Origin of the sequence: Desulfuromonas sp. CSMB_57, assembly GCF_020194955.2 — a bacterium.
Classification (GTDB): domain Bacteria; phylum Desulfobacterota; class Desulfuromonadia; order Desulfuromonadales; family Syntrophotaleaceae; genus JAFCIY02.
In genome coordinates, this window is record NZ_JAFCIY020000045.1 from 1 (window position 1) to 56078 (window position 56078).

54 protein-coding genes and 1 pseudogene (1 of these 55 running past the window's edge) are annotated in these 56078 nt (G+C 62.0%); 21 read left to right on the top strand and 34 right to left on the bottom strand.

What is annotated here, in order from left to right; genetic code table 11:
• The 6 genes and pseudogenes from JQN68_RS12395 to JQN68_RS12420 form a co-directional block, all read right to left on the bottom strand.
• Positions 1-374: pseudogene (locus JQN68_RS12395) on the bottom strand (acetaldehyde dehydrogenase); the annotation flags it as partial.
• A gap of 595 nt (positions 375-969) precedes the next feature.
• A complete protein-coding gene (locus JQN68_RS12400) occupies positions 970-2436 on the bottom strand; it encodes an NADH-ubiquinone oxidoreductase-F iron-sulfur binding region domain-containing protein (protein WP_225072439.1) in 1467 nt (488 codons plus the stop codon).
• A gap of 144 nt (positions 2437-2580) precedes the next feature.
• The gene (locus tag JQN68_RS12405; RefSeq protein ID WP_225072440.1) at positions 2581-4011 is read right to left on the bottom strand and encodes a dicarboxylate/amino acid:cation symporter; all 1431 of its coding nucleotides are present in this window, start codon (positions 4009-4011) and stop codon (positions 2581-2583) included.
• Between the two features lie 50 nt (positions 4012-4061).
• A complete protein-coding gene (locus tag JQN68_RS12410) occupies positions 4062-4370 on the bottom strand; it encodes a J domain-containing protein (RefSeq protein WP_225072441.1) in 309 nt (102 codons plus the stop codon).
• A gap of 64 nt (positions 4371-4434) precedes the next feature.
• The gene (locus JQN68_RS12415; protein WP_225072442.1) at positions 4435-5706 is read right to left on the bottom strand and encodes a pyridoxal phosphate-dependent aminotransferase; all 1272 of its coding nucleotides are present in this window, start codon (positions 5704-5706) and stop codon (positions 4435-4437) included.
• Between the two features lie 108 nt (positions 5707-5814).
• Positions 5815-6762 (bottom strand): YbgA family protein, encoded by a 948-nt coding sequence (locus JQN68_RS12420; RefSeq protein WP_225072443.1) that lies wholly within the window; start codon positions 6760-6762, stop codon positions 5815-5817.
• A 209-nt stretch (positions 6763-6971) separates the two neighbouring features.
• On the opposite strand from JQN68_RS12420, the gene corA reads away from it, so the two are divergent.
• From corA to JQN68_RS12440, 4 genes are all read left to right on the top strand, one after another.
• Positions 6972-8039 carry a magnesium/cobalt transporter CorA gene (corA, locus tag JQN68_RS12425; protein WP_225072500.1) on the top strand — a complete coding sequence of 356 codons (1068 nt, stop codon included), beginning with the start codon at positions 6972-6974 and terminating at the stop codon, positions 8037-8039.
• A gap of 84 nt (positions 8040-8123) precedes the next feature.
• The gene (locus tag JQN68_RS12430; RefSeq protein WP_225072444.1) at positions 8124-9353 is read left to right on the top strand and encodes an SLC13 family permease; all 1230 of its coding nucleotides are present in this window, start codon (positions 8124-8126) and stop codon (positions 9351-9353) included.
• A 53-nt stretch (positions 9354-9406) separates the two neighbouring features.
• Positions 9407-10888 carry a deoxyribodipyrimidine photo-lyase gene (locus JQN68_RS12435; protein WP_225072445.1) on the top strand — a complete coding sequence of 494 codons (1482 nt, stop codon included), beginning with the start codon at positions 9407-9409 and terminating at the stop codon, positions 10886-10888.
• Between the two features lie 31 nt (positions 10889-10919).
• Positions 10920-11441 (top strand): type 1 glutamine amidotransferase domain-containing protein, encoded by a 522-nt coding sequence (locus tag JQN68_RS12440; RefSeq protein ID WP_225072446.1) that lies wholly within the window; start codon positions 10920-10922, stop codon positions 11439-11441.
• 14 nt (positions 11442-11455) lie between these two features.
• Here JQN68_RS12440 and JQN68_RS12445 read toward each other — a convergent pair whose 3' ends face one another.
• From JQN68_RS12445 to murI, 7 genes are all read right to left on the bottom strand, one after another.
• The gene (locus tag JQN68_RS12445) at positions 11456-12829 is read right to left on the bottom strand and encodes a sigma-54-dependent transcriptional regulator (RefSeq protein WP_225072447.1); all 1374 of its coding nucleotides are present in this window, start codon (positions 12827-12829) and stop codon (positions 11456-11458) included.
• A gap of 40 nt (positions 12830-12869) precedes the next feature.
• Entirely contained in the window at positions 12870-13802 is a 933-nt protein-coding gene (locus tag JQN68_RS12450; RefSeq protein WP_225072448.1) for a transketolase family protein, read from the bottom strand.
• 87 nt (positions 13803-13889) lie between these two features.
• Positions 13890-14711, bottom strand: a complete 822-nt coding sequence (locus JQN68_RS12455; protein ID WP_225072449.1) for a transketolase — start codon at positions 14709-14711, stop codon at positions 13890-13892.
• A 64-nt stretch (positions 14712-14775) separates the two neighbouring features.
• The gene (locus JQN68_RS12460) at positions 14776-15189 is read right to left on the bottom strand and encodes a RomY N-terminal domain-containing regulatory protein (RefSeq protein WP_225072450.1); all 414 of its coding nucleotides are present in this window, start codon (positions 15187-15189) and stop codon (positions 14776-14778) included.
• Between the two features lie 67 nt (positions 15190-15256).
• Positions 15257-17671, bottom strand: coding sequence for a homocysteine S-methyltransferase family protein (locus JQN68_RS12465; protein ID WP_225072451.1), 2415 nt, complete (start codon positions 17669-17671; stop codon positions 15257-15259).
• A 2-nt stretch (positions 17672-17673) separates the two neighbouring features.
• A complete protein-coding gene (locus JQN68_RS12470) occupies positions 17674-18276 on the bottom strand; it encodes a GerMN domain-containing protein (RefSeq protein ID WP_225072452.1) in 603 nt (200 codons plus the stop codon).
• Positions 18277-18322: 46 nt separating this feature from the next.
• Positions 18323-19120 carry a glutamate racemase gene (gene murI / locus JQN68_RS12475; protein ID WP_225072453.1) on the bottom strand — a complete coding sequence of 266 codons (798 nt, stop codon included), beginning with the start codon at positions 19118-19120 and terminating at the stop codon, positions 18323-18325.
• A gap of 306 nt (positions 19121-19426) precedes the next feature.
• On the opposite strand from murI, the gene JQN68_RS12480 reads away from it, so the two are divergent.
• The 3 genes from JQN68_RS12480 to JQN68_RS12490 are packed head-to-tail and all read left to right on the top strand — an operon-like array spanning position 19427 to position 21533.
• Entirely contained in the window at positions 19427-19759 is a 333-nt protein-coding gene (locus JQN68_RS12480) for a hypothetical protein (protein ID WP_225072454.1), read from the top strand.
• A gap of 17 nt (positions 19760-19776) precedes the next feature.
• Positions 19777-20760, top strand: a complete 984-nt coding sequence (locus JQN68_RS12485) for a 2-hydroxyacyl-CoA dehydratase family protein (RefSeq protein ID WP_225072455.1) — start codon at positions 19777-19779, stop codon at positions 20758-20760.
• A complete protein-coding gene (locus tag JQN68_RS12490) occupies positions 20757-21533 on the top strand; it encodes an acyl-CoA dehydratase activase (RefSeq protein WP_225072456.1) in 777 nt (258 codons plus the stop codon). The genes JQN68_RS12485 and JQN68_RS12490 overlap by 4 nt, the downstream gene beginning before the upstream one ends.
• Positions 21534-21566: 33 nt before the next feature.
• On the opposite strand, the gene JQN68_RS12495 is transcribed toward JQN68_RS12490, so the two are convergent.
• Positions 21567-22232, bottom strand: a complete 666-nt coding sequence (locus JQN68_RS12495) for an epoxyqueuosine reductase QueH (protein WP_225072457.1) — start codon at positions 22230-22232, stop codon at positions 21567-21569.
• A 217-nt stretch (positions 22233-22449) separates the two neighbouring features.
• Here JQN68_RS12495 and JQN68_RS12500 point away from each other — a divergent pair, with 217 nt between their 5' ends.
• From JQN68_RS12500 to JQN68_RS12510, 3 genes are all read left to right on the top strand, one after another.
• Complete coding sequence (locus JQN68_RS12500) at positions 22450-22932, top strand: DUF2059 domain-containing protein (RefSeq protein ID WP_225072458.1); 483 nt, start codon at positions 22450-22452, stop codon at positions 22930-22932.
• Positions 22933-23056: 124 nt separating this feature from the next.
• Entirely contained in the window at positions 23057-24007 is a 951-nt protein-coding gene (locus tag JQN68_RS12505; RefSeq protein ID WP_225072459.1) for a hypothetical protein, read from the top strand.
• A 73-nt stretch (positions 24008-24080) separates the two neighbouring features.
• Positions 24081-24842 (top strand): TIGR01458 family HAD-type hydrolase, encoded by a 762-nt coding sequence (locus tag JQN68_RS12510; protein ID WP_225072460.1) that lies wholly within the window; start codon positions 24081-24083, stop codon positions 24840-24842.
• A 47-nt stretch (positions 24843-24889) separates the two neighbouring features.
• Here the strand turns inward: JQN68_RS12510 and JQN68_RS12515 are convergent, their stop codons facing one another.
• From JQN68_RS12515 to JQN68_RS12525, 3 genes are all read right to left on the bottom strand, one after another.
• Positions 24890-25387 carry an Hsp20/alpha crystallin family protein gene (locus JQN68_RS12515; RefSeq protein ID WP_225072461.1) on the bottom strand — a complete coding sequence of 166 codons (498 nt, stop codon included), beginning with the start codon at positions 25385-25387 and terminating at the stop codon, positions 24890-24892.
• A gap of 219 nt (positions 25388-25606) precedes the next feature.
• On the bottom strand, positions 25607-26890 hold the full coding sequence (locus JQN68_RS12520) for a DEAD/DEAH box helicase (protein WP_225072462.1): 1284 nt from the start codon (positions 26888-26890) through the stop codon (positions 25607-25609).
• A 474-nt stretch (positions 26891-27364) separates the two neighbouring features.
• Complete coding sequence (locus JQN68_RS12525) at positions 27365-27910, bottom strand: Spy/CpxP family protein refolding chaperone (RefSeq protein WP_225072463.1); 546 nt, start codon at positions 27908-27910, stop codon at positions 27365-27367.
• Between the two features lie 273 nt (positions 27911-28183).
• On the opposite strand from JQN68_RS12525, the gene JQN68_RS12530 reads away from it, so the two are divergent.
• Positions 28184-29632, top strand: a complete 1449-nt coding sequence (locus tag JQN68_RS12530) for an ATP-binding protein (protein ID WP_225072464.1) — start codon at positions 28184-28186, stop codon at positions 29630-29632.
• Between the two features lie 40 nt (positions 29633-29672).
• Positions 29673-30347, top strand: coding sequence for a response regulator (locus JQN68_RS12535; protein WP_225072465.1), 675 nt, complete (start codon positions 29673-29675; stop codon positions 30345-30347).
• Positions 30348-30378: 31 nt separating this feature from the next.
• On the opposite strand, the gene JQN68_RS12540 is transcribed toward JQN68_RS12535, so the two are convergent.
• From JQN68_RS12540 to nadA, 3 genes are all read right to left on the bottom strand, one after another.
• Positions 30379-31335, bottom strand: coding sequence for a SurA N-terminal domain-containing protein (locus JQN68_RS12540; protein ID WP_225072466.1), 957 nt, complete (start codon positions 31333-31335; stop codon positions 30379-30381).
• Positions 31336-31441: 106 nt separating this feature from the next.
• Positions 31442-34948 carry a transcription-repair coupling factor gene (mfd, locus tag JQN68_RS12545; protein WP_249621222.1) on the bottom strand — a complete coding sequence of 1169 codons (3507 nt, stop codon included), beginning with the start codon at positions 34946-34948 and terminating at the stop codon, positions 31442-31444.
• Between the two features lie 35 nt (positions 34949-34983).
• A complete protein-coding gene (gene nadA, locus JQN68_RS12550; RefSeq protein ID WP_249621223.1) occupies positions 34984-35898 on the bottom strand; it encodes a quinolinate synthase NadA in 915 nt (304 codons plus the stop codon).
• 168 nt (positions 35899-36066) lie between these two features.
• On the opposite strand from nadA, the gene JQN68_RS12555 reads away from it, so the two are divergent.
• The 5 genes from JQN68_RS12555 to JQN68_RS12575 all read left to right on the top strand — a co-directional run bounded on the left by JQN68_RS12555 (position 36067) and on the right by JQN68_RS12575 (position 39204).
• Positions 36067-36321 (top strand): twin-arginine translocase TatA/TatE family subunit, encoded by a 255-nt coding sequence (locus tag JQN68_RS12555; RefSeq protein ID WP_225072469.1) that lies wholly within the window; start codon positions 36067-36069, stop codon positions 36319-36321.
• Complete coding sequence (gene tatC / locus JQN68_RS12560) at positions 36314-37051, top strand: twin-arginine translocase subunit TatC (RefSeq protein ID WP_225072470.1); 738 nt, start codon at positions 36314-36316, stop codon at positions 37049-37051. Before JQN68_RS12555 ends, tatC begins: the two co-directional genes overlap by 8 nt.
• 54 nt (positions 37052-37105) lie before the next feature.
• Entirely contained in the window at positions 37106-38044 is a 939-nt protein-coding gene (locus tag JQN68_RS12565; protein ID WP_225072471.1) for an ABC transporter ATP-binding protein, read from the top strand.
• Positions 38041-38835 (top strand): ABC transporter permease, encoded by a 795-nt coding sequence (locus JQN68_RS12570; RefSeq protein WP_249621224.1) that lies wholly within the window; start codon positions 38041-38043, stop codon positions 38833-38835. The genes JQN68_RS12565 and JQN68_RS12570 overlap by 4 nt, the downstream gene beginning before the upstream one ends.
• A 165-nt stretch (positions 38836-39000) precedes the next feature.
• The gene (locus JQN68_RS12575; RefSeq protein ID WP_225072473.1) at positions 39001-39204 is read left to right on the top strand and encodes a hypothetical protein; all 204 of its coding nucleotides are present in this window, start codon (positions 39001-39003) and stop codon (positions 39202-39204) included.
• Between the two features lie 314 nt (positions 39205-39518).
• On the opposite strand, the gene uvrB is transcribed toward JQN68_RS12575, so the two are convergent.
• Entirely contained in the window at positions 39519-41522 is a 2004-nt protein-coding gene (uvrB, locus tag JQN68_RS12580) for an excinuclease ABC subunit UvrB (protein ID WP_225072474.1), read from the bottom strand.
• A gap of 317 nt (positions 41523-41839) precedes the next feature.
• On the opposite strand from uvrB, the gene JQN68_RS12585 reads away from it, so the two are divergent.
• Positions 41840-42268 carry a fasciclin domain-containing protein gene (locus JQN68_RS12585; RefSeq protein WP_225072475.1) on the top strand — a complete coding sequence of 143 codons (429 nt, stop codon included), beginning with the start codon at positions 41840-41842 and terminating at the stop codon, positions 42266-42268.
• Between the two features lie 90 nt (positions 42269-42358).
• On the opposite strand, the gene ybgF is transcribed toward JQN68_RS12585, so the two are convergent.
• From ybgF to JQN68_RS12635, 10 genes are all read right to left on the bottom strand, one after another.
• The gene (gene ybgF / locus JQN68_RS12590; RefSeq protein WP_225072476.1) at positions 42359-43153 is read right to left on the bottom strand and encodes a tol-pal system protein YbgF; all 795 of its coding nucleotides are present in this window, start codon (positions 43151-43153) and stop codon (positions 42359-42361) included.
• A gap of 76 nt (positions 43154-43229) precedes the next feature.
• Positions 43230-43805, bottom strand: coding sequence for a peptidoglycan-associated lipoprotein Pal (gene pal / locus JQN68_RS12595; protein WP_225072477.1), 576 nt, complete (start codon positions 43803-43805; stop codon positions 43230-43232).
• Positions 43806-44051: 246 nt separating this feature from the next.
• A complete protein-coding gene (gene tolB, locus JQN68_RS12600; RefSeq protein ID WP_225072478.1) occupies positions 44052-45344 on the bottom strand; it encodes a Tol-Pal system beta propeller repeat protein TolB in 1293 nt (430 codons plus the stop codon).
• A gap of 4 nt (positions 45345-45348) precedes the next feature.
• Complete coding sequence (gene tolA / locus JQN68_RS12605; RefSeq protein ID WP_225072479.1) at positions 45349-46176, bottom strand: TonB family protein; 828 nt, start codon at positions 46174-46176, stop codon at positions 45349-45351.
• Positions 46177-46205: 29 nt separating this feature from the next.
• The gene (gene tolR, locus JQN68_RS12610) at positions 46206-46643 is read right to left on the bottom strand and encodes a protein TolR (RefSeq protein ID WP_225072480.1); all 438 of its coding nucleotides are present in this window, start codon (positions 46641-46643) and stop codon (positions 46206-46208) included.
• A complete protein-coding gene (gene tolQ / locus JQN68_RS12615) occupies positions 46643-47314 on the bottom strand; it encodes a protein TolQ (protein WP_225072481.1) in 672 nt (223 codons plus the stop codon). Before tolQ ends, tolR begins: the two co-directional genes overlap by 1 nt.
• Positions 47315-47487: 173 nt before the next feature.
• A complete protein-coding gene (gene folE2, locus JQN68_RS12620; protein WP_225072482.1) occupies positions 47488-48321 on the bottom strand; it encodes a GTP cyclohydrolase FolE2 in 834 nt (277 codons plus the stop codon).
• Positions 48318-49010: a 7-cyano-7-deazaguanine synthase QueC gene (queC, locus tag JQN68_RS12625; protein WP_225072483.1), complete on the bottom strand. Its 693-nt coding sequence runs from the start codon at positions 49008-49010 to the stop codon at positions 48318-48320. Before queC ends, folE2 begins: the two co-directional genes overlap by 4 nt.
• Before the next feature lie 37 nt (positions 49011-49047).
• On the bottom strand, positions 49048-50496 hold the full coding sequence (pyk, locus tag JQN68_RS12630) for a pyruvate kinase (RefSeq protein WP_225072484.1): 1449 nt from the start codon (positions 50494-50496) through the stop codon (positions 49048-49050).
• Between the two features lie 157 nt (positions 50497-50653).
• Positions 50654-50977 carry a cytochrome C gene (locus JQN68_RS12635; protein ID WP_225072485.1) on the bottom strand — a complete coding sequence of 108 codons (324 nt, stop codon included), beginning with the start codon at positions 50975-50977 and terminating at the stop codon, positions 50654-50656.
• A gap of 903 nt (positions 50978-51880) precedes the next feature.
• Here JQN68_RS12635 and JQN68_RS12640 point away from each other — a divergent pair.
• Entirely contained in the window at positions 51881-52366 is a 486-nt protein-coding gene (locus JQN68_RS12640) for an AmiS/UreI family transporter (RefSeq protein WP_225072486.1), read from the top strand.
• Between the two features lie 97 nt (positions 52367-52463).
• On the opposite strand, the gene JQN68_RS12645 is transcribed toward JQN68_RS12640, so the two are convergent.
• From JQN68_RS12645 to ppnP, 3 genes are all read right to left on the bottom strand, one after another.
• Positions 52464-53453: a beta-ketoacyl-ACP synthase III gene (locus tag JQN68_RS12645; RefSeq protein WP_225072487.1), complete on the bottom strand. Its 990-nt coding sequence runs from the start codon at positions 53451-53453 to the stop codon at positions 52464-52466.
• A gap of 115 nt (positions 53454-53568) precedes the next feature.
• Positions 53569-54183: a MarC family protein gene (locus JQN68_RS12650; protein WP_225072488.1), complete on the bottom strand. Its 615-nt coding sequence runs from the start codon at positions 54181-54183 to the stop codon at positions 53569-53571.
• Between the two features lie 67 nt (positions 54184-54250).
• Positions 54251-54565 (bottom strand): pyrimidine/purine nucleoside phosphorylase, encoded by a 315-nt coding sequence (gene ppnP / locus JQN68_RS12655; protein WP_225072489.1) that lies wholly within the window; start codon positions 54563-54565, stop codon positions 54251-54253.
• A 228-nt stretch (positions 54566-54793) separates the two neighbouring features.
• Here ppnP and JQN68_RS12660 point away from each other — a divergent pair, with 228 nt between their 5' ends.
• Positions 54794-55729, top strand: coding sequence for a class I SAM-dependent methyltransferase (locus JQN68_RS12660; protein WP_225072490.1), 936 nt, complete (start codon positions 54794-54796; stop codon positions 55727-55729).
• Positions 55730-55774: 45 nt separating this feature from the next.
• Positions 55775-56078: the 5' portion of a molybdopterin-containing oxidoreductase family protein gene (locus JQN68_RS12665; RefSeq protein ID WP_225072491.1), read on the top strand. Its footprint extends 1775 nt past the window's final position; only the first 304 of its 2079 coding nucleotides appear in the window; it begins with the start codon at positions 55775-55777; its stop codon lies beyond the right edge, outside the window.

Genomic DNA, 56078 nt, shown 5'->3' on the forward strand with positions numbered 1-56078 from the left:
TTCATCGCGATCAAGGACTTGAACATGACGGTGGACGTCGGGTTGGTGGTCGGAGTGGCGGCAGCCAGAACACCGAAGGGCTCGGCAATGTACTTCACGCCTTCCTTCTCGTCGATAACGCCGACGGACTTCTTGTCCTTGAAGTACTCGTAGACAACGTGGGCGCCGAGATGGTTTTTGATGGCTTTGTGGTCGGCGCGGCCGATGCCGGTCTCTTCAACAGCCATCTCGCCGAGCTTCACTTCGTTGGCGACGCTGGCGGCGTCCATGGCGGCGCAAATCTTGTCGACCTGCTCCTGGGTGAAGTTCTTGGTTATGTCCGCTGCCTTACGTGCCCGCGCTACCAAATCATTGATCTTCTGTTCTACTGACATACCTGATCCTCCTAGTTGTGTGTTGAACACTCACCTTACCCGACTTCCAGACAACACGCGTGAAATGGCCCCACGCCCGAAACAAAGCAGGCAATCCGGGACCATTTTGGGTTCGATTAATCCGAAGATGCAAGGGGCCGCCCCATGCGCAGCGATTGGTGACGAAGGAATCCGTACAGCCACGCGCAACAGGGTTCGAATGAGCCATATGCTCAATTCAACAAAGGTCGTCCGGGCCCATCCGCCAGCCTTCCGCGGGCGCCCGTTCGGACCGGAAACCTTGGTAGTTATAACAGGGTTTTGGACCCCTTGCAAGTAAATAATCGGAGCAAAATTCTGCTTTTCTGGGCGTCAACCGGCAACCGCCCATGCCCCTGCCAGGCCCTCGATGAGCGTATCGGCTGAGACACAACCAGCGTGTCGGCCCTCCCACCGCAAAAAAATGCGCGCCGGTCAGGAGGGAAAAACCGGGCGCGCCAAAAATTGAGGAGACTGCGGAGATGCTCAGAAGCGACCTCATGGTTCAACAATAGCATCCCCGGTGACAATGGCAAGGGGCACCACCGTCAAGGCATGCCCAGGAAACGATCCGGAGTCATTTTTGTGCAATCGCGTCAAACTTGCATTTTTCCATGCAGAGACCGCATTTGATGCACCGGGTCTGGTCGATGACATACACCTCCTTGGGTTTGCCGCTGATGCACTCCACGGGACAGACCTTGGCGCAGAGGGTGCAACCGACGCACTTTTCGGGCAGGATGACGTACTGCAGCAGCGCCTTGCAGACCCCGGCCGGACAGCGTTTTTCCACCACATGGGCCAAATACTCGTCCTCGAATACCCGCAGGGTCGACAACACCGGGTTCGGCATGGTCTGACCCAGGCCGCACAGGGCGGTATCCTTGATCTGACGAGCCAGAGTGGCCAGCCTTTCGATATCCTCTACCACTCCCTGCCCTTGGGTGATGCGTTCGAGGATTTCCCAAAGACGCTTGGAACCGATGCGGCAAGGCGTGCACTTGCCGCAACTCTCATCCATGGTGAAATCGAGGAAAAATTTGGCGATGGCGACCATACAGGCATCTTCATCCATGACGATCATGCCGCCCGAGCCCATGATCGATTCCCGCGCAGCGAGGTTTTCATAGTCGATGGGCGCATCCAGATCCTTGTAGGTCAGTACCCCGCCCGACGGCCCGCCGGTCTGCACCGCCTTGAACGCCTTGCCGTGGGGGCAGCCGCCGCCGATATCGAAGATGATTTCCCTCAGGGTGATGCCCATGGGCACTTCAATCAAACCAACATTGGTGATCTTGCCCACCAGAGAGAAAACCTTGGTGCCTTTGGCCGTTGAAGAACCGATGCCGTTGAACCATTCCCCGCCCTTGACAATGATGGCCGGGATGTTGGCCAGGGTTTCTACATTGTTGACCACCGTCGGCTGCCCCCAATAGCCGGCTTCAGCCGGAAACGGCGGCTTGGTATAGGGCTCGCCGCGATTGCCTTCGATGGAGCGGATGAGTGCGGTTTCCTCGCCGCAGACAAAGGCGCCGGCGCCGTATTTGAGTTCCACGTCGAAATCGAAGGTGCTGCCGAGAATGTTGCTACCAAGGAAACCGTAATCCCGCGCCTGTTCGATGGCGCGCCGCAGGCGCTTGATGGCCAGGGGATATTCGGCGCGAATATAAACCACTCCCTGGCTGCCGCCGATGGCATAACCGGCGATGATCATGCCCTCCAGGACCGTATGGGGGTCCCCTTCCAGAACGGCGCGGTCCATGAAGGCTCCCGGATCGCCCTCATCGGCATTGCAGACCACATAGCGGCGGTCCCCCTGGTATTTGGCGGCGAAGCCCCATTTTACCCCGGTGGGAAAACCGGCGCCGCCGCGACCGCGCAGACCGCTGTTGGTCACTTCCGCGATCACCTCGGCCGGCGTCATGCCGTCCAGACATTGGGCCAGGGCCTGATAGCCGCCCGCCGCAATATAGGAATCGATATTTTCCGGGTCGATGAACCCGGAGTTCCGGGTTGCTATGCGTAACTGTTTTTTGGCGGTCATGGCAGGCTCTCCTTTTGACGGCCAGGGTCCGGAGAAAGGAAGGTTGGGTTGGGGTGCTCGGCCAATAGTATACCGCATCCAAAGCCGCCGACAGGGCTTCTCCGTCGAAAAACCTGCTTTTGACGCAAAACCGAAGCTGCCATGTCAAAGGATGGGATCGGCGATGACATCCTCCCCGGTGCGGGCCCGCAATCGCTCGCGCTCAGCCTCGGCGGCCCGTTGTTCCTCGGCGCTGACCTTGCCGCCCACCCACCGATCCAGCACCAGGGCCGCGACCAGATCGCCGGCCACATTGATGGCGGTGCGACACATGTCGAGGATCCGGTCCACGCCCATGATCAGGGCAATGCCGGACGGCGGAATCCCGACGGAACCCAGCACCATGGACAGCACGACGATGCCCACACCGGGGGTGGCGGGCGCCCCGATGGAAGCGCCGACGGCGGTCACCACAATCAAGGCCATGCCCGGCAAGGTGATATCGATGCCGTAGACCTGGGCCAGGAACAGGGCCGCCACGCCCTGATAGAGAGCCGTGCCATTCATGTTGATGGTGGCGCCCAGGGGAATCACGAACTGCGCCACGGAGGGCCGCACTGCCAAACGATCCTCGGCGGTTTTGATGGACAGGGGCATGACGGCCGCGGAACTGGAAGTGGAGAAGGCCAGCAGCAGCACCTCTCGCACCGCCTTGAGAAACACCAGCGGTGAACGCCGGGCCAGAAGCAGCAGCAGGAGCATGTAGACCGCAAACAGTACCAGCAACCCCAGCAGTACCGTCGCCACGTAAACAGCCATGCCCAGCAGGGCATCCAGCCCCAGTTTGGCGGTCAGCTGGGCGAGCAGTCCGAAGACCGCCACCGGCGCCAGCAGCATGGCCCAACGCACCACCGTCATGCAGACCGCCTGCAGGGAGCCAAGCAGTTCCAGCAGAGGCTTGGATTGCTGCGGCGGCAGCATGACCAAGGCGACACCCACCACCATGGCGAACACAACCACCTGCAGCATGTTGCTTTCTGCCATGGAAGAAAGCGGATTGGCGGGCAACAACGTGATCACCATCTGTGGCAGATCCCGCAAATCGACCAGGTCCCGCGCCTCTGCCGCAACGGCCGGGGCGGGGCGCGGCAACGGCAGGGTCTGGCTGTCGACAAACCGGCCCGGTTGCACCAGGCTGGCCACCAGCAGGCCGATAACGATGGAAAGGGCGGTGATGGCGAGAAAAAAACCTACGGCGCGACTGCCCATGCGGCGTAACTGTTCAAAATCTTCCGTGGCAGCCAGGCCGCGAATAATGGAGGCAAACACCAGGGGGATGACGATCATCTGGATCAGGGCCAGAAACAACCGACCCGGCAGGGCCAGCCAGTCGCCGAGGGTGGCGGCGGAAGCCGGATCCAGCCAGCCGACGGAGGGCCCCAGCAAGACCCCGACCGCCACCCCCGCCGTCATGCCGATAAGCACCTGCAACCACAAACGGCCACGCACCAGGGCCTGCAGGGAATGGGCCAGATGTTTCAGAGAGCGGGGATGGAGTACTTCCAGGGGTACGAAAGGAACCGAATGGCGCTGCATCACGGCCTCCTTTTTAGGATTCAAGATTTCCAACCAGAAGGGGATGCGGGTCAGCCTTCAGCCGCACCGGTCCCATCCCGGCCCCAGACCGGATCGTCCTGAAACTGGGCCCGCAGGCGTTCTTCCGGGACCTGTTCGAAAAATTCCTCGGGACCGAAGCAGTAGCGATAATCGGCCAGATATTGCAACACCAAGCGGTAAGCAGCATTCAGTTGCCGAATTCGCTCCGGATCCTGCCCGCCGGCATCGGGGTGGCAGCGTTTGACCAGCCTGCGGTAGCCGGCCTTGACCTCCCGCAAGGTAGCTCTCTGTCCGAGCTCGAGGACTCGAACAGCTTTTTGTAATTCAGCCAAAGTCATGATTATCCCCTTCCCGGTCGAGCGGACAAGTTCACGTTGCCGGAGCGCGCAAACGCTCTGCCTGTCACAGCGTCAACAGGTAATCCTCCAGTCGATGGCAACCGGCGATAATACGCGGAAACAGTTGCCCCGCCAGTTCATCGGTCATGGCCGCCGACCCCGGCCAGGATTGCAGCGCTGCCGCGCCGTCATAATCGACCGGCGCCACCCGCACGCCCAGGGCGGTAGCGGCCAAATAAAAATCGACCCCCGGCAACACGGCCACATGAACCTGCTGCAGCAGTTCGTCACACAGCCTCTGGCCGGTAAGGATGCCCTTTTTCCGCAGTCGATCGCGCTGGTTCTGAAAATCGGGAAACAGATAAAACGCTCCCTCCGGACGCGGGCAGTTGAGGCCCATGGTTAGCAACCGTTGGTACACATATTCGCACACATACCGGTGAATGTCACAGGTGCGGCGGACAAAGGGGCGCACGGCCTCGAAATTGCCGTAGGCTTCCAGGGCCGCATACTGGATGGGGGCGCTGACGGCGCTGAAGGTCTCGCTGATGACCGACTGCAAGGCCTCCAGGACCAGCCGCAACGGCTTGGGCACCAGCAGCACTCCCAAACGGTAGCCGCCGGCCGCAAAGGACTTGGACAATCCGCCCGATACGATGGTGCCTTCCGGATAGTAATGAGCCATGCTGGCGTGGGAGCGGTCGGTGAAATTAAGCATGGCGTAGATTTCATCGGAGATCACCAGCACCTGGTAGGCGCGGCAGATCTCCGCCAGCTCCTCCATTTCGCTCTGCTTGTAAAAGCCGCCGGTGGGATTGTTGGGATTGTTGAGTATCAACAGCTTCTGGCACTGGCCAAGGCTGTGGCAGGCCCGGTCCAGTTCATCCGCCTGCAGCCGATAACCGTTTTCCCGTTGCGTGGCAATGGGCACGATTCCCTTGCCGCGCAAGGCCGCCTGCGGGCCGTAACTGACCCAGCTCGGCGCCGGCACCAACAGCGGCCCCTCCACTAGGTAGATGGTCTGGAAGATCAGTTCCTTGCTGCCGGGCCCGATGCAGACATCCTCGGCCGAATAGTCGAAATTGAATTCCCGGCGGTAAAAACTCGCCACCGCCCGGCACAACTCGGGCAGTCCGCGGGTCGGCAGATAGTCTTTCTGGTGGACGTTGCGACGCAACGCCTCCTGCAAGGACTCGGGCACCGGAAATGGCGACTGGCCAAAACCGAAATGGAAGATGGTTTGGCCTTTGCGTCGCAATTCCAGGGCCTTGCGGTTAATAGCCAGGGTCGCGGACTCGCGCAGACTGAGAACCAGGGGATTGAGTGCCGGAAACATGGCCGACTCCTTTTCTCGGGTTGCCGCACAAACGGACCAGGGTCACTGCCAACCGGCGAGTCCGTCTAAGGGACTGTGTCCACCCGGCAGACGCTCCCGCAACCGCCTTCATCGCCCGGTGCGCAGATGCAGTTCCATGGGATGCGGGTGCAGGTACAACTGTTCAGCCAGGTAGGGCGGACGGTATTTGCGAACGAAATGGTTGATCAGGGTGATGGGAATGTTGATGGGGACCTGGCCGTGGCGATATTGCTCGATCAGTTCCAGCATTTCCTGCTTTTCGTCCGCCTCCAGATGCTTTTTGAAATACCCCATCAAATGCTGCAGAACATTGACATGTTTGGCGACGCTGGGTAGTTGCCGAATCGCCTTCATGAGCAGCTGCTGGTATTCCGGAAACAACTCCGTCCCAGTCAATTGCCCGGCCCGCGCCACCAGCTTGCCCATCTGCCGCGCCAGTTCCACGTTATGGCTCATCAACAAATATTTATGCCGGGCATGAAAGTCGACCAGATGCGCAGCGGCCGGACTGATGCTTAACATCTGCCGCCAACGCTGGAAAGTAAAGATCGCTTCAATGAAATTTTCCCGCAGCCGCGGATCGTTCAAACGACCGTCCTCCTCAACCGGCAGCAGCGGAAAATGCTCCATGAACAGGCCCGCGAACAGGCCCACGCCGTTCTTGTTGGGAATGCCGTTGCGATCGTAGAGTTTGACCCGGGCCATGCCGCTGCTCGGCGAACGCCCTTTGAAAACAAAACCGCACAACCCTTCCTGCTCGAGTTCGGCCAGGCGTGTTTGCGCCCAACGTGTCATGGCATCCGTCACATCCTCGCCGCTCCCGGAGAAAACCAGTCGCTGGGCGCCCGGCTCGCCCACCAGTCGCAGGGTCGGCCGGGGGATGGGCAGCCCCATTTCCACTTCGGGACAGACCGGCACCCAATCGACATAGCGGCCAAGGGTGTCGCGCAGGAAGCGATCCAGTTGATGACCACCGTCGTAGCGCACATTGGCGCCGAGCAGACAGGCGCTGATGCCGAGCCGAATCTTTTCCATATCCTGCCTTTCTTTGCGGCCGCCTGCAACGGGCGGCAAGGAATATGCCGTGTCGCCGCCGAATGCAAAAAGATATATTTCCGACCCCGGCGTATTAGGGTACATTCTAACAGAAACCCGTCACGGCAAAAGCGACCGGAGGAGAATTCATGAGCAAGCCGGGAAAACGAAGACCTCGCCCCCCTTCAGATCGAAACCACCAAAAACCGGTGCGTCGAAAGCTGCTGCCCAAGACCTCTCACAAGGCCGGCTTGCCCCCCGGAACCCTGCTCCATATAGGAGAAAAGCACCCCTTTGAGGTGCAACTCCAGCTCATAGATTATGGTCCTGACCACCTTTGTGAACAGATTTTGGACAATCCTGAGGATTGTCGCACCTTTCTCCACAGCCCTTCCGTCAGCTGGATCAATTTCGACGGAGTCCACGAGACGGACCTGCTGCAGCAAGTCGCTGCCCTGTTCAACCTGCACCCGCTGGTTCCGGAAGATATCGTCAACACCACCCACCGTCCCAAACTGGAAGAATTCGACAACTATCTGTTCGTGGTTCTGAAAATGCTGCATTACGATGCCGAGCAGGTCAACATCCGCCTGGAACAGGTCAGCCTGGTCCTGGGACCGGGCTTTGTGCTCTCCTTCCAGGAACAGCGGGGCGACGTCTTCGACGGGGTGCGCCAACGGCTGCGCAACAACAAGGGCCGGCTCCGCAAAATGGGTTCCGATTACCTGGCCTACGCCCTTTTGGATGCCGTGGTCGACAGCTATTTTGCCATCCTGGAAAACCTCGGCGAGCAGATTGAATGGCTCGAAGACGAAGTCATCAATCGGCCCACCCCGGAAACCCTCTCGCAAATCCACCATTTCAAACGGGAAATGATCCTGCTGCGCAAGGCGGTCTGGCCCCTGCGGGAAATCATCGGCGGCCTGCAACGTCTCGGCCCGCCCCTGGTCCAGAACAGTACCGCGCTCTACCTGCGCGACATCCACGACCATACCGTTCAGATCATCGATACCATCGAAACTTTTCGCGACATTCTCTCCGGGCTGCTGGATCTTTATCTGTCCAGTATCAGCAACCGCATGAATGAAATCATGAAAGTGTTGACCATCATCGCCACCATTTTCATTCCCCTCACCTTCGTCGCCGGCGTCTACGGCATGAACTTCGAATTCATGCCGGAGCTGCATTGGCCTTGGAGCTATCCTGTACTGCTGCTGCTCATGCTGGGCATGGCCGGCGGCATGATGATCTTTTTCCGCCGCAAAAATTGGCTCTGAAGGAAAAAACGCGCAATTTTTCCCAGGCGCCGGTGCGGCTGCCTGGCTGCGGTTTTTAAACGCTGACTGTGAGTGAATGGGGTTATGGATTGGCTGGTTCTGGTTACTTTCATTCTGGTCTATCTCGGCATGATCCTAGGCGGCTTGCCCGGCTTGGCTCTGGATCGCGCCGGCTTGGCACTGCTCGGCGCTTTGCTGCTGATCATCACCGGCCGTTTGGATCTGAATCAGGCCTGGGCAGCAGTTGATCTGCCGACCATGGCCCTGCTGTTCGGCCTCATGATCCTGTCGGCACAGTTGCGCCTGGGGGGCTTTTACACCCGCCTGACCCGGGGCATGGCCGCGGCCTCCTTGGGGCCGCAACGCCTGCTGGCGGTGCTCATCATCGTCGCAGGAGCACTGTCGGCGTTGCTGGTCAACGATATCGTCTGCCTGGCCATGGCACCGATTCTGGTTGAAGGCTGCACCCGGCGGGCCCTCAACCCCCGCCCCTATCTCCTGGCCCTGGCCTGCGCCGCCAATATCGGCTCGGCCGCCACCCTCATCGGCAATCCCCAGAACATCCTTATCGGCCAGGCCCTGCAGTTGTCCTTTGTCGGGTATCTGGGCATCGCCGCTGTTCCGGTGGCCCTGGGCTTGGCGGCCACCTGGTGGATTATCGCTCGTGGATATCGCGGTTGCTGGCACCTGGAGCTTCCGACCGGCGCCGTGCAGGCACCGCCCTTCAGTTCCTGGCAGACCGGCAAAGGTCTGCTGGTGCTGCTGCTGGTGACCGGCGCCTTTCTGGGGACGGCCTGGCCACGGGAGTTGGTGGTCCTGGCCGCCGCCGCCCTGCTGTTGACCAGTCGCAGCACCGCCTCCGGTCGCCTGCTGGCTCTGGTCGATTGGCAACTGCTGCTGCTCTTCATGGGCTTGTTCGTCATCAACCAGGCCCTGGCGGCGACCGGTCTCCCGACCCGATTACTGGCCGACCTGGCCGAGGGGGGCTTGCATGTGGGCCGGCCCCATTGGCTGTTTCTGCTCACCGCCGGTCTCTCCAACCTGGTCTCCAACGTGCCGGCGGTCATGCTGCTGCTACCCGCCGCCGGCCATCCCCTGGCGGGACCCATCCTGGCCCTGTCCAGCACCTTGGCCGGCAACCTGCTGGTGGTGGGCAGCATCGCCAACATCATCGTGGTGGACCAGGCAGCCCGCCTGGGCAGCCCCATCGGCTGGCGCGATCATGCCCGCATCGGCATTCCCGTTACCCTCCTCAGCCTGGTCTGTTGCGCCGCGTGGCTGTGGCTGGTCATGCATGTCAGCAGCAACGGATAGACCGGCAATCGGTTATTGCCGCGAAGCTTCCACCCCGGCCGAAAGGATTTGGCATGAACCAGGTTTCTCTTTTGCGCCGGCGCGCCCTGAACGCCGGGCCCATCCACGCGGATGGCGCTTTTGTGTTGTACTGGATGAATGCGGCGCGACGCTGCGGCTGGAACCATGGCCTGGAGCATGCCGCGGATTGGGCGCGGCGCCTGGCCAGGCCCTTGGTCATTCTGGAGACCCTGTCCTGCGATTATCCCTGGGCCAACCTGCGCCTGCACCGTTTCGCCCTGCAGGGCATGGCCGACAATGCCCGACGGTTGGCCACCAAGCCGGTCATCTATCATCCCTTTGTTGAAGACCGTCGCGGGCAGATCCCCGCCCTGCTGCGGGAATGGGGCGGGGCCGCCTGCCTGGTGGTCACCGACGAATATCCCCTGCGCTGGCACCGGCAACTGCTGGTCCGGACCGCCGCCCATCTAGCCGTGCGCTGCGAAGCGGTGGACAGCTGCGGACTGCTGCCGCTGCGGGCCACGGAGCATGATTTTCCCAGCGCCTATGCCTTTCGACGCTTTCTGCAGCGCGAATTGCTGCCCCACCTGCTGAGCCCGCCTGCCGCGGATCCCCTGGACGAGGCCGGGCTGGCCGTGTCGGACCCGTTGCCGGCATCCCTGGCGGAAAACTGGCCGGCGGCTGCAGCGACGCTGCTGGCCGGCGATGAGCGGGCCATGGCGTCCCTGCCCATCGACCAGCAGATACCACCCGTCGCCACCAGAGGTGGCGCCGACGCCGCCGACCAGTTGCTTGAAGGCTTTCTCGGGCAGGGACTGGATGCCTACCAGTCCCTGCGCAACCAGCCGCAAGCAGCGGTCACCAGCGGTCTTTCGGCCCACCTTAGGTGGGGACACATCTCCAGTCACGAAATCGTCCTGCGCCTGCTGACCCGGGAACAGTGGAGCCCGGACCGCCTCGCCCCTGACAGTCGCGGTCGGCGCAGCGGCTGGTGGGGGCTGAGCGGCAACGCCGAAGCTTTTCTGGACCAACTGGTGACCTGGCGGGAACTGGGCTACAATTACACCCAGCATCACGACGACTATGACCGGTTTGACGCCCTGCCCCCATGGGCGAGGCAGACCCTGCAAAAGCATGCCCGGGACCCTCGTCCGGAACTTTACTCGCCGGAGGCCCTGGCGGCGGGCCGTACTGCCGATGGGCTGTGGAGCGCGGCCCAGGGGCAATTGCTGCGGGAAGGACAGATCCACAATTACCTGCGCATGCTGTGGGGCAAGAAGATCCTGGAATGGAGTCCCGATCCGCACCAGGCCCTGGAAGTCATGATCGATCTCAACAACCGCTTGGCCCTGGATGGCGGCGACCCCAACTCCTACAGCGGCATCGCCTGGTGCCTGGGACGCTTCGACCGGCCCTGGGGTCCGGAACGACCCATCTTCGGCACGGTTCGTTACATGAGTTCACGCAATACCGCCCGCAAGGTGGCGGTGGACCGTTATATCCAAGAATATGGGGTGGACCGGGAAGCACCCTGATCGGGTGGAGCAACAAGGAAAGGAGGCAGAAATGTCGATCCAGGAAAAACGCGTTGCAGTGCTGGTGGAGGATCTCTACGAGGACCTGGAACTCTGGTATCCCGTATTGCGGCTGCGCGAGGCCGGCGCCCGAGTCCAAATCGTCGGTCCCCGGCACCAGGAATACCGTTCCAAGCACGGCTACCCGGCTACGGCCGACACTGCCATGGACGAGGTACGAGGCGAGGATTTCGATGCCGTCATCATTCCGGGGGGCTATGCTCCCGACCGGATGCGGCGTTTTGCGCCCTTGGTCGCCCTGGTGCGCCAGGCGGCCCAGGCCGGGCGGGTGGTGGCCGCCATCTGTCATGGCGGCTGGATGCTGGCGTCGGCGGATGTCGTCCGGGACAAAACGGTGACCGGCTTTTTCGCCATCCGCGATGACCTGGTCAATGCCGGCGGCCGCTATGTCGACCGGGAAGTGGTGCGGGACGGCAACCTGGTCACCTCGCGTCGCCCCGAGGACCTGCCGGCATTCTGCCGCACCATTCTGGAGGCCTTGGCGGAAGCCTGAGACGATCTGCGGCGTTACATGAAGCCGAACTTTTTCATGCGATAGCGAAAAGCGTCGACACCGAGGCGCAGCAACCGTGCGGCCCGCGACTGGTTGCCCTCGGCCATCTCCAGGGCCTGCCGGATCAGTTCCCGCTCCACCTCTTCGATGTCGATACCGTCCGGCGGCAGCTGGAAATTGAGCGGCCCGAAATTACCGCCGACCGACTGGCCGATCAGTTCCCGCGGCAGATGTTCCACCAGCAGCATATCCTCGCATTCGAGAATGATGGCTCGTTCGACGGCATTTTTCAGTTCCCGGATATTGCCCGGCCAGGCATATTCCAGGAGAATTTTCTGGGCCATCTTGGAAATGCCGCGGACCTGCTTGCCGAATTCGGTGCTGAACTGGGCGACAAAATGCTCGGCCAGGGGCAGAATATCGTCCCGGCGCTCCCGCAGCGGCGGCAGGATAATGGGAATCACGCCGATGCGGTAATAGAGGTCGGGACGAAAGGTCTTTTCCTCCATGGCCTGCTGCAGGTTGCGGTTGGTCGCCGAGATGATGCGCACATCGACCGTGATATCGCGGGTGCCGCCGACCCGGCGGAACGAGCGTTCCTCCAGAACCCGCAGCAGTTTGGCCTGCATGGCCGGGTCCATGTCGCCGATTTCATCCAGGAACACGGTACCGCCGTCAGCCAGTTCGAAAAGCCCCTTCTTCAGGGCCTTGGCATCGGTAAAAGCGCCCCGCTCATGACCCAGCAACTCGCTTTCCAGCAAGGTCTGCGGCACGGCGGCGCAGTTGATGGCCATGAAGGGCTGGTCGCGGCGGGCGCTTTGGCAATGGATGGCCCGGGCAATCAATTCCTTGCCGGTGCCGCTTTCCCCCTGTATGAAAATGGTGCTGGCATCGCTGCCGGCCACCTTGTCCACCATGGCGAGCACCTGACGCATCTCCCGACTGCGGGCGACAATGACCGGTTTCCCGGTCCGCGCCACCTTCTGGGAGCGCAGCTGTGCCACCTCGCGCTTGAGCTCTTCCGTTGCCAGCGCCCGTTTGACGGCCAGCAGGACCTCATCGCCGGACGCCGGCTTGCGCAGATAATCGCCCAGCCCGCTGCGCAGGGCGCAGGCCGCCCGCTCCGGCAAGTCGCGGCCGGTCACCACGATGATCGGCACTTCGCCGTCGATGCCGCGAATCTGCTCGAACACTTCCCAGCCGTCCAGATCCGGCAACTGCAGATCCAACAGCAGCAGATCGGGCTGCAATTCCTCAAACCGATCCAGCCCTGCCTGCCCCGTATCGGCCAGCAGGATCTGGTAACCCGCCCGGGCCAACCCGTCCCCGAGTTCCCCGCTCCACTGCGGATCTTCATCAACAATCAGAATTTTTGCCCGTCGCTCCACTCTCGGTTTCCGTCCCTGTTGCGGGTTGCCTTCCGACACCTCAGCCCTTGCGCCCCAACACCCGGCGGGCGGCTGCCACCAGGTGGGTGGAGGTCAGACCGTAATGTTCCAGCAGCGCATCGGCCGGCCCCGACTGACCGAACACGTCCGGCATGCCGATACGCTCGACGGGTACCGGACAACCCTCGGCCAGGACCTCGCAGACCGCACTGCCCAAACCGCCGATGATGGAATGTTCCTCGGCGGTAACCACCGCGCCGGTTTCCCTTCCGGCTTGCAGCACCAGGTCCCGGTCGAGGGGCTTGATGGTACCGAAATGCAGCACCCGGGCATCGATCCCCTCGCCCGCCAGGGACGCGGCGGCAGCCAGGGCGGCCGCGGTCATCAGGCCGGTGCCCATGAAGGTCAGGTCACCACCGGCGCGCAGGGTCACGCCGCGGCCGATGGCAAAGGGGCAGGCTTCGGCAAAGATCACCGGCACCTTGCCGCGCCCGAGGCGGACGAATACCGGCCCGTCGAAAGCTGCCGCAGCGCGAATGGCGGCCGCCGTTTCCGGGCCGTCCGCCGGGCAGAGCACGGTCATGTTGGGCAGCGCCCGCATGATGGCCAGATCCTCTACCGACTGATGGGAGCCGCCATCTTCGCCGACGGTGATGCCGCCGTGGGTGGCGACGATTTTGACATTCAGACGCGGATAGGCCACCGACTGACGAATTTGTTCGAAGGCCCGTCCGGCGGCGAACACGGCGAAGGTCGAGGCGAAGGGAATCATTCCGCCGGCCGCCAGGCCCGCCGCCATACCGACCATGTTGGCCTCGGCAATACCGGCATTGAAGAACCGGTCGGGAAATTCCTTGGCGAACTGGGCGGTTTTGGTCGAGCCGGACAGATCGGCATCCAGGGCGACAATGCGGGAATCGGACCGACCCAGTTCCACCAGGGCCTGACCGTAAGCATCTCGAGTTGCAATCATGGCACTCACAAACATCCTCATTGACGAGCGCAGCCGGTATGGCCGCGGCAATCCTACCGGCTGAGCCGGTGTGCGAAAGATAAGATATCAGGCACCAAGGGTCTGCAGCGCGAACCGCAGTTCCTCGTCGCTGGGCGCAACGCCATGATATTTGGCCTTGTTCTCGAAAATGGACACGCCTTTGCCCTTGACGGTATGGGCCACCAGCACCGTCGGCCGTTCCGGCGCCTCGGCTTCGGCCAAGCCCCGGCAGATGGCTGCCATGTCATGTCCGTCGATTTCCAGCACATGCCAATTGAAAGCGGCAAACTTGTCACCGACCGGCGTCACGTTCATGACCTGTTCGATAAAGCCGTCGATCTGCAATCGATTGTGATCGACGATGACACACAGGTTGTCGAGTCCGTAATGGGCGGCGGCCATGACCGCTTCCCAAATCTGGCCTTCCTGCAGTTCGCCATCGCCCAGCAGGGCATAGACGCGATGGCGGCCGCCGCCGAGGCGCGCCGCCAGGGCCAGACCGACGGCTTGGGACAAGCCCTGGCCGAGGGAACCGGTGCAGACGTCGACGCCGGGCGTCTTTTTCATGTCCGGGTGGCCCTGCAGGTGGCTGCCCAGCCGGCGCAGCGTGGCCAGATCCTCGGCCGGAAAATAACCGGCAGCTGCCAGGCAGGCATAAAGGGCCGGCGCGGCATGCCCCTTGGACAGCACGAAACGGTCCCGCTCCGGCCAGTCCGGCCGCTGCGCATCATGTCGCATATGGTGGAAATAAAGAGCGGTCATGATGTCGATGGCCGACAAACTTCCGCCCGTATGTCCGGACTGGGAGGCATGCAACATTTTCAGGATGTCCATCCGCAAACTTTTGGCTTGCGCCTCCAGGCTCCGAACGGTCTGCTCGTTCAACATCTGCCAGGCTTCCTTTCATCCATAAGCGCAACGACTGCGGCCTCCCCGGCCGGCGTCACGACAGTCATCGGGATTGATAACGCCGGTCGTTGCCGGCCAGGTAAGCAAAAACCAGTTCTTCCAGCTGCCCGGTGGGGGGCACCGGCACGGCAGGCGGGGGGACAACCATCGACGCGGCCGCCGTGTCCGCGGCGCTGTCATCGGCTGCCGGAATGCAGCGCGCCAGCTCGCGGTCCAACTCGCCATCCCGCAGGCGGCGCAACATTTCCTTGTGTTGTGCCCGCATCAGTTGTTCCACCACCTGGCGCAGATCGGGGTCCTGCAGGCGGTCGGCATAGGACTGACGCTGGCTTGCGAGAATGGTGCCGCCGTGATAGAGGTGGGTGACGATCTGGGGGTTCTTCCGTCCGCTGTCCTCGGTCTGAACGTGGAACAGCTGCCCCTGATGGCGAAAGTTGTGGTTGAATCCGCCCAGCATGGTCACCCCTCCGCAGGTGAAATGGTTACGTTCCTCACACGCCCCGGCGCCTGGGCCTCTGTCCCCATCAGGTGTGCTCCCGACCCGGAGCCAGCAGGACCTTGGCCTTGGCGACAGCTTCCAGAGCATCCGCGGCATAAAGATCGGCGCCGATACTGTCGGCGTACTCCTGGGTCACCACCGCGCCACCGACCATGGTGAAAACCTTGACCCCGGCCGCCCGTAAACGCTCGATGGTCACTTCCATCTGCTGGATGGTGGTGGTCATAAGGGCCGACAGACCGACGGCATCGACCTGCAGAGCCCGAGCCTGCTCGACAATGCGATCGGCCGGCACGTTCTTGCCCAGGTCGATGACCTCGAAACCGTGGTTCTCGAGGAGGGTGCAGACGATATTCTTGCCGATGTCGTGAATGTCGCCCTCGACGGTCGCCATGAGAATGCGGCCGAGGCTGACTACCCCGGCCCCCTTGAGCTCCAGTTTCAGTCGTCCGAAAGCGGTCTGCATGGTTTCCGCCGACTGCATGACCTGGGGCAGGAAAATGCGGTTTTCTGCGAACCGCCGGCCGACCTCCTCCAGGCCCGGCAGCAGACCCTCGTTGCTGATGGCCCCCGCGTCCAGGCCTTCGGCCAGAGCCTGCTCCACCAACCCCGCTATGCCATCCTTGTCGCCTTCGATCACGGCGGCGCTCAACCGCTCGCGGATACCGGCCTCGGTACCGGCCGCCACCGGAGCCGTCGGCGCCTGGACCTGCCCGGCATAGGCGCTGATGTATTGCTCCGCGCGCAGATCCCGACCCAGCAGCACCATGCCGGCCCGGAAGGCATCCATCATGCGCTCTTCCTGGGGATTGATGATGGCGGCGCTCAGCCCGGCTTCCAGGGCCATGGCGAAGAAGGTCGCGGACAACACCGAACGACTGGGCAGGCCGAAGGAGATGTTGCTGACCCCGAGCACCGTCGGCAGACCCAATTCTTCGCGCACCAGGCGCAGGGTGCGGATGGTTTCCATGGCTCGCCGCTGCTCGGCGGATACGGTCAGGGTCAGGCAGTCGATGACGACGTCTTCCCGGGCCAAACCGGCATGGCAGGCGGCATCCAGGATGCGCCGTGCCACGGCCAATCGGTCCTCGGCCGCCTCGGGAATCCCGCCGCCGTCCAGGGCCAGGCCGATGACCGCAGCGCCGTATTTGCGGGCCAGGGGCAGAATCGCCTGCAGGCTCTTCTCCTCGCCCGAAACGGAGTTGATCAGCACCTTGCCGTCGGCCACCTTGAGGGCCCGTTCCAGGGCCGCCGGATCCGAGGAATCGAGCACCAGGGGCGTGCCTGTGACACCTACGGCCGCCAGCACCGCACGCTCCAGGGCGGCCGGTTCGTCGACGCCGGGCGCTCCGCAATTGAGATCCAGCAGAGTCGCTCCGGCCGCCACCTGATCCTGGGCCGCGCGCCGAATATAGGCGGTTTTGCCTTCGCGCAGTTCCGCGGCATAGAGTTTCTTGCCCGTCGGATTGATGCGTTCACCGATAATGGCGCAGGGCGCCGTGCCGCCAATCTCGGTGACGGCGGTGCGACTGGACAGAAGGCTGCGCCGCGGTGGCGGCGTCCAGCGCAGATCGCGGCCGGCCAGGGCCTCGCGCATGGCGCGGATATGGGCCGGGGTGGTGCCGCAACAGCCGCCGATAACCCGGACGCCCAGGGCCAGCAGGCGGTCATGGTAGCCGATCATCTCCTCCGGGGTGGCCGAAAACACGGTTTGCCCGTCGATCAACTGCGGCAGACCGGCGTTGGGCTGGGCGATGAGGGGCAGGGAGGTGACGCCGCGCATCCGTTCCAGCACCTGGCAGATGCCGTCGACCCCTAGGCCGCAGTTGGAGCCGACTACCGTGACGCCCAGGGCTTCCAGGGTCACGGCAGCCGCTTCCGGCGGCGTCCCGAGAACGCTGCGGCCCTGGTCCTCGAAGGTCATCAGGGCCATGATCGGCAGACTGGAAAATTCCCGGCAGGCAATGACCGCGGCCCGCAGTTCGGCAATATCCAAAAAGGTTTCCAGGGTGACGAGGTCGGCGCCGGCCGCGGCAAAGGCTTTGACCTGTTCGCCGAACACCGCCACCATTGCATCGAAATCCGCATCCCCCACCGGCCGCAGAAAACACCCGGTGGGCCCCATGGAGGCGGCCACAAAGCGCCCGGCGCCCGCCGCCCGCCGGGCCAGCTCCACGGATCGGGCATTGATCTCGTAAACCCGATTCGCCAGTCCGTAATGGTCCAGTTTAAGACGACTGCCGCCAAAACTGTTGGTGACGATGATATCGGCGCCCGCCTCGGCATATTCCCGATGCACGGCCTCCACCACCTCGGGAGCCGTCAGGTTCATTTCTTCCGGACAACCGCCGGGGGACAGGCCGCGCTCCTGGAGCATGGTGCCCATGGCGCCATCGAGTATCAGCACCCGGTCGCGAATGGTAGCGGTAAAATCAGCCATCCTCAGTTCAACTCCTGTGAGTTCGCCGGGGCGAGACTCTCCGGCGACTGCGTATAGCGAAAATCGGCCGCAACCGGGTTGCGCAGATCGATATGGCCTTTGAGGGTTTCCACCGGTTGACCTTCCAGCATGATGCGCACCTGGCGGACATGAGGGTAGTTGACGGCCAGGGTATCCGCCAAGGCATAGACGGTGAGCAGTTCCGTCATGCTGCCGCCGGGATGATCCGCAGCCAGCTCCCGGCTGAAATCGACCGTGGCAATCCCTTCCGCCACCTGGACGGAGCGCACCACGGTCCGGGGCGGAAACAGGGGCACCAGATTGCCGCGCGGTCCCGCGATCAGGGCTTCCACCAACTGCGTCAGACAGACTTCCAGTTCCGTGCATTGGGGCAGGTCCCGCGCCTCGGCGATCAGGCCGGTTCCTTCCGGATGGGCAAAATATAGCACGGCTTCGCGGCGCACCGGCACCGCTTGCTCCTGAGGTGCCACCGGCCGTGCCGCCCGGTAGCTCAGCCAGAGGTGCCGGGCAAGCAGGGCCAGCAGCAGCACCAACAGCAGCAACCCGGCCACCACGGCCAACCGCATGGGATGGATTTTATTCATCGCTTCAGGCTCCTTACCGTGAGGGCCCCGCATCGGGCCGTCATCGTCAGTCCAGAACCACCTGCTCGACCTCATTCAGGGCGGTGCCGAGAAAGGCTCCGCCGACCCGTTGAAAACGCTCCGGCACGTCGGTAACAAAAAACCGGGCGCGAGACGGTTCGACCACCCGCAACCGGTTTTCGGCCCGCAGGCATTCAGCCACCGTCAAGGCGGTTGCTTCAGCAGAATCGATTAGCTGCACCTGCTCGCCGAGAACCTCCTGCAACACCCCCTTCAACAAAGGGTAATGGGTGCAACCCAGCACCAGAGTATCGATATTGCGGTTCAGCAGCGGTTGCAGATATTCGCGGGCGGTCAGGCGGGTAACCTGATGTTCGAGCCAGCCCTCTTCGACCAGGGGAACAAACAGGGGACAGGCGGCGGCGAAGACCTCGACACATGGATCCAGGGACTGGATGGCCCGGGTATAAGCTTGGCTCTTGATGGTCCCCTCGGTACCAATAACACCGATCCGTCCGTTGCGAGTGAGACTCACCGCGCGGCGGGCGCCGGGCTCGATGACGCCGATGACCGGCAGGCGAAACCGCTCGGCCAGTTCGTCAAGGGCCACAGAAGAGGCGGTATTGCACGCCACGACCAGCATCTTGACCTGGTGATGAACCAGAAATGCTGCCGCTTCCAGGGCATAGCGCCGCACCGTAGCGGGGCTTTTGCTGCCGTAGGGCACCCGGGCCGTATCTCCCAGGTACAGCAATTGTTCGCCGGGCAGCAACTGCAAAATCTGTTTGAGAACGGTCAGACCACCGACCCCTGAATCAAAAACCCCGATACTGCGTTCCGACAACGTACACCCCGTCCGTGTTCCAGGTTTGTGTCCCCTCGAAAAACCATTCAGCAGTCGTGGCGAAGGGCCTTGCGCCTCCAATTCAGCCATGGAAGCGGAATTAAATTGGTAATACTAGGGGCAAAATGTCCGGCAAGTCAAGAACCATCACCATTTTGCCCCTTTGTTTCAGAATGAGAATCTGCTATGATTGAAAACTCGTTTACGGCACCCTTCGCCAGGGCCATCTCAAGGGCTGGAAAAACCCCTCTACCAACCCATGGATGGGCTTTTTCGCCACCCTGCCAAGGAAAAGGACGACCGCCCATGGATATGAATGCTGTCCGGGAATATCTCGAACCGTTCCGCACCGAGCGTATCGTCGCCCTGCTGCAGGAAATCAACCTGGGCGATCTGCTCTACAACCGTTGGTTCCTGGCCGGCCTGGCCCTGTTCACCATCGTGGCCCTGAGCCTGCGCCGCCAGGCCCTGGTGCTGACGGTTCTGGCGGCCCTGGCCTTTGCCTGCCTGGTCGACTACTCCCTGCAGAAGAACCCGGCCATCGATCGGGTCGGCAGTGAACCGGTGCTGGTTTTTGTAGCCGGCGGCCTGGTGCTGATTTTCGTCATGATCTATTTTCTTTTTATCAAACACGACTGAAAGCCTGAAAACGTTTTATGGTTGGATTCACCACTACCGTTCCCCTGGAAATCATCATCGCCGCCGGACGGCGCCCCGTTGATCTGAACAACCTCTTCATCAGCGATCCTGCCTGCCAGAGTCTCCTCGACGAGGCGGAACTGGCTGGTTTTCCGCGCAATTGCTGCGGCTGGATCAAGGGCCTGTACAGCGTCGCCCGCCGCGCCGGCATCGAGGAAATCGTCGCCGTCACGGAAGGCGACTGTTCCAATACCAAGGCCCTGATGGAGGTACTGCAACTGCAGGGCGTCACCACCATCCCGTTCGCCTACCCCTATGACCGCTCCTCGGCCACCCTGGCTCACGAAATCGCCAAGCTGGCCGATCATTTCGGCGTCAGCCCTGAGCAGACGAATCGCGCCTGGCGCGAACTGAACCGGGTGCGTCGACTGGTCCATGAAATCGATCGCCTGACCTGGCAGGAGGATTTGGTCACCGGCCAGGAAAATCACCTCTGGCAGGTCAGCACATCAGACCTGAACGGCGATCCAGAAACCTTTGCGGGACAAGCCGCGGTCTTTCTGGACGAGGCGCGCCGACGGCCGCCCCTGAAGGCAGGTTTGCGCCTGGCCTACATCGGCGTGCCACCCATATTCACCGACCTTTATGCTACCCTGGAAAGTCTCGGAGCACGGGTGGTTTTCAATGAAACCCAGCGCCAGTTCTCCATGCCCTATGCCGCCGAGTCCCTGATCGATCAGTACCGGCGTTACACCTACCCCTACGACATCTTTACCCGGCTGGCGGACATCGAGGAAGAAATTGCCCGCCGTCGCATCGATGGCGTGATCCATTATGTCCAGTCCTTCTGCTTCCGCCAGATTGAAGATCTGATCGTCCGGCAACGGCTGGCCCCCCTGCCCATACTGACTCTGGAGGGGGATCGTCCCGGGCCCCTGGATGCGCGGACCCGCATCCGGCTGGAGGGTTTCGTGGAGTTGCTGAAAGGGCGGCGGCGATGACCGGCATCGGCATCGATCTCGGCAGTCGCCAGGTCAAACTGGCCGCCCTGGACGGCGAGCGCCTGTTGTGGCTGCACGCCTTTGACACCATCCCCTTCTACAAGCGCTATGCCAGCCGCCGGGACGGCCAACTGCGTCTGCGTTTTGAGGAACTCGGCCTGCTCTCTACGGAGCAGTGGTGCACCACGCCCCTGGTGGTGACCGGCTACGGCCGCAATACCATCGATCTGGTCGGGGCCCGGGTCATCCCGGAAATCCAGGCGCACATCGAGGGCGCCCGGTTCCAGACCGGCCTGGAGACCTTCACCCTGCTTGATCTGGGCGGCCAGGACACCAAGGTGGCACGGTTGGAAAACGGCATCCTCATGGATTTCATTATGAACGACAAATGCGCCGCTTCTTCCGGCCGCTACCTGGAAAACATGGCCCAGGTCCTCGACATCTCCCTGGAGGAACTGGCCCGGCATCACCAGCATCCGGTTGCCCTGGACGCCACCTGCGGCATCTTCGGCGAGAGCGAACTGATCGGCAAGATCATCGAAGGGCATTCCCTGGAAAGCCTGTGCGCCGGGGTCAACCAAACCCTGATCAAACGGGTCGGGCCGATGCTGGCGCGTTTTCCCCAGGACACTTTGGTGCTGACCGGCGGCGTAGCGCGAAATACGGCATTTGTGATTCTGCTGCGAGACATCACCCGCGCCGAACTCATCGTCCCGCCCCACCCCCAGCACAACGGCGCCCTGGGCTGCGCCGTCGCCGCCGGACGCGGCTGACGCCCGCCGTCGCCGCGAGATCCCGGTCGCGAATCAGCCCGACAAAGCCTCCGCATCACAGGCTATCGGCGGCCTGCCTTGGGCCAGCCGCCACGCGTTGCCGTCGCGCAGACTGAAGCGGCAACCGCAGTATTCCTGCTGATAAAAATCCTCCTGCCGCGCCACTTCGACCATGCGTTGGGCACCGCCGCCTTTGCGCCAGTTGGCAGGCAGGAAGGAAACCCCGGGTTGCCCTGCGGCGGCGGCCCGTCCCGCGGCATTGACCTGTTCCAGGATTTTCCAGCGCGAAATGCCGAGAGTGGTGGCAAAGGCCGAAAAACCCAGGCGGGCCGCCAGACCGGCCGAATTTTCCAATCGCATTCGAAAGCAGAGGTCGCAACGTTCACCCCGCTCCGGGCAGTCCTCCAACCCTTTCATCGCCGCCAGCCAAATGCTCGGCTGGTAGTCTGCACACAGGAGGGGAACCCCCAAACGATCGGCGAAACGGCGCATTTCTTCCAGACGCCGCGCATATTCGCTGCGCGGATGAATATTGCTGTTGTCGAACCAAAGCGTCACCACCACCGCGGCCTTGAGCAGGTCTTGGAGAATCCCGCCGGCACAGGGCGCGCAGCAGACATGCAGCAGCAGGGCTGCGGGAAGGGCTCTGTCGGGACGCCCCTGCAGCGCAGCCGAACCTTTATGGGGTGACCGGTTCATCTCAGCTCCGAAAAAGCGGGGTCTTGGGAAAAATCATAACTGCCGTAGTATAGCCTGGGCGGCAAGGAGGGGCAAAGATTCTTTTCCCCACCTTGCCGCCGGTGGTGGATATTACCGGTTTGCTTATCTATTTTTCCACGGTTAAACTGTTGCTGGGCCTGTGCTCCGCCATGCGGCCCGACCTGCAACCCAACCTTCTTCCCAAGGAGAACCCATCATGAAAAAACTGCTCCTGTTCCTCAGCGCCTGGCTGCTGCTTCTCAGTGGACCGAGTCTGGCCGCAAGCCGGGAGGACCTGGCTCGAGAGATGCTGCGACTCACCGATACGCGCCAGATGATGGATCAGATTATTGCCCAGATCCAGCAACTGCAGGCGGCCCAACTGGAAGACCTGCACATTCCGGAGGCGGAGCGGGCCCGGGTGCAGGAATTCCAGCAGCTGGCCAACCAAAAAATCTTTGCCGCCCTGAGCTGGGAGCAGTTGGAACCCGACTACATTCAACTATTCGCGCGTTTTTACACCACCGAAGAACTGGAAGCGATTATCGCTTTCTGCAAATCGCCGGCGGGCCAGAGCATGTTGAAAAAGCAGCCACTGCTGATGCAGGAATCGATGCTGCTGGCGCAGCAGAAACTGGCGACGATTTTGCCGGAAATCGAAGCCATGACCGAAGATTTTCTTCACTCCCTGCACCGCTGAACTTGCCGCGCACCTTTTTTCGACAAAGTGGTAACCCTGTGCCTCGCGCCCCTTGCCTGATAGTCCATTTAGGATTAGAGTACGGCGCAAAAAGAATTAACAATTTGCACAGAGGAGTCTCACCATGTCCTGGATTACCGCCGGACCGCATTGGTGCCGGCCGGCCATGCAATGCCTTTGCCTGCTGGGCAGTCTCTTTTGCCTGGCCAACGCCTTTGGCGCCGATCTGCTGTGTGTCACCCAAGGCTGCCGGATTTACCAGGGCTACGGTCTGTTCGGCATTCCCTTTTATATCCTCGGCGCGGCGGGGTTCCTGGCCTTGCTGGCGGTGATCAGCCTCAGATTTCTGCAGCCTTTGCTGGCACTGGCACTGTTCTCTGCCCTGGCTCTGGATACCCTGTTCCTGGTCTACCAGTACCTGTTCTGGCCCTGTGCCAGCTGTATGGTCGTTGCCCTGCTGATGGGCGCCGTTGCCGGGTTGGGTCTGCTTGGCATGCCGTCCCTGCGCAAATCCTGGCTGCTGGGCACCGGACTGGTTTGGCTGACCTTTTTCCTGGTCGTCGGTTTGGCCACCATCAAGGAGGTGGCCTTCCGCCCCTGGACCATGTGGGGCTCGCCGACTGCTGCCATCAAGGTATACTTCTCGCCCAACTGCCCGGCCTGCCGGGAGGCGGTGGAGCAACTCCTCGAGGTGGCCGAGCCGACCACCATCGCTCTTTTTCCGGTCGCCAAATCCGCCGCCGATCTCGCCCCCCTGGCTCGCGCCCTGGCAACACTGCGTCCGGGCGAGACCGATACCCTCCGCAGCAGCCTGGAGGAAATGTTTTCCGCTGCAACCCCCGACCAAACGGACAAGGCGCCCATGCAGCTGGGCTGGCGCATCCGACTGGGTCTTTGGTCCAACAAGATGATGCTGGCCCGCATGGGTTCGGCCGAGGTGCCGAAGATCATCGCCCCCGGTCCCATCCAAAGTCGACCGCGACCGCAAACGCCGGCCCCCGGAAGCTGGCAATGGCCCGGGCTGCCGACCGCTCCGGGCTGCCCGGCCTTCGCCGACGAAGGGGTATGCGAATAATTCGACGGCCGCGGCCAGAAGGGTCCCACGGTTCGGGATAGCATCACTTGTTCAAGCAGGATTGGGGAGCTTCATGCTTCGAGCGGTTCTGATCGATCTCAGCGGCACCCTGCACATCGCCCACCGAGCCCTGCCCGGTGCCGTGGAAGCCGTCCTCCGCCTGCGGCGGGCCGGTTTGCAGGTGCGCTTCGTCAGCAACACCTCCAGCCGCAGTCGTAGGCAGTTGCTCGACATTCTCAACGGGCTGGATCTGCCCGTCAACCCCACCGAGCTGTTCACCGCCCCGATGGCGGTAGTCCGGCACCTGGCCGACTTGCACCTGCGGCCCTTCCTCTTGGTGCATCCCGACCTGGAAGAAGAATTCGCCGGCCTGCAGACAGGTGATCCCAATGCGGTGGTAGTCGGTTTTGCCGCGGAACATTTTACTTATCCCCGCCTGAACCGTGCGTTCCAGCTGCTGCTTCAAGGTGCTCCGCTCCTCGCAACGGGCAAAGGGCGCTACTTTCAGGGTGAAAACGGCCTGCAGCTCGATGCCGGACCATTCCTGGCCGCCCTGGAGTATGCCGCCGGCACCCGGGCCTTGGTCCTGGGCAAACCGGCCCCGGAATTTTTCCGGGCCGCGCTGGCTGACCTGGATTGCCCGCCGGAGGCGGCGGTGATGATCGGAGATGATGTCGAGATGGACATCAACGGAGCTCTGGCTGCGGGCCTGCAGGCCATGCTGGTTCGTTCCGGAAAATTTCGGCCGGGCGATGAAAAACGCATCGCCCGGCCGGAGGCGTCAACCGTAGAGGACTTGGCAGCTGCTGCAGACCTGCTACTTTCAGGTCGATAGCGAAAAACGGCCCGGGGAAAGTCGGCAGCGAATGCCGGCCCGCCCCATCATTCGATTTCGATTTTACGCTTTTTCTGCTTGGATTCCTCGGTTTTCGGCACCCGGATTTCCAGGACTCCATCCTTGAAGTTGGCCTTGGCCTGCTCCGACAGGACCTCACCCGGGAGCCGCAGGGAACGTGAAAAACGTCCGTAGGAGCGTTCCAGGCGATAATAATCCGATTTTTCGACCTTTTCTTCCGCCTTCTTCTCTCCGGTGATGGTGACCACATTGTTGCTGATGTTCACCTCGATATCTTCCTTGCCGATGCCCGGCAGCTCCGCCTTGACCACCACCGCATCCGGCTCTTCATAGATATCCACCGATGGCGACATGCCCCCTGCCCCCTCGCCGCGCCAGCGGAACGGCCACATGGGCGGGAACACGGGACGATTGAAAAAATCCCCGAACCAGCGCTCCATGTCTTCGAAGGGCGAGACCACCTCGGCCCGTTCCGGAACCAGCAGATCCTTGTCTTCCGGCTTCTTTTCTTTCTTGGCCATCATAAACCTCCCGTGGTTTGGTATGGAGGGCGGCGAAGGCCGCAGACCCATGCCGCCAACGGCATCAACCCCGCAACCGGCCGCCGCCCGCAAGGCTTTTGCCTATCAAGCTTAGCAACCGGCGTGCGCCCTTCAACCCTTTCACAAAAACGAGACAAGGAGCCGCAAAAAAAATGGGCCGAAGGCATTTTCAGCGCTTCGGCCCGTGGTGCAGATCTGGTATCAGCGAATCCGGCTGGTGGCGGCTTGCTGGGGTCGTCGGCCCTTGCCCGCCCCCCCCTTCACCTCCGGTCGCCCGGCGGAACGTGCCGGTCGGTTGCGCGGAGGTCCGCTGCGTCGCTTGTCCCGGCCGGCATCGGCGGCCAGAGGCCGGGTCGGTTCCAGCCCCGGAATTTCATGGCGGGGCAGGGTCCGGCCGATATAGTGCTGAATACGCTTCAGCGCCCCCAGATCCGATCCGGACACAAAGGAGATGGCAATTCCCGTGGCTCCGGCGCGGCCGGTCCGGCCGATGCGGTGGACGTAATCTTCGGCGAATTTGGGCAGATCGAAGTTGATGACATGGCTGATTCCGCTGATATCGATACCGCGGGCAGCCACATCGGTGGCCACCAGCAGCTTGATGCGGCCACGACGCAGATCCTGCAGGGTGCGATTGCGCGCCCCTTGGTTCATATCGCCATGCAGAGCGGCGGCCCGATGGCCCTGGCTGGACAATTCGCGGGCCAAGGTATCCGCATCCCGCTTGGTGGCGGAAAAGATGATGGCCTGCTGCAGGGCCGGATCCGTGGCCAAGTGAGCCAGCAGGCGCTGCTTGTGCTGCAGGTTGTCGGCCACGTGCAGGCGCTGCTCGATGCTGGCGCCCTGCTTGGCGGTGGACGGGACATCGATCCGAACCGGTTCGCGCAGCCACTTATTGGCCAATTGCGCCATGGTCTGGTTCATGGTCGCGGTAAAGAGCATGGTCTGACGCTGGACCGGCGACGCGGCGACGATTTTTTCCATATCGTCCTTGAAACCCAGGTCGAGCATGCGATCGGCTTCGTCCAGAACCAGAACTTCCAGCCCAGACAGATCGACACTGCCCCGCTCCATGTGATCGATGAGACGACCGGGCGTCGCGACAATCAGATCCAGGGGCTGGGCCAAGGCCTGGAACTGGCTGCGATAGGGCATGCCGCCCAGCAGTACGGCGGTCCGCAGTTTCACGTAACGACCATAGGTGCGGGCCGCTTCGAGCACCTGTCCGGCCAGTTCACGGGTCGGAGCCAGAATCAGCACGCGCGGTGCGCCCTTGCGACCCCGGGTCGGCGGCTGCAGGCGTTCCAGGGCCGGGATGACGAAAGCCGCTGTTTTGCCGGTACCGGTCCCGGCGCTGCCAATGAGATCGCGCCCGGCCAGGGCTTCCGGGATGGCTTGCGCCTGGATGGGAGTCGGTACGGCGTAGCCGCAATCGGCTACGGCCTTGAGAATGGGGGCGGAAAGATTGAGTTCTGCAAAAGTCATGATGGTTTCCTGCGCTCGCAGGGCGAACGCCGGCCTTCCGCCTTCGCGGGGCCCTTTCCCCCGCGACCGGAACAACCCGGCTCGCTGCTGAAGCAAATCTGGAGTGGAGTGCTGACCGGCAGGACAGACAATTGTCCCACATAGCACTGCGGCCATGGCACACGCATAGCACGAACGCTTCGTCGCCAACCGGATATGCTGCAGCAATTTCCCAGGAGGACTGGATGCAGAGGAGGGTCAGTGACCTGTAACGCGGGAGCTGGCAACCGGCTCAGAACCGGCTGTTAATGGGAGTTTCCGCTGGAGCGTTGACGCTTGAATGGGGCATCATACAGTTTTTTGGAGAAAAGACAAGCTATTTTTGCAACCGTAGCGCATCCGCGAAAAGAATTTCGCGTCCCGTTACTGCAATTTTCCCTCCTTGAAATACTTCCGGACCTGGCGCCATGGCCAGGTCCGGAAGCAGGACGGCAACTATTTAGGCACCGGAGCGGGCTCGGCCTGCAACCCCCAACCACCCGGCCGGCGGCCAGGACGCCCTTTACACTCGGCACGGTGCATGCGGTGCAGCCTGTGCATCAGCTCTGCGGTTTTCTTCTGTTCCGGAGTCAGTAGCGCATGAATACGGCTTTGGGTCCGGGCCCGATTGATGAGCAGCTCGGTGCGGATATCGGCTTCCTTTTTCGCCAGGCCACGCAGAGCCTTTTCATCGAAGGACTGCGGCGCCTGGGCCTGCCGCAGCTCCTGGCGAACCGTCCGCAGTTGCTCTTGCAGGGGCTCGGCCTGTTGGCGGCCGGCCTTGAACAGCTGTTCCATATCCGCCTGCTGCTTTTCAGTCAACTCCAGCACCTCGGCCATGCGCTGCCAATGGCGCCCTGCACCCGGTTGCCGGTCGGCTCGGCGGGCCATGCGCGGCCCTTCGCACGATCCGCCCTTGCGCCACGGCTGGGCGCTGGCCGAAAACCCGACTCCCAATACCATGGCCCCAACCAGCAACGATGTGATAACGCGTTTTTTCATGACGATTCTCCTTTAGCTGGCGGCAGTCCCGGATTCCGGTCCCGCCGCGCGGTTTGCGAAGCTCCAGCCGCCTGGCAACATGTTGGTTGTGCCCCTCTCTCGAGGCTGACGGCCAACCATGGTTATTCTTTTACCCCATGAATATGCAGGAAAAATGGAAGAAATAAGGAAAACCGCGAGCATGCTGCGCCAACGGTGGCGCCGGGCGGAAAAGATATGGTACTAGATAGACAGGCGCGGGACCTTCTTGAACCCGCATGATTCGGAGCCGCCATGTTCCTCAGTATCAGAAACCGCTTGTTCCTGGCCTTTCTGCTGGCGACCTGCAGTGTCGTGGCCAGCATGTATTTCATCATGAAGGCCAGCTTTGACCGCAGCCTGCTGCGCTACGTGGATACGGTGGAAGGGGAACGCCTGGAACGGCTGGCGGACTCCCTGGAAGGCGCCTACCGCCAGCATGGCAGCTGGGATTTTCTGCGCGACGATCCCGTCACCTGGCTGCAGTTGGTGGCGGCTTCGCGCCCCGACCGGCGGATGCCGCCCCACCATCGGGAACAGCTCGAACGCTGGCTGGCCGAGCGGCCGCCGCGCGACTTTCGGCCGCCCCCCGGCCTTCCGCGCCGCATGCGGCAGATGTTCGAATGGCGGGTGGTTCTCCTGGACGAAAAGCGCCAGGTGCTGTTCGGTGGACCGGAGGCGCCGCCCCTCAAATATCGGCCTTTGCTCCTGAACCATCGCACCATCGGGTACCTGGGCGTGACACCGCCGCGCATCATCATCGACGTCCACCAGCAGCGCTTCGCCGAGGAACAGCGCCGCTCCAGCGCCCTTATCGCATTGTTGGTGGCCGCTGCGGCCGCCCTGCTGTCCCTGCCCCTGTCCCGGCGCCTGGTGCAACGCATCACCGTTCTGGCCAACGCAACCCATGGGTTGGCCGCCGGAGCTTACGAGATCCGGGTACCGGTCACCAGTGCCGACGAATTGGGCCAACTGGCCCGGGATTTCAATGCCCTGGCCGACACCCTGGCCCGCAACGAAAAGTTGCGCCGGCGCTGGGTGGCCGACATCTCCCATGAACTGCGCACCCCGCTGGCGGTCCTGCGCGGCGAACTGGAGGCGGTCCAGGATGGCGTGCGGGAAGTGACGCCGCAAACCATCGAGACCCTGCATGGCGAGGTCATGCGCCTTGGTCGATTGATCAACGACCTGTACGAACTGTCCCTGGCGGACATCGGCGGTCTAAATTACCGCAAACAGCCGGTGGATCTGGCTCGAATTCTGACGCAGGCAGTCGATTCGTTTCAAACCGAAATCGGGGCCCGCCAACTGCAGCTGGATTGCGACCTTCCGGCACAGCCGGTCATGGTGCAGGCCGATGCCGAACGCCTGCATCAGCTATTTGCCAATCTGCTCGAGAATTCCTTGCGCTATACCGATCCCGGCGGCAGCCTGCGCATCACGCTGACCACCGGCGAGGGACGGGCGGTGATTGATTTCCAGGATTCCGCCCCCGGTGTCGCCGACATGGATTTGAGCCGCCTGTTCGAACGCCTGTATCGAGTCGAATCTTCGCGCAGTCGGGCCCATGGCGGTGCCGGCCTGGGCCTGGCCCTCTGTCAGAGCATCGTTGAGGCGCACCAAGGCAGCATCGTCCCCCGCCACTCACCCTTGGGTGGATTGTGGCTCAGCGTCGACCTGCCAGTGCTAAAATCCACCGGATGAACGGACCGAGGTCCGTTCAATCAACGACGAGGTTGATAGTATGGAACAGGTGATTTTGATCGTGGAGGATGAAGAGCGTCTGGCGGGGTTGCTGCGCGATTATCTGGCACAGGCGGGTTTCGGCAGCCACTGCATGACCGATGGCCGGGAGGTGGTCGGCTGGGTGCGCGAGCGGCAACCGTCACTGATTCTCCTCGACCTCATGCTGCCCGGTCGGGATGGCATGGAAATCTGCAAGGAGATTCGCTCCTTTTCCACCGTCCCCATCATCATGGTCACGGCCCGCATCGAAGAGATCGATCGCCTGCTCGGCCTGGAGCTGGGCGCCGACGACTATATCTGCAAGCCCTACAGCCCCCGCGAAGTGGTGGCCCGGGTAAAAGCCGTGCTGCGCCGCACCGACGGCCGCCAAGGCCTGCGGGCCGCCGGCCTGTGCCTGGCCGAAGAGACCCTGGGCGCCACCCTGAACGGCCAGGAACTGTCCCTGACGGCGGTGGAATTCAAGTTGCTGCAGCACCTGGCGGCGCATCCCGGGCGGATTTTCTCCCGGGACCAGCTCATGGAACGCATTTACGCCGACCAGCGCATCGTCTGCGATCGCACCATTGACAGCCACATCAAAAAACTGCGCAAGAAGATCCAGACCATCGCCCCGGAAACCGACCTCATCCGTTCCGTTTACGGGGTCGGCTACAAATTCGAACCGAGCGACTGAACAACAACCGCGCTCTCTCCACTTTTATCCGTTACAGCCGAATTTCGATATCGGCATTCTTTTGCAGACTTTCAGCCCATTCGTTGATGGCCTCTTCGCGCTTGGCCTCCATCAACTGCCTGCGGATTTCCTCCCGGACACTGTCGAAGCTGCGCATCTCTCCGGCACTGCGCTCGTCGACTCGCAGTATATGAAAGCCGAGACTGGTCTCGATCACCTCCGAGTACTGGCCGGCAGCCAGATTGTCGACCGCCGTGCTGAAAGGCGGGGTCAGGGTTCCAGGGGTAAAGGTGCCCATGTCGCCGCCCTCGATGTTGGGATCGGCAGCGTTCAGGCGCTCCAGCAACTGCTGAGGAGTTTCGCCGCTCCGCAGGCGCTGCAGGGCCTCCTCGGCCTTGGCGCGCACCGCCCCGATGCGGGCGGGCCCGGCATCGCTCGGCAGGTTGAAGGTAATCCGGCTGAGGCGCTTATAGGGTGCGGTGCGGTATTGATCCTGATGGGCCTGGTAGTAATCGCGCAATTCCTGGTTGGTCACTTCGATTTTGCGCCGGATTTCCCGGTTCACCAACTTGAAGTTCAGCAACTGGCTGCGCATCTGCTCTCGGTAAGCCTGGAAGCTCAGTCCCTGAGCGGCCAGAGCCTGCTCGAGTTGCGGGCGGTCGATGTTGTTCTGCCGCTGCACATCTTCGATGGCCTGGCTGACCTCTTCATCCGTCACCTCAATCCCCAGAGCGGCGACCCGCTGCTGAATCAGGGTGTCCTCGATCATCTTCTGCAGCAGTTGCCGACGCAAAGCCGGCAGTTGTTCGGCGGCAGGCTCTCGATCCGGCGGCGCCTGCGCCAACAGCTCCCGCATTTCCCGATCCAGCTGAGCGGTGGTAATGATTTCCTGGTTGACGATGGCGGCAATCCGGCTAACGGTTTCGGCCGACAAGGGGTAAGTGCCCAGCAGTACCAGGGCGGCAACCATGACCAGAATTCGTTTCATAAGGCGCGTCCTCAAAAGGGGAGAAATAGTCCGATGCGATTCCGGGTTCCGCTACCGGTTCGGCAAAAGCGTTACCTTCCCGGCCGGAAGGCGAAACGGTAACACGCTAAAATAGGCTGTGCAACGCTTTTTTGGCTTCGGCCAGAAGGGTCTCGCCAGGCTGTCGTCCGAGGCGGACGGCCAACCGGTAATCGGGAGAAAAATGATATTTTTTGGCATCCTGGGCCAACAGGGCGACCATCTTTTCTGCTGCCGCCGGCGTATCTTCCCGGAAGGCGAAGATTAGGTTGCTGCCGTCGAAATCCGCGGTGACGATGCGCAACTGCTTCATCAGGACCCGCAAAGACATGAGCTCCAGCAACCGCAGGGTCGGCTCCGGCAGCGCACCGAAGCGATCGGCCAACTCGTCGGCCAGATCATCGAGGGTCTGCTGCTCGTCGGCCGCTGCCAACTGCTTGTAAAACACCAGCCGCTGGTTGGGATCGGGCAGATATTTTTCGGGCAGGAAAGCCGACAGGCCGAGGCGGATTTCGGGATCTATGCGATTTTCCCGTTCCTGGCCCTTGAGCTCGGCGATGGTCTCTTCCAGCAACTCGGTGTACAACTCGAAACCGATGGCGGCAATTTGTCCCGATTGCTTGGGCCCGAGGAGATCTCCGGCGCCGCGCAGTTCCAGGTCATGGCTGGCAATGCGGAAACCGGCGCCGAGTTCGGTCAGTTCCTGCAGTACCCGCAATCGCTCCCGGGCCTCGTGGGTCAGGGTGCCTTCTCCGGGAATCAACAGATAGGCATAGGCCCGCTGGTGTGACCGGCCGACCCGGCCGCGCAACTGATAGAGCTGGGACAGGCCGAAACAGTCGGCGCGATTCACGATGATGGTATTGGCCCGCGGGATGTCGAGGCCGTTCTCGATGATGGTGCTGCACACCAGCACGTTGCTGCGCCCTTCGACAAAATCGAGCATCACCTGTTCGAGGTCTTTTTCCGGCATCTGACCATGACCGACGGCGATTTTGGCCTCCGGCACCAGTTGCCGCAGAAATTCGGCCATGGCATCGATGTTCTGCACCCGGTTATGGACGAAAAAAACCTGGCCGCCGCGCCGTAATTCGCGCAGGATCGCCTCCCTCACCAGGTCGTCGTCGAAGCGCGTCACATAGGTCCGGATCGCCTGCCGATCCACCGGCGGCGTATCGATTACCGACAGGTCGCGCAATCCCAGCAAACCCATATGCAGGGTGCGGGGGATGGGTGTGGCGGTCAGGGTCAGCAGATCCACCTCGGCCCGCAGCTTTTTCAACCGCTCCTTGTGAGTCACGCCGAACCGCTGCTCTTCGTCGACAATCAGCAGACCCAGGTCGCGAAACCGCACATCGCGCTGCAACAGGCGGTGGGTACCGATGAGGACATCGACCTTGCCCTCCGCGGCCCGCTGCAGAATCCGTTTCTGCTCGCCGGTGGTGACCAGGCGCGACAGCATTTCCACGGTAACGGGGAGATTGCTGAAACGCTCGCGGAAGGTTTGACAGTGCTGCCGGGCCAGCAGGGTGGTGGGCACCAGAACCGCCACCTGCTTGCCGTCCAGCACCGCCTTCAGCGCGGCGCGGATGGCCACCTCGGTCTTGCCGTAACCGACATCGCCGCAGATCAGGCGGTCCATGGCTTGCGGCGACTGCATGTCCGCCAACACCTCGTTGATGGCCGCGAGCTGGTCGGGGGTCTCCTCGTAAGGGAAGGCGGCCTCGAATTCCCGGAACAGTGCGTCGGGCGGCGAATAGACAAAGCCTTCGTGCATCTGCCGCCGCGCGTAGATCTGCAGCAGATCGCGGGCCAGTTCCTCCACCGCCGCCCTGGCACGCAGCTTGGCTTTTTCCCAGGCCCCGCCGCCCATGCGATCGAGGCGCGGCGTCTGGCCTTCGGCGCCGACATACTTCTGCACCTTTTCGATGCGGTCCACCGGCAGGTACAGCCGGTCTCCCCCGGCATATTCCAGGTGCAGAAAATCCCCTTCGACGCCCTGCAGTTCCAGATGCAGCAGACCCTGAAAGCGGCCGATGCCGTGATCCGTATGCACCACCAGGTCGCCATCCCGCAGTTCTGCCAGGGAGGAAAGCCGCGCTCGCGCCCGGGCCTCGGCGGTGGCGCTGCGTCGACGGGCGCGAGGACCGAAGATCTCCTCTTCGGTAATGACCGCCAGACGCTCCTCGGGCAACCGGAATCCCGCCGACAGATCGCCCAAGGCAATGACCGCCTGGCCCGGGGCCAGGGAGGCAAGACGGGCCGCCGGCTCGACGGGCAGGTTCAGACCGCGGCCCAGGAACAAATCCTGGAGACGGGCTGCCTGTCCCGGCTGATGACAAACCAATAGCAAACGCCAGCCTTCCTGCTGCCAGGCCCGGAACGCCGCGGCCAGACGGGCTGCCGGGCCGCCTTCGGCCGGATGTTTATCGGCACGCAGGTCGGCATTGGCTTCGCTGCGAAAAACCAGCACCGGACGCTCGGAGAGATGGTAGAGGCGCAGGGAGAGCACATCGATACGCGGCCGGCACGCCAGCTGCGCCTCGAACTCCCGGGCGGAAAGGTAAAGGGCCGCACCCGGCAGGTAGAGCTCGCCACGGTCGGCCATGCGACCCTCGCCGGTGACCACTTCCCCTTCCAGACGATCCATCTCCTGCTCGATGGCGGGCGGATCGAGGAACAGCCAACGCCCCTCGGGCACATAGTCGAAAATACTGTCCAGGGCCCCGTAGCAGAGGGGCATCAGAAAGCAGTGCCCGGGAGCCAGCAAGCCGTCCCGGGCCTCTTCGAGAATGGCATCGCGCTGGGCACGGGGCAGACCGAGTTGGTCGGCCCGCTCTTTCAGGCCGTGAGCGAAAGTTTCCAGGGTTGCGCCGGACAGCAGCATTTCGCGGGCCGGCAGCAATGGCAATTGCGCCAGGGCGGTCTCGGCCGAGCGCTGGGTGGCGGCATCGAAGGGCCGGATGCGTTCCAGCAGGTCGCCGAAAAAATCCAGGCGCAAGGGCTGCGGTTGGCTGGGAGGAAACAGATCGAGGAGATCGCCACGAACGGCGAAGGTGCCCGGATCCTCCACCAGGGGCACGGCATGGTATCCCATCTCCACCAGTTGCCGCAGCAAGGCATCGCGGTCATATTCCTCGCCGCTCTGCAGAACCTGCAGGTGTTCGGCCAGTACCCGGCGTGGCATGACCCGCTGCAGCGCGGCGCCGACCGTAAGCACCACGGCGTCAACCTGGCCGGTCGCGGCGGCAGCCAGAGTCGCCAGCCGGGTGGCCTCAACTTCGGGATGCGGCAGCAGGGCTTCATAGGGACGCAACTCCCAATGGGGCAGCAGGTGGATGGCCGCGCCGGGGCCGGCGAAAAAAGCCAGGTCGGCGGCAAACCGATCGGCCTGTTTCTGATCCGGGGCCAGCACGATGAGGGGACCGGGACCGGCGCCAAGCAGCCGTGCCGCCAGAAAAGCACCGCAACTGCCCGTCAGACCATGGACTTCGGCCCGTGGCAGCGGAGTGACGGCGGCGGCAAAATCGCTGCTGAGAGGATACAGTTCGGATGTGGATGGCGCAGTGGTCATGGGCAAAAAAAGTGGGGGCACACCTGGGTGCCCCCGCTCATCGAGAATTTGGCAGTTCAGTCACGCGGTACCGCCAGCATGCGGTCCAAGGCCACCCGCGCCCGACGGGCAACATCCTCGGGCACCACGATGCGCGGAGCCAGGGTTTCCAGGCTCCGCAGGACATCTTCCAGGGTAATGTCCTTCATGGTCGGGCAACGCAGCAGGGAGTTGGGCAGAATGAATTCCTTGTCCGGATTTTCCTTGCGCAGGCGGTAAAGGATCCCCATTTCCGTGCCGAGAATAAACTTTCGCACCGGACTGTTGCGCACAAAGTCGATCATACCGCTGGTCGACGCGACATGGTCGGCCATTCGCAGGATTTGCGGACGACACTCGGGGTGAGCCAGAAACAGGGCGTCAGGGTGGGCCTCCTTGGCCGCCAGTACGTCCTCTTCCGGCAACTGGTCGTGAAAGGGGCAATAACCTTCCCAAAAATGGCATTTTTTATCCGTATGGGCGGCGATATAGCGCCCCAGGTTGCGATCCGGAACCAGAATGACTTCGTCCTCGGCCAGGGAGTTGACCACTCGCACCGCATTGGCGCTGGTACAGCAGATGTCGCTCTCGGCCTTGACGGCGGCGCTGGTGTTGACATAGCTGACCACCGGCCGCCCGGGAAGCCGGGCTTTCATGGCGCGCAACTGGTCCGCCGTCACCATGTCGGCCATGGGGCAACCGGCATCGGGCCGCGGCAGCAGAACGGTTTTTTCCGGAGCGAGAATGGCCGCGCTTTCCGCCATGAAGTGCACCCCGCACAGCACGATCACCTGCCGTTCGGTGCGCGCCGCTTCCATGGCCATGGCCAGGGAGTCTCCGGCCACATGGGCGATTTCCTGGATCTCGTCGCGCTGGTAGAAATGGGCCATGAGCAGGGCGTTGCGCTCCTCTGCCAACTGGCGAATTTGCTGTTTGAGCTGTTGCTGGTTCATGATCAGGTCTTCCTCCGGAGGATAAACGCTGTTATAAGTGGCCGAGATGATAGTGCAAAAGGCCTTATTTGTCAAACCGTTATCCCGCTCCCCGGGCTTGACAGAGGCGCCGATTCCCGCTATGGTTGACCGCTATGACAAATTTATCCATTACCACAAGGTGTTACCATGTTTAATCTTGGCCCCACGGAACTGCTGCTGATCCTGGCCCTGGCGCTGATTGTGCTGGGCCCCCGGCGTCTCCCGGAACTGGCCCGGGCTTTAGGCAAGGGCCTGGCCGAGTTCAAACGCGCCACCCGGGAAATCCACGACGATGCAACCACGGAGGTGCCGCCCGCCGCATCGGACCGGACCCTACCGAACTGCGACCAGGACCAGGGCGAGAACCGCAAAGGTGACGATTTGCCGTCCTGCGATGGCTGACCTGTCCCTCACCGGCCACCTCGAGGAACTGCGAAGACGCCTCCTGGTCTGCGCGTGCACCTGGCTGTCCGGTTTCGCCGTCTGCTATGCCTTCGCCCGGCCCCTGTTTCACATGCTGGCGGCACCGCTGCTGGCGGCCCTGCCCCGTCATCGTGAACTGGTGTTCATACACGCCACCGAGCCCTTCGTCACCTATCTCAAAGTCGCGGCCCTGGGCGGCGCGATTCTGGCACTGCCGGTGATCCTGTGGCAGGCCTGGGCCTTCGTGGTACCGGCCTTGGAAGGACGGGAGCGCCGGCATGCCCTGCCTTTCGTCCTGGCCAGTTGCTGCTGTTTCGGCCTCGGCGTGTGGTTCGGCTTCGGCTATGTTTTCCCCCAGATTTTCCGTTTCCTCATCGGTTACGGAACCGTGACCGGGGAAATCCAACCGATGCTCTCCATGGCTTCCTACCTGTCCCTGTCCTGCCAATTGCTGACCGCTTTCGGCCTGGTCTTCGAACTGCCCATCGTGGTATATTTTCTCGCCCGGATGGGGATAATCGACCATCGCTGGCTCGCCGCCCGGCGCCGCTATGCCCTGTTGGCGGCATTCATCGTTGGCGGCGTGCTGTCGCCGCCCGACATCGTTTCCCAGACCGCCCTGGCCATTCCTTTCATGGTGCTTTACGAGATCGGCATCCTGGTGGCACGGTTTCTGGTCCGCCCGCAGGACCAAACCTCGCCGCTGTGAACTGGGACAACCCGAGACAAACCAGAAGGGGTTCATGGTTGGAATGTTGAGAAAATGACACCTGCCCTGGAAATCCAACATCTGCAAAAGCGTTTCGGGACTACGGTGGCGGTGCGGGATCTGTCCCTGACCATCGCCCCGGGGGAGATTTTCGGGCTGTTGGGACCCAACGGCGCGGGCAAAAGTACCACCATCAACATGATCAGCGGCGTCTGCCGCATCGACCACGGCACGGTCAAAATCTTCGGGCACGACAACCGCCATGACTACCGCACCACGCGGCGCATCACCGGCGTCATGCACCAGGAAATCGTCACCGACAACTTTTTCACCATCGACCGGGCGCTGAAGATCCACGCCGGCTTCTACGGCGTGCCGCGCGACGAAATCTGGCGCCAATTGCTCATTGAAAGACTTGGCCTGGGACCGCATCTGCACAAACCCATGAACAAGCTTTCCGGCGGCATGAAACGGCGCTTCATGGTCGCCAAGGCCCTGATCCACAAACCGCGGCTCCTGATCCTGGACGAACCGACGGCCGGTGTCGACGTCGAATTGCGCCGCGCCCTCTGGCAGTTCGTCCGGGAAATCAACCGGGAAGGAACCACCATCCTGCTGACGACCCACTACCTGGAAGAAGCCGAGCAGATGTGCGACCGTATCGCCATCATGAACCGGGGCGACCTGGTGGCCCTGGATCGGACCAAACAGTTGCTGGCCCGCATCCAACAACGCCAGGTGATCGTGCATCTGGCAACGCCCCTGTCCAAGCCGCCCGCGGAATTGACCGATTTTGGAGCGACTCTGCGGGAAAACGGCCAAACCCTGTGCCTTGAACTGCCCAAGGAGGGCGGCATCGGCGCCCTGTTACCCAAATTGTGCGGCCTGGGCCTGCCGGTTCGCGATCTGGAAATGCCGCGGCCGGGACTGGAGGAGGTCTTCATCACCTTGACCGGCTCTCAGCAGCGGTCCGACCCCGGAGGCCGTCAATGATCGCGCCATTGCGCCAACCGCCAAGCTTCGTACCCTGGCTGCCCTTCATCACTCTGTTGAAAAAGGAGGTCCTGCGATTCCTGCGGGTTTCCTTTCAAACGCTGTTGGCGCCCATTGTCACCGCCTCATTGTATCTGTTCGTGTTCGGCGCCACCCTCGGCGAGCGCCTTTCAGTGGTTGAAGGGTTCAGTTATGCCCAGTTCGTAGTGCCCGGCCTGGTGCTCATGGGAGTCATCAGCAACAGTTTCGCCAACACCTCGTCGTCGGTGTTCATTTCCCGTTATCTCGGCAACTTCGTCGATCTGTTGGTCACACCCATCACCGGCTGGCAGTTCATCCTGGCCTATACCCTGGCGGCCATGCTGCGCGGCTTGCTGGTCGGGTCCGCCGTCTGGGGCATTTCCACCCTGTTCGTCGACCTGCCTTGGAGCCATCCCCTCGCCGCCCTGCTGATGGCGGCCATGGCCAGTTTCCTGTTCGCCCAATTCGGCCTGATTGCCGCCATCCATGCCAACACCATGGATGCCCTTTCCATGTTCAACAACTTCCTGATCCTGCCCCTCATCTACCTGGGCGGAGTCTTCTATCCCGTCTCCATTCTGCCGCCCCTGTGGGCCCGCTTGTCCCGTTTCAATCCGCTGCTGTATCTCATCGACGGCTTTCGCCAGGCCATTCTCGGCGTCGGGGATGTGCCCCTGCTGCAAGCCTTTGCCGTTACCAGCCTGCTGGCCCTGACCCTGTTCGGTTGGGCGGCATTGCTCATCGGTCGCGGCTACAAACTGCGTACCTGACCAACCCTGTCTGCCAGGGCCAGGGGGGTTATCCGGTCCGCACCTCGCTCTTTTGCCACCGCTATGTATACTGGGGATAGCTGCCGGCATGGCAGCACCGCGTCCGGCCCCGGACGCGACACCCGCCGGGGGAGGAATTGACCAACGGATACATAGGAGGGACGCATGGATCTGATGGCCGTTTACAGTCGCATGACCGCCGCCCACACCTACGTCATCGTCCGCGATATCGACGAGGGCAGCTATATGCTCATGATTGACGATGAACCCTACAGCGAAGGTGGCCAGACCTTTCTCGGCACCTTCTACGCCATCAACCAACTTATGGAAACGCTTATTGCCGCCGAAGATCTGGCAACCCTGCCCTGAGGGCGACGGGCCTCTTGCTGCAAAAGTATCATTTTTCATTAAAAATTAAAAAATTCTCTTGCATTTCCATTCTCGAGAGCGGAAAATGAGCGTCGTCTACTCTGATAGCCGTCGCTGTCGCCTCTTTTTTGCTCCTCGGGGAGTCCGGCCCGCATTCCGGGAGTCCGGCATGGATCGCACGCCCTTTGTCGCACTGCTCATCATCGCCATGGTGGTCGCCTTTTGCCTGCTGGTCAACCATGTCTGGGCTCGCCTGGCATGTTCGCCCCTGATGAGCTGTTTTTGAGCCCCGGCCTCCACCTTTCCATCCGGCCTCAATCCCCTTCCCGCCAGAGCAGTTCCTGTTTTTCCAACTCCAACATGCGATCGCGCAATTGGGCGGCCCGCTCGAACTCCAGTCCGGCGGCAGCGCGCAACATCTCCTGTCGAACGGCCTCGATGTCCCGACGCAGGGCATTGGCATCGCCGTAGGCGGTCAGTTCTTCGGCAACCTGCGGCAGTTGGACATAATCGTGCTGGGACAGATCCTCGAGGATGGAACGCAGGGACTTTTTAACCGATTGGGGGGTGATGCCATGGGTCGCGTTGAACTCCAGCTGTGCCGTCCGGCGGCGTTCCGTTTCATCGATGCAGGCGCGCATGGAGCGGGTGATCTGGTCGGCATACATGATGACACGGCCGGCCACGTTGCGCGCCGCCCGACCGCAGGTCTGGATCAGAGAACGCTCAGAGCGGAGAAAGCCCTCCTTGTCGGCATCCAAAATGGCGACCAGGGCCACCTCCGGAATATCCAGCCCCTCGCGCAACAGGTTGATGCCGACCAGCACATCGAACAGACCCTGGCGCAAATCGCGAATAATCTGCATGCGCTGCACCGTGTCGATATCCGAATGCAGATAACGCACCCGAATGCCGATCTCCGCCAGGTAGTTGGTGAGTTCCTCGGCCATGCGCTTGGTCAAGGTGGTGACCAGCACCCGTTCCTCCGCAGCCACCGCACGACGAATTTCATCGATGAGATCGTCGACCTGAACCCGGGCCGGGCGCACCTCGATGGGCGGATCGAGCAGGCCGGTGGGCCGGACGATTTGTTCCACCACCACGCCGCCGGCCTGGGTCAGCTCATACTCGGCCGGCGTGGCCGATACATAGACTGTCTGGATCCCCTTGGCTTGAAATTCCTCGAAGGTCAGGGGTCGGTTGTCCAGAGCCGAAGGCAGCCGAAAGCCGTAACGCACCAGGGTTTCCTTGCGGGACCGATCGCCGCGATACATGGCCCCCAGTTGCGATACGGTGACATGGGACTCGTCGATGAACAGCAGGGCATCGTCGGGGAAATAATCGAACAGAGTCGCGGGTGGGGTGCCCGGCGCCCGGCCGTCCAAAAAGCGCGAATAATTCTCGATGCCCTGGCAATAACCCATCTCCTCGATCATCTCGATGTCGAACAGAGTGCGTTGTTCGATGCGTTGGGCTTCCAGCAGCATGTTCTGCCCGCGGAACCAGGTGATGCGTTCGCGCAGTTCGTCCTGGATTTCACGGATGGCCCGATCCAGGGTCGGCCGCGTGGCCACGTAGTGACTGGCGGGGAAGACGGCGGTGCGCGGCAGACTATCCAGTACCTGACCGCGCAGGGGATCGATCTCCTTGATGGCTTCGATCTCGTCGCCGAAAAATTCAATCCGCAAAGCCCGTTTCTCCTCGTAGGCCGGGAAGATCTCCACCGTATCGCCGCGCACCCGAAATGTGCCGCGATGGAAATCCACATCGTTGCGGGTGTACTGGATTTCCACCAGGCGCCGCAACAGGTCGTTGCGTCCCAGTTCCATCCCGGTTTCCAGGGATATGAGCATGCCGTAATAGGCTTCGGGCGAACCGAGACCGTAGATGCATGAAACGGATGCCACGATGAGCACATCGCGGCGGCACAACAGGCTGCGGGTGGCGCTGTGACGCAGCTTGTCGATTTCCTCATTGATGGCCGAATCCTTCTCGATGAAGGTATCCGTACTCGGCACGTAGGCTTCCGGTTGATAGTAATCGTAATAGGATACAAAGTATTCGACGGCGTTGTCGGGAAACAGTTCCTTGAATTCACCATACAACTGCGCAGCCAGGGTCTTGTTGTGAGCCAGTACCAAGGTTGGCCGCTGCACCTGTGCCACCACGTTGGCCATGGTGAAGGTTTTGCCGGAACCGGTCACGCCCAGCAGTACCTGATGGGAATCCCCCCGCCCCAAGCCGTCCACCAGTTCGGCAATGGCCTGCGGTTGATCCCCCTGAGGCTGATAAGTGGATTTGAGTACGAATCGGGCCATGCAGCCACCTTATCCCGAAATGCCCGTCAGAAACAAGACCGGTGACCCTAAGGATACTCGTAACCATTCAGCATCGTGGAGCAGAGGCTCGCCCCAGTCCGAGGGCCGCATGAACCCATGCAAGGGACTTGATGGTTGCCATCCGGGTGCCAGTCACCCTCGAAAAGTTGCCCCGAGCCCTGTGCTGAACCGTTATGGATACTCAATGATGACGACCTCTATGTGAAATCCTGGAATTTGCGCGAGGGCCTGGAAAATGGCCCAGGTTGCTATACACTTCAAAAGTTACTTAGAATTTCATTCAGAAAGGAATTTTCATGCACAACATGCTGGAGACCATCGCCGCCAACCCCTCCCTGCGGATTTTACGGCGAGCCCTGGAAATTGCCGGCCTGGAGGAACGCTTGACCATGACCGGGCCGCACACCTTTTTCGCGCCTTCCGATGCCGCCTTCGATCGTCTCAACCTGGAGGAGTTGCTGGTCGACCGACCCCGGTTGACGGAGATCCTGCGCTATCACCTGGTTTCGGAACAACGCCATACCCGCGAGTTGGATGTGGTCATCGTCGATACCCTGCTCACCGAACAGGGCAAAAGCCTGTCCGTCTATTTCGACGAAAACAACGTCATGATCGATAATGCGCACATCGTCGAAGGGAACATTGAATGCACCAACGGCCTAATCCATATCATCGACAACGTGTTTCTGCCGCAGCATTCCGGCTGGTATGAAACCCTGGCCTGAAAAACAGCCCAAAACGGAAAAAGGCGGCCTGAAGGCCGCCTTTTTCCGTTGATTACTATCTGAAAAAACTCAGTGCTCGGCAACACCGGACTAACGGCCGAGGGTTTTGAGTTTTTCCCGAGCCTGCTTGGTCTCCTCGGCCATGGGAAAGGTATCGACCAGCTTCTGCAAAAGGACACGAGCGCTCTGCCGATCGCCTAGGGCATCGAAGGATAAGCCCTGCTTATAAAGCGCGGAAGCGGCGCGCGGATGTTCGCCATGCTTCTGGATCACATCCTGGTACTGCAGAATGGCCTGCTCGTATTGCTTCTGGACAAAATAGGATTCCCCAATCCAGAAGGCCGCGTCCGGAGCCAGAGCATGGCCGGGGTGCTTCTGCAGGAAATCCTGTAGTTGCCGGCGTCCCTCCATCGGCTTTCCCTGTTTCCGGATCAGGTCCACCCCCTGCAGGTAAAAGGCCTCCGGCTGCTGAGGCGGCACGATGCCGGTGGTCGGGGCAGCCGTTGCTGCCGGGGCACCTCCCTGACGTTCCAGGGCTGCAATTTTCAGCCCCAGATCGTCTCGCACCAGGGCCAGTTCGTCGCGCAGTTCGCGGCCATCCCGGTTGAGATCTTCAAACCGGCCGCCGAGGGTCTGCATCTCCATGCGCAGGCTGTCCAGCCCGGCCTGCTGCTCGGCCTGGCGGCGGGCGAAATCGTCCAGGCGCTGCTGCATCTCCCCGCTCCGTTCATTCTGCTGGGCAACCAGGCTGCGCTCGGTGGCGGCCAGGCGCCGTTTCATTTCGTCCAGATCCCGCTCCACGGCCAATTGCCGCTGGGAGGGAATACAACCGGCCAGTATGGCCATCAGAGCCAGGCCGGGAAGGGCGACTTTAACGATTTTCACGGCAGCATGTCCTTGTAAAGACGGCAGGGCCGGTACGTCTGTTACCGGCCCTGCCTTGGGGTGCATGGATGGGAAATTAGCGGGTCACGAACTCGGCGCGGCGATTCAGGGCATAAGCCGCTTCGGTCCGGGCCGGATCCAGGGGCCGCTCTTCGCCATAGGAGATGACGCTCAGGCGATCGGCGGGAACGCCGAGGGACACCAGATAGTTCTTGGCGGCCAGGGCACGCCGCTCGCCCAGGGCCAGGTTGTATTCATCGGAACCGCGTTCATCGCAGTGCCCTTCGATCTGTACCTTGGCGGCGGGGTTGGCTTTAATCCAAGTGGCGTTATTGGCCAGAATCGCCTGGGCTTCGGCGGACAGGTCAAAACGATCGAAGCCGAAGTGGATGCGCTCCAGGGTTGCGACCTGAGCGGCGGCGGCAGCCTGATCGGCGGCGGCGCTTTCGTCCACGGCCGCCACGCCATAGCCGGGGCCCATGGCCTGCTCGGTCACGGGCATGGTCTCGGCAACAGCCGGCGCCGCAGCGGCAGCCGGGGCGGCCGTTTCATCGGGCTTGACCCGGCAGGCTGCGCAGCCGGAAGCCAGCAGAGCCACCAAGGCCAGCAAAACAAACCACTGTGCACGGAAGCCTTTAAATCCTTTTTTCATGTTTGCCACTCCTTTTTTGATGTGCGTTACCAACGGTTGACAACATTGCAAAAACCCGGCCCCGATAGGCAGCGAAAAGAAGCAGCGGCGGGGGAAAGCCGTGCCGACCCGATCCTGCTTCAGGGAGGTGGACTGGCATCATTATACTGAAGGCTTGGAAAAAAACAACCGCTTACCCCTTGCCCGGTGGCCCTGCCGCCCCCTCACGACAGGCCGCCTGCGGCATCGGACCGAGCTGGGGCCTTGTTACCAGGGCCCGGACCAGGCCGGATGCTGGCAACTGCCGCCGCCCGCCGAAATGCGCCGGTTTCCGGTGCCGTCCGCGCGCATGATGTAAATGGCGTTGCTGCCCCCCTGGTCGGAGGAATAGACCAGAAAGCGTCCGTCCGGACTCCAGCGCGGATGCTCCTTGGTGCCGGGGCCGAAGGTAAGACGCCGTTCATCGCTGCCATCGGGCTTGATGGTGTAGATATCGAACTGGCTGCCTTCCATGCGACTGAAAGCGATGCGATCGCCGTCGGGACTCCAGGCGGGCGTGGCATTGTAGCGTCCGTTCAGGGTCAGACGGCGCGGCGCACCGCCGCCGACCCCGACGATAAATATGTGGGGATTGCCCAGGCGATCGGAGACAAAGGCGATCTGATCCCCCTTCGGACTCCAACTGGCATCGACATCGATCCCCCAGTGATCGGTCAGACGCCGCCCCAGGCTGCCGTCCGTGCCGAGCAGAAACAACTCTGGATTCCCGACATGGGAGAGCGTGGCGGCCACCTGGCGGCCGTCGGGACTGTAGCGCCCGCTGATATTGAGGCCGGGGCGCGCGGAAAGGGGGACTTCCCGGCCGGAAGCAATGTCCTTGCGGTACAGATCGGGATTTCCGGCCTTGTAGGAGGTGAACAGCAACTCCCGGCCCCCCGGAGCGAAATCGGGGTTCAGGACGATGCCGCGATGGTTGGTCAACCGCACCGCATTGTGGCCGTCGACCTCCATCAGATAGAGTTCCTTGTGGCCGCTGGCATTGCTGATATAGGCGATGCGGCTGTCGAAAGGCCCGGCCTTGCCGGTCAGATCCTTGAGTACCTGGTCGACAAAGCGGTGGGTCATGCGCCGCAGATCCTGGCGGGTCCCGACAAAACGGCGACCGGTCAGCATGCGCCGGTTGACGACATCGAACAACCGCGCCTCCAGGATCAGTTGGCCGCCTTCCATGCGATAGGCGCCCTTGATGACCACTTCGCTGCCGAGCAACTGCCACTGGTTGAAGTCCACCTCGGCGCTGTTCAGCCCCAGGCGCTGGGCGTCGCTGAGGAAGGCCGCCGGATCGACAAAACTGAACAGTCCGGTCAGTTCCAGATCGAAGGTCAGCACTTCGTTGATTTCGCGAGCGATGTCGGCCGCCACGGGGCCGCCCTGGGGCAGAAAGGAGGTCAGGGCCAGGGAGATGGTCTGCTGGCCGGGAGCGCGGATTTCGATGGGGGCCGCCACCGCCGGGGCCGAAACGGCGCACAGGGTCAGGAGGGCGAACAGCAAATAGCGCATGAGGTCACTCCATCAGGTCCTTGAGGTTGAAAATTACCGGGATGTCCAGACGCTGGCCGGGCTGAAAGGGCAGTTCCCGGGACTTGAGGATGGCACGTCGCACCGACTCGTCAAAGGTCGCATCGCCCGAATCCTCCAGGAACCGGTAGTCGATCAGTCTGCCTTGCGCATCATAACTGACCCGCACCTGGGCTTCGAGATCGCGCCGCAGCACCTGATATCTGCCCAGGCTCCAGTTGGATTTCAGCAATTCCTGCAGCCACAGGGCCTGGCTGACGCCGGTCTGATTGCCGGTACCATCCGGCATCCCCAGAGGCGCGTCGCTGCGTCCGGTACCCGCCAGCCCGGCGATGCGCTCGGCCACCGCCGCCCGCTCCTGGTCGCGCCGCAGGCGCTCCATGGTCTGCTGCAGATGTTTCTGATCCGCGGCGGCATCGCCCTTGGCGGGGGCCGAGGTTTCCTTGGTCTTGGCCGGGGCCTCCTTGACCGGGGCGGTCCGGGAGACGGTTGGTTGTGGTTTCAAAGCCGGCGCCGCGGTTTTCACCGGAGCCGGTTCCGGCTGGGGCTGAGTAGAGGGTGGCTTTGGCGGAGTCGGTCTGGCCTGCCTGACGCCGCCGCCATCGGGCCGCCCCGCCTGGGGATTGGCCACCGGCAACTGGCTGAGATCGACATAATAGATCGGCGGCCGTTCCACTTCCGGCCGCGGCATGAGGCGGCCGGAAAACAAAATGGCCAGCCCCACGTGCAGGCCGACGGACAGCAGCAGCAGGTTGCTGAAGCGCGGTTCGGGGCGAAAGAATTGGCGCGGGAAATGGGGAGCGGGATCAACCATGAGGTTCCTTCCGACGCCGTCGGCGCCGGCTAGCGGCGCCGGCCGTCGGTTTCGGGAAGTTGGGAAACCATGCCCAGCTTTTCGATGCCGGCGCCCTTGATGGCGGCCATGACCTGCACCACCCGCCCGTAGGGCACATTGCGGTCCGCTTCGAGAAACACTTCCTGCTCTTCGCGACCAAGCATGATCTGCTGCAGCACCGGCATCAGTTTGTCCGGACTCGGCACCTGGGTATCGCCGATGCTGATGGCGCCGTCCTGCTGCACGGTGACCACCAGCGGTTCCTTGGCGGCCTGCAGGCCGGGCGAATCCGCCACCTCGGGCAACTTGACCTCGACCCCCTGAGTCAGCATGGGCGCGGTCACCATGAAGATGATCAGCAGCACCAGGGCCACATCCACCAGCGGGGTGACATTGATCTGAGCCAGGGTGCTGCCCGGCTTGCGGTTACGCTGCCCGATCTCCATCAGGGCCTCCGCAGCATGCGATCGACGATGTTCAGGAACTCCTGGCAGAAGTTGTCCATTTCACCGATCAACACGTTGACCTTGTTGAGGAAATGGTTGTAGGCCATGACCGCCGGGATGGCCGCCACCAAGCCGATGGCGGTGGTCACCAGGGCCTCGGAGATGCCCGGCGCCACTACCGCCAGGGAGGCGCTGCCGGTTTTACCGATGCTGTGAAAGGCGCTCATCAGCCCCCAGACGGTGCCGAACAGGCCGATGAAGGGCGCCGTGGAACTGGTGGTGGCCAAAAAGGTGAGATACTTTTCCAGCCGCGCGGTTTCCTGCGTGGTGGCGCGTCGCAGGGCCCGGGCGACGTTCTCCGCCTTGCCCAACTCCGCCGTCAGCACCGGCCCCTCGTCACCGTTGCGGGTGCGCTGGTCGCGCTGCAGTTCCTGATAGCCGTCGCGAAACAGCACCGCCAGAGGGGAGCCCGGGTAATGCTTCAGGCCCTGACTGATGGCATCGAACCGCCGCTTGTTCCAGAAGAACTGCAGAAACGCTTCCGAGTCCCGGGTCGCCCGACGGATGACCCGCACCTTGTAGAAGATGATGGCCCAGGATACGACGGAAAAATAAACTAGCAAGAGCAGGACCAGCTTGACCACCAGTCCAACGCTCGTAATCATTTCCAAAACGGCACCTCCCTGTTTATGCGACGGAAATTACCCGGCGATTATCATTTATCGGCGATTGCAAGTCAACCGTCTTGGCGCAGCGCAACGGACCGCGTCCGGCACCGGGCAGGGAAGAAAAGTAATTCCGCAGGGAAACCATAATGCAGCGCTGGAATCAGAAACTCGCGCCGTCAACGGCCGCCGGGCACGCCGGCCGGATCGCTGTCGGCCTCCGGCTCTCCCGGCAGAGGGGGCGGGTATTCGACCATGGCATAGGCCGAATGGTTGTGGATCGACTCAAAGTTCTCGCATTCCACCCGGAACCAGACGATCTCCTCGATGGATTTGAGCTTTTCCGTGACCGCCCGCACGATATCCTCGACGAACATGGGGTTGTCGTAGGCCTGCTCGGTCACCGCCTTTTCGTCCTCGCGTTTGAGGAGCGAATATACCGGGGCGCTGCCGCAGGCCTCCACCCAGCTGATAAGGTCCTCGATCCAAAGGAACTTGCGCATGCGGACCTCGACCCGCACGGCGCTGCGCTGATTGTGGGCGCCGCGCTCGCTGATCTCCCGGGAACAGGGACACAGAGCGGTGACCGGCACCTCGATGGCGAGAACGAAATCCCGCCGTTGGGCCAGGGTGCCGCGCAGCCGGCAACGGTATTCCATCAGGCTGCGGGCCCGGGATACGGGCGCTTCCTTCTCGATGAAATAGGGAAATTCCAGCTCGATGTGGGCACAGGTCGCCTCCAGGCGATCCTTCATCTCCTGCAGGATGCTGCCCATGTTGCGGATGGTGATTTCGCCGCGGTACTGGTTGAGGATCTCGATGAAGCGGCTCATGTGGGTGCCCTTGAAATGATGGGGCAGATCCACGTACATGTTGATGCGCGCTACAGTATGCTGCTCGACCTTGCTCTTGTCCATGACCACGATGGGGTAATGGATGTCCTTGACCCCGACCTGGTCAATGGCGATGTTGCGGGTATCCCGCTCCATCTGCATGTCCCGCATGTCGCTCATGAGCGTCTCCCCCCGGCATAGGGCACGGGATCTTCGATCCCGACCTCGGCAAAGCCTTTGAGACGCAGTTGGCAGGAATCGCAGGCGCCACAGGCCAGACCTTCCGGCGTCGGGTCGTAGCAGGAATGGGTCAGGGCGTAGTCTACGCCCAGCTCGAGCCCGCGGCGGATGATTTGGGCCTTGGTCAGATGCAGCAGCGGGGCATGAATGCGAAACCGGTCGTGGCCTTCGACCCCGGCCCGGGTCGCCAGGTTGGCCAGGTTTTCGAAAGCGGCGATGAATTCCGGCCGGCAATCGGGATAACCGGAATAATCCAGGGCATTGACGCCGATGAAGATGTCGAAGGCGCCCAGCACCTCGGCCCAGCCCAGGGCCAGGGACAGGAAGATGGTATTGCGGGCCGGCACATAGGTGACGGGAATCCGGTCATCCAGTTCACGTCCCTTGGGAACCTCCATATCCGCCGTCAGGGCGCTGCCGCCGAACTGGCGCAGGTCGATATCCAGCACCAGGTGCTCGGCGGCGCCGATGCGCGGCGCATACTCTCGGGCCTTGGCCAACTCCAGGGTATGGCGTTGGCCATAGGAAAAGCTCAGGGCATAGGGCGCGAACCCCGCCGCCCGGGCCTCGGCCAGGCAGGTGGTCGAATCCAGCCCACCGCTATATAGAACCACTGCTTGCTTGCTCATCCGCACCTCTTTTTCGACCGGCCGAGCCGACCGATTTTCAATGAACTTCGTAAAAATCGCCCGTGCCCAGGCGATGAACCTTCATCAGATTGGTGGTGCCGTGGGCGGCCACGGGACTGCCCATGGTAATCACCACCAGATCGCCCTTCTGCAATACCCCGGCCGCCAGCACCGCTTCTTCCAGGGAGTGAATCTGCGACTCCGTATCGCCGGCAAAATCGACCCGGATGGAGCGTATTCCCGAATAGAGGGCCAATCGCCGCCGCACCGAACGGGACGGCGTCACTGCGTAGACGGGAATGCCCGGCCGAAAGCGGGATACCATGGCCGCCGTCGAACCGGTCTGGGTAAAGGCGAGGATGGCGGCCGCGCCGATGATCTCCGCCGTGCGGCAGGCCGCTTCGCCGATGGCGTCGGCCAGGCTGCGCGGCCCGTCGGTGGCAAAAAAGGTATTGAACAGTTGTCCCCGCAAAGCCGGATCGCTCTCGACGCTGTGTGCCACCCGATCCATCATGGCCACGGCCGCGGCCGGATATCGCCCCACCGCCGTTTCGCCGGAGAGCATCACGGCATCGGTGCCATCCAGAATGGCATTGGCCACGTCGGAGGTTTCGGCCCGGGTCGGCCGGGGATTGACAATCATGCTCTCCAGCATCTGGGTGGCGGTGATGACCGGTTTGCCGGCCGCCTGGCATTGCCGAATGATCCGCTTCTGGATCAGCGGCACCTGTTCCGGGCTGACCTCCACGCCCAAATCGCCACGGGCCACCATGATGCCATCGGCAGCTTCGAGAATGGCCGCAAAATCCTCCACCGCCTGGGGCTTTTCGATTTTGGCAATGACCGGCAGAGCGGCGCCGGCATCAAGCAGCAACTGCTTCAATTCCAGGACATCCGCCGCCCTCCGGACAAAGGAGAGGGCCAGGTAATCCACGCCCTCCCGAACACAGAACAGGGCATCTTCCCGATCCTGCTCGGTAATGGCCGGGGCCGCCTGTCCGCCTCCCGGCAGATTGACCCCCTTGCGGTCCCGCAGCAGGCCGCCGACAAGAACGCGGCATCGAACCTGCCCGGCCTGCACCGCCTCGACCTCCAATTCCAGCAGACCGTCATCCAGAAGGATGCGGGCTCCGACTGTCGCCTCGTCGGACAGGTGCGGATAGCGCACCGGCACCACATCCTCCTCGCCGACGACCTCGGCGGTGGTCAGCACCACGGTCTGCCCCGAGGTCAGCAGCAATTCGCCGCCCCGCAGGGTGCCGACGCGGATCTTCGGTCCCTGCAAATCCCCGAGAATGGCCAACGGCAGTTGCCGCTCGCGGCTGAGATCGCGAAGGCGTTGGATCACCACGGCCTTGTCCTGGCGGTTGCCGTGGGAGAAATTGAGCCGGAAGACCTCCGCCCCGGCCTGCAGCAGGGCCGCCAACTGTTCCCGGCTCTCACAGGAAGGGCCTACGGTGGCGATGATCTTGGTATGACGGAACATGCGAACCTCCGCAGCCGTGATCGGGGGAAATCCTCAGGCCGGTCCAAGAAGAGCCGCCCGGATAAAATCCGCAACGGCAAAGACCCTGTCCATGGCGGTCCAGGGTCCCCGATCCCATCGTTGCAAGATATGAAACTTCGGCGCAGCAGGGCACCGGTCAGTGATGAAAACGTCCGAGGCGCTCGGTATGGGCCCGACTGGGGCTCTTATGACAACGGAAACAAGGCTCATCCACCAGCTTCTGCTGCTGGATGGGCGCCTCTTCCGCCGGCAGCACGGAGGTTTCCCGCTGCCAATGGTAGCGCCCCGTTTCATCGCCCAGGATCACCGGGCTGACGGTCACCTGCCAGTTGGCGGAGATGGGCAGGGTATGGCACTGATCGCAACCCCCGGGAGGCGGGATGGCTTTCCAGGTGGTGAACATGGCGCAGCCGAGTATCACGGCCGCGGCCGGCAGCAGAATCCACAGCCATTTTCGCATGCAAAGCTCCATCCTTGCGGTGTTACCGATAACATCAGGAATACCAGGACTATAACACAGGACCCGTGGCAGGCCAATGTGAAATACCCCTGGAGTCCATCAGAAAACCCCCAGGATTGGCAAGGAGCGAAAAATCGTCACGGGAGCCTGAAAAAATTTTTGCTTGTGCTATTCTAGGTTCCGAGCGGCCAAAATGGTGCGAGCCACCTGAAATGCCGGCGCCAAAGGTGTGGTCAGGGCCGACCACCATAGCCACAAAATAGAACAGTCACTTAAATTTTGTTACAAAGAGAGCCAAACTTGAACATTCGGACAGAGGAGATATGGCTCAATCGGGCGCTTCATCCTCATTAAGCAGGGTAACGCGCAGAGCATTGCTGGCCGAGAAGACGCTGGCACTGTATTTGCGTACGAGTAGAACAGCTGTTTATTTGCTCCATCCGAACCACCGGTGCAGACTTTTCGGGTTTCTCTCCAGGAAAAGAAACCTTTGGGATCATGACCATTTTTAAAGTTTGATTTTTTCGAAAGCTGTTGCATCAGCCTGATGCTGTCAGCACAAATGGGGTGGATAAGGCAGCCTGCCAGTTCTTTGCCAATCAACCTGTTCCCCGGCCGCGCCGCAGGGTCTCCACCGGGTAGGAGATTCACCGGCACCGAGCGGCACCGCAATGCGGCTGTAATGTGTGGTTACAGTTGGGGAGCGGGCGACTTGCCGAAAAGTCTATCGGCGCAGCACATGCTGCGAACGAGGATAGTATGGGGGCGAGTCGCATGTAACGCGCGACGATCATCGGGATCGGGGCGCGATGTAATCCACGGCAGGCGCATATGTGGCATTCCCTGGCTCGCCAGGGAGTAAACTTCGTTGTTCAACAACGGATTAAAAGGGAGGAAGATTCGATGACACCTGCACTTCTGGTCATGATCAGCATGATGTGGATTCCCCTGGGCATGCTTTTCCTGGGTCAGGGCGACGCCAAATCGAGCGGCTTTGTTACCGGCCTGGCCGGCATCCTGACGCTCATCGGCGCGTTTTACCAGGCGGCCCAGGCCGACCTGCTGACCGCTTCGGCCCTGTTCGTATTCGGCATGCTCTACCTGCAAGTTTCCCATGCCCTGCTGGCCGGCGTTTCGGATATGCGCACCGTCGGCTGGGGCGCGGCCGTGGTCGGCCTCGTCTGTCTGCTCATTGCCCTGATCATCGGCAGCGGCTATCTGTTCTTCATGTTCATCACCTTCGTCATCCTGTGCCTGGCCGTGTTCCTCAACTGCTACGGCAAACTGTCCGGCAAAATTGTCGGCTGGATGCTGATCATCCTGGCTCTGATCTGCCTCATCTACCCCGGCTATGCCCTGATGGGCCACTTCGGTGGGCTGCCCTTCTGATTCCGGGTCTGATTTGTTGATGCAAAAACCCCGTCTCCTTGGAGGAGGCGGGGTTTTTTAATGGATCAAACCAGCGAAAAATTTTGGCCTATGGGCATTACAGCCTTATCACCCCTCCGGCCCAGGTAAAGCCGGCACCAAAGGTGACCAGGCCGACCAGGGAGCCGGGACCGATGCGCCCGTCCCGGCGGGCCTCGTCAAACGCGATGGGGATGGACGCCGCCGAGGTATTGCCGTAACGATCGACATTGACGTAGGTCTGAGCCTCCGTGAGGCTCAGGCGCTTGCCCAAGGCTTCGATGATGCGCAGATTGGCCTGATGGGATATGACCAGGTCCAGATCCTTCACCGCCAGGTCGGCCCGCTTGAGGGCCTCCTTCATGGCCCGGCTCATGGCCACCACCGCGTGCCGGAACACCTCGCGGCCTTCCATGCGCAGAGTGTGAAGCTTTTCTGAAACATTTTCCACCGTCGGCGGGTTGATGCAGCCGCAGCCGGGGTTGTACAGCAGATCGCTGTAGGTGCCGTCGCTGCCCAGGAAGGTCGACAGGATTCCGGCCTCATCCGTGGAGGGGCCGAGCACCACGGCCCCGGCGCCGTCGCCAAACAGCACGCAGGTATTGCGATCCTCCCAGTTGACCATGGAAGTGAGGATTTCGCCGCCCACCACCAGGGCATGGCGATAGGTGCCGGTGCGAATCAGGCTGTCGGCCAACTGCAGAGCGTACAGGAACCCGGAGCAGGCCGCGGATACGTCAAAGGCCGCCGCGTTGTCCGCCCCGATAAGGCGCTGGATGAAACAGGCCGTGGCGGGAAATTTCATGTCGCCGGTGACCGTGGCCAGGATGATGACGTCGATATCCTCGCTCTTCAGTCCGGCATCCTGGATGGCGATCCGGCTCGCCTCGGCGGCCAGGTGCGACAGGGGTGTGCCCGGCTCGACGATGTGCCGCTCACGAATGCCGGAGCGTTCCAGTATCCATTCGTCGGTGGTATCGACGATTTTTTCCAGATCGGCATTGGTCAGGATGCGCTCGGGAACGTATCGGCCGCTGCCAAGGATTTTGCTGCGCGTGATGTCGTTCATGCTGGCCACCTCATAGGTCATTTTGAATGCAAACTCGCTGAAAATAACATGTTTGTCCCCGCTCCTCAAGGGAAAGATCCCCCTGCGTCGACACAGCCCGCAAACCGGAAACGTTTCAGCCCATGGCGTCCTTCCAGGCCAACAGCCCGTGCATAATCATCTCGATGGCAAAGGTACCCACCACCAGGGCCGTGATGCGGCCGGCGATGTCGATGTAGCGTTGGACGATTTCCTCATTGCGCTGGCGCACGAAATCATGCAGCCGCTTCAACAGCATCATCACCGTGACACTGAGGGTGACCGTGGCCAGGATGGCCAGCACGGCCCGCAACGGAGTCAGGCGCTGGCCGATGACGATGCAGGCGCCGATGGTGCCGGGACCGATCATCAGCGGCATGGCGATGGCCCCGGCGATGTACCGCGACTCGCCGCGCAGACCCTGGATGGCGGCGTTGCCTTCGAACACGAAACGCAGGCCAATGAGCAGAAAAACCACCCCGCCGAAAACTTGGAAAGAAGCGAATTCCGCCTGCAACACCTCGCGAAACAGCATATCCCCGAGCAGGGCGGCCACGGCAAACACCGCGGAACTGATCAAGCCGGCCCGGACCACCACCCGGGCAAAGGTCGCCGCCGGCAGTTTTTCGAACACGTCGAGCAGATACACCACCAGCAAAAAGGGATTCAACAGCATGAACAGCAGGGCCGCGGCACTGAAAAATTCAGTCATGACTCCTTCCCCGGCAAAGACGGAATAGTGTCTCTGCCCGAAAAAACGCGGATTCGGTACGTTTCATTCAGACCAGGTACGAACAGCAATAGTCCACGACCACCGGCACCCGCAGGGAAAACTTGGCACCCGCCGGAACTTCGAACTGCTGTCCGGCCGCAAACGTCTGCCAGCTTTTGCCGCCCGGCAGCAATACGTCCATTTCGCCGGCCAGAATTTCCATGATCTCCGCCGCCTCCGTACCAAATTCGTACTCGCCGGGCAGCATGATGCCCAGGGTCTTTTTGGATCCGTCGGCAAACAGCACGCTGCGGCTGGTGACTTTGCCGTCAAAATAGATATTGGCCTTCTTGACCACCGTTACATTGTTGAATTCCGTCATGTCGATCCCTTTCCTGATGTGGATGCAGTGGCATTATGAACGAATCAGTCTCATCATCCATGGGCGGGAAAGGAATGTCAAAGGACTTTTTCCCGACGGCGGTGAATGCCCGCCACCTTGCCGGACGTTGACAAACGGCTCCGTCGTGTAAGATTGACAGAACAGGGGGACGCCTCTCAGACGGCAGGGCAGGCGTCCTCCATTCATCATCCTTTTGGAGGGTTCGGAATGAAAGAATGGCTGCTCGACCTGTTGATCTGCCCTGCCTGCCTGCCCGCCGAGCACTCGTTACGGGCTCGGGTTGATGACCGGCAGCGAGACGACATCCTGGAAGGCCGGCTGACCTGCTCTGCCTGCGGCGCCCATTATCCCATTTGCTCGGGCATCGCCTTTCTTGAACCGCACCGATCAGGGCCGCGGCCGGAATCCAAGTACGAAACCGCGTCGGTGCTGTCCTCCTATCTGTGGAGTCATTACGGGGATCTGTTGCCGGATCCGGAAGCTTCGGACGCCTACCGCGCCTGGGCCGAGTTGCTGCGGGATAGTTGCGGTACGGGCCTCGACCTGGGATCGGCCGTCGGCCGCATGAGCTTTGAAATGTCCCGGTTTTGCGAACGGGTGGTGGGTATCGACAACTCCGTGGCCTTCATCCGCACCGCCCGGGAGTTGCTGCAAACCGGCCGCAAAACCTTCGACCTGCGCCTGGAAGGCCTCCTGACAGAACCCGTCACCGTGATTCTGCCCGAAACCTGGTCACGGGAAGGAGTGGAATTCATCGTCGGCGACGCCCTGGCCCTGCCGTTTCGCGGTGCCGGCTTCGCCAGCCTGGCATCCCTCAATCTCATCGACAAGGTTCCCCTGCCCCTGCAACACCTGCGGGAAATGAACCGGGTGGCGCGGGCCGAGGGGGCGCAACTGCTCCTCTCCGACCCCTTTTCCTGGTCCACCGACGCGGCGTCCGAAGCGGATTGGCTGGGGGGCAAACCGGCAGCGCCCTATGCCGGCCGAGGTCTGGACAATGTGTGCGAATTGTTGGCGGGTCGGGACCAACATCTGCAACCCGCCTGGCGCATCGCCGGGCAGGGCCACGTATGGTGGAAAATCCGCACCCACAGCAACCATTTCGAGTTGATTCGCAGTTGCTATGTCAAGGCCGGCCGCTGAGGCCGCAAGCCTCGCCGCCTCGGCCCACCAGGGAAAGGACCCGGCATGAAACGAAACACCGTCTGTCGTCTCTGTTCCTCCTGTTGTCCGGTGGAAGTCGAGGTGTCCGACAACCGCCTGCTGGCGGCACGACGCCGATCCCCGCTCCCGCCGGAGCAGCAGTGGCCCTGCCCGAAACTGGCGGCGGCGGCCCGCATCACCCATGCCCCCGAGCGCCTGCGGCGTCCCCTGCTGCGGGCCGGGGGCCGTCGGGACGGAACCTGGCGGGAGGTCGACTGGAACGAGGCTCTGGATTGGGTTGCGGAGCGGTTCCGGCATTTCCGGTCCCGACATGGCGCCGAATCCGTCT

What these genes read in the sequence shown, in the direction of transcription:
- JQN68_RS12510 (WP_225072460.1), top strand. Translation starts at nt 24,081, where the DNA reads ATGCTTCGAGCGGTTCTGATCGATCTCAGCGGCACCCTGCACATCGCC.
- JQN68_RS12575 (WP_225072473.1), top strand. Translation starts at nt 39,001, where the DNA reads ATGGATCTGATGGCCGTTTACAGTCGCATGACCGCCGCCCACACCTAC.
- JQN68_RS12435 (WP_225072445.1), top strand. Translation starts at nt 9,407, where the DNA reads ATGAACCAGGTTTCTCTTTTGCGCCGGCGCGCCCTGAACGCCGGGCCC.
- pal (WP_225072477.1), bottom strand. Translation starts at nt 43,805, where the DNA reads ATGAAAAAAGGATTTAAAGGCTTCCGTGCACAGTGGTTTGTTTTGCTG.
- tolR (WP_225072480.1), bottom strand. Translation starts at nt 46,643, where the DNA reads ATGGAGATCGGGCAGCGTAACCGCAAGCCGGGCAGCACCCTGGCTCAG.
- JQN68_RS12485 (WP_225072455.1), top strand. Translation starts at nt 19,777, where the DNA reads ATGGTTGGATTCACCACTACCGTTCCCCTGGAAATCATCATCGCCGCC.
- JQN68_RS12640 (WP_225072486.1), top strand. Translation starts at nt 51,881, where the DNA reads ATGACACCTGCACTTCTGGTCATGATCAGCATGATGTGGATTCCCCTG.
- JQN68_RS12570 (WP_249621224.1), top strand. Translation starts at nt 38,041, where the DNA reads ATGATCGCGCCATTGCGCCAACCGCCAAGCTTCGTACCCTGGCTGCCC.
- JQN68_RS12440 (WP_225072446.1), top strand. Translation starts at nt 10,920, where the DNA reads ATGTCGATCCAGGAAAAACGCGTTGCAGTGCTGGTGGAGGATCTCTAC.
- nadA (WP_249621223.1), bottom strand. Translation starts at nt 35,898, where the DNA reads ATGAACCAGCAACAGCTCAAACAGCAAATTCGCCAGTTGGCAGAGGAG.
- tolB (WP_225072478.1), bottom strand. Translation starts at nt 45,344, where the DNA reads ATGCGCTATTTGCTGTTCGCCCTCCTGACCCTGTGCGCCGTTTCGGCC.
- JQN68_RS12460 (WP_225072450.1), bottom strand. Translation starts at nt 15,189, where the DNA reads ATGCTGGGCGGATTCAACCACAACTTTCGCCATCAGGGGCAGCTGTTC.
- JQN68_RS12430 (WP_225072444.1), top strand. Translation starts at nt 8,124, where the DNA reads ATGGATTGGCTGGTTCTGGTTACTTTCATTCTGGTCTATCTCGGCATG.
- JQN68_RS12450 (WP_225072448.1), bottom strand. Translation starts at nt 13,802, where the DNA reads ATGATTGCAACTCGAGATGCTTACGGTCAGGCCCTGGTGGAACTGGGT.
- JQN68_RS12530 (WP_225072464.1), top strand. Translation starts at nt 28,184, where the DNA reads ATGTTCCTCAGTATCAGAAACCGCTTGTTCCTGGCCTTTCTGCTGGCG.
- JQN68_RS12540 (WP_225072466.1), bottom strand. Translation starts at nt 31,335, where the DNA reads ATGAAACGAATTCTGGTCATGGTTGCCGCCCTGGTACTGCTGGGCACT.
- JQN68_RS12555 (WP_225072469.1), top strand. Translation starts at nt 36,067, where the DNA reads ATGTTTAATCTTGGCCCCACGGAACTGCTGCTGATCCTGGCCCTGGCG.
- JQN68_RS12520 (WP_225072462.1), bottom strand. Translation starts at nt 26,890, where the DNA reads ATGACTTTTGCAGAACTCAATCTTTCCGCCCCCATTCTCAAGGCCGTA.
- JQN68_RS12420 (WP_225072443.1), bottom strand. Translation starts at nt 6,762, where the DNA reads ATGGAAAAGATTCGGCTCGGCATCAGCGCCTGTCTGCTCGGCGCCAAT.
- JQN68_RS12490 (WP_225072456.1), top strand. Translation starts at nt 20,757, where the DNA reads ATGACCGGCATCGGCATCGATCTCGGCAGTCGCCAGGTCAAACTGGCC.
- JQN68_RS12470 (WP_225072452.1), bottom strand. Translation starts at nt 18,276, where the DNA reads ATGAATAAAATCCATCCCATGCGGTTGGCCGTGGTGGCCGGGTTGCTG.
- JQN68_RS12650 (WP_225072488.1), bottom strand. Translation starts at nt 54,183, where the DNA reads ATGACTGAATTTTTCAGTGCCGCGGCCCTGCTGTTCATGCTGTTGAAT.
- JQN68_RS12525 (WP_225072463.1), bottom strand. Translation starts at nt 27,910, where the DNA reads ATGAAAAAACGCGTTATCACATCGTTGCTGGTTGGGGCCATGGTATTG.
- JQN68_RS12410 (WP_225072441.1), bottom strand. Translation starts at nt 4,370, where the DNA reads ATGACTTTGGCTGAATTACAAAAAGCTGTTCGAGTCCTCGAGCTCGGA.
- pyk (WP_225072484.1), bottom strand. Translation starts at nt 50,496, where the DNA reads ATGTTCCGTCATACCAAGATCATCGCCACCGTAGGCCCTTCCTGTGAG.
- JQN68_RS12565 (WP_225072471.1), top strand. Translation starts at nt 37,106, where the DNA reads ATGACACCTGCCCTGGAAATCCAACATCTGCAAAAGCGTTTCGGGACT.
- JQN68_RS12400 (WP_225072439.1), bottom strand. Translation starts at nt 2,436, where the DNA reads ATGACCGCCAAAAAACAGTTACGCATAGCAACCCGGAACTCCGGGTTC.
- JQN68_RS12635 (WP_225072485.1), bottom strand. Translation starts at nt 50,977, where the DNA reads ATGCGAAAATGGCTGTGGATTCTGCTGCCGGCCGCGGCCGTGATACTC.
- JQN68_RS12585 (WP_225072475.1), top strand. Translation starts at nt 41,840, where the DNA reads ATGCACAACATGCTGGAGACCATCGCCGCCAACCCCTCCCTGCGGATT.
- ppnP (WP_225072489.1), bottom strand. Translation starts at nt 54,565, where the DNA reads ATGACGGAATTCAACAATGTAACGGTGGTCAAGAAGGCCAATATCTAT.
- JQN68_RS12660 (WP_225072490.1), top strand. Translation starts at nt 54,794, where the DNA reads ATGAAAGAATGGCTGCTCGACCTGTTGATCTGCCCTGCCTGCCTGCCC.
- JQN68_RS12405 (WP_225072440.1), bottom strand. Translation starts at nt 4,011, where the DNA reads ATGCAGCGCCATTCGGTTCCTTTCGTACCCCTGGAAGTACTCCATCCC.
- JQN68_RS12495 (WP_225072457.1), bottom strand. Translation starts at nt 22,232, where the DNA reads ATGAACCGGTCACCCCATAAAGGTTCGGCTGCGCTGCAGGGGCGTCCC.
- JQN68_RS12465 (WP_225072451.1), bottom strand. Translation starts at nt 17,671, where the DNA reads ATGGCTGATTTTACCGCTACCATTCGCGACCGGGTGCTGATACTCGAT.
- JQN68_RS12535 (WP_225072465.1), top strand. Translation starts at nt 29,673, where the DNA reads ATGGAACAGGTGATTTTGATCGTGGAGGATGAAGAGCGTCTGGCGGGG.
- JQN68_RS12455 (WP_225072449.1), bottom strand. Translation starts at nt 14,711, where the DNA reads ATGTTGAACGAGCAGACCGTTCGGAGCCTGGAGGCGCAAGCCAAAAGT.
- JQN68_RS12415 (WP_225072442.1), bottom strand. Translation starts at nt 5,706, where the DNA reads ATGTTTCCGGCACTCAATCCCCTGGTTCTCAGTCTGCGCGAGTCCGCG.
- folE2 (WP_225072482.1), bottom strand. Translation starts at nt 48,321, where the DNA reads ATGAGCGACATGCGGGACATGCAGATGGAGCGGGATACCCGCAACATC.
- uvrB (WP_225072474.1), bottom strand. Translation starts at nt 41,522, where the DNA reads ATGGCCCGATTCGTACTCAAATCCACTTATCAGCCTCAGGGGGATCAA.
- JQN68_RS12645 (WP_225072487.1), bottom strand. Translation starts at nt 53,453, where the DNA reads ATGAACGACATCACGCGCAGCAAAATCCTTGGCAGCGGCCGATACGTT.
- JQN68_RS12515 (WP_225072461.1), bottom strand. Translation starts at nt 25,387, where the DNA reads ATGATGGCCAAGAAAGAAAAGAAGCCGGAAGACAAGGATCTGCTGGTT.
- tatC (WP_225072470.1), top strand. Translation starts at nt 36,314, where the DNA reads ATGGCTGACCTGTCCCTCACCGGCCACCTCGAGGAACTGCGAAGACGC.
- queC (WP_225072483.1), bottom strand. Translation starts at nt 49,010, where the DNA reads ATGAGCAAGCAAGCAGTGGTTCTATATAGCGGTGGGCTGGATTCGACC.
- JQN68_RS12505 (WP_225072459.1), top strand. Translation starts at nt 23,057, where the DNA reads ATGTCCTGGATTACCGCCGGACCGCATTGGTGCCGGCCGGCCATGCAA.
- JQN68_RS12500 (WP_225072458.1), top strand. Translation starts at nt 22,450, where the DNA reads ATGAAAAAACTGCTCCTGTTCCTCAGCGCCTGGCTGCTGCTTCTCAGT.
- tolA (WP_225072479.1), bottom strand. Translation starts at nt 46,176, where the DNA reads ATGGTTGATCCCGCTCCCCATTTCCCGCGCCAATTCTTTCGCCCCGAA.
- JQN68_RS12480 (WP_225072454.1), top strand. Translation starts at nt 19,427, where the DNA reads ATGGATATGAATGCTGTCCGGGAATATCTCGAACCGTTCCGCACCGAG.